The 57,671-nt window shown below is 41.0% G+C and carries 45 protein-coding genes and 1 riboswitch (2 of these 46 cut by a window edge); of the genes, 6 read left to right on the plus strand and 39 right to left on the minus strand.

The window, feature by feature from the left end:
- From clpX to nrdR, 7 genes are all read right to left on the minus strand, one after another.
- Window positions 1-463: the 5' end (the start) of an ATP-dependent Clp protease ATP-binding subunit ClpX gene (gene clpX / locus BLP50_RS04680; RefSeq protein ID WP_090151798.1), read on the minus strand. It extends 830 nt beyond the left edge of the window; only the first 463 of its 1,293 coding nucleotides appear in the window; the start codon lies at window positions 461-463; its stop codon lies beyond the left edge, outside the window.
- Window positions 464-511: 48 nt separating this feature from the next.
- Window positions 512-1,099 (minus strand): ATP-dependent Clp endopeptidase proteolytic subunit ClpP, encoded by a 588-nt coding sequence (gene clpP / locus BLP50_RS04685; protein ID WP_090151801.1) that lies wholly within the window; start codon window positions 1,097-1,099, stop codon window positions 512-514.
- A 339-nt stretch (window positions 1,100-1,438) separates the two neighbouring features.
- Entirely contained in the window at window positions 1,439-2,854 is a 1,416-nt protein-coding gene (gene tig, locus BLP50_RS04690; RefSeq protein ID WP_330386055.1) for a trigger factor, read from the minus strand.
- Between the two features lie 97 nt (window positions 2,855-2,951).
- Complete coding sequence (gene rpiB / locus BLP50_RS04695; RefSeq protein ID WP_090151804.1) at window positions 2,952-3,395, minus strand: ribose 5-phosphate isomerase B; 444 nt, start codon at window positions 3,393-3,395, stop codon at window positions 2,952-2,954.
- Between the two features lie 42 nt (window positions 3,396-3,437).
- Complete coding sequence (locus BLP50_RS04700; RefSeq protein ID WP_090152263.1) at window positions 3,438-3,977, minus strand: YqeG family HAD IIIA-type phosphatase; 540 nt, start codon at window positions 3,975-3,977, stop codon at window positions 3,438-3,440.
- 63 nt (window positions 3,978-4,040) lie between these two features.
- Window positions 4,041-4,472 (minus strand): hypothetical protein, encoded by a 432-nt coding sequence (locus BLP50_RS04705; protein ID WP_176753684.1) that lies wholly within the window; start codon window positions 4,470-4,472, stop codon window positions 4,041-4,043.
- A 67-nt stretch (window positions 4,473-4,539) separates the two neighbouring features.
- Complete coding sequence (gene nrdR, locus BLP50_RS04710; protein ID WP_090151810.1) at window positions 4,540-4,992, minus strand: transcriptional regulator NrdR; 453 nt, start codon at window positions 4,990-4,992, stop codon at window positions 4,540-4,542.
- A gap of 302 nt (window positions 4,993-5,294) precedes the next feature.
- On the opposite strand from nrdR, the gene BLP50_RS04715 reads away from it, so the two are divergent.
- Entirely contained in the window at window positions 5,295-6,281 is a 987-nt protein-coding gene (locus BLP50_RS04715; RefSeq protein ID WP_090151814.1) for a hypothetical protein, read from the plus strand.
- 98 nt (window positions 6,282-6,379) lie between these two features.
- On the opposite strand, the gene nifJ is transcribed toward BLP50_RS04715, so the two are convergent.
- Window positions 6,380-9,913, minus strand: a complete 3,534-nt coding sequence (nifJ, locus tag BLP50_RS04720) for a pyruvate:ferredoxin (flavodoxin) oxidoreductase (RefSeq protein ID WP_090151817.1) — start codon at window positions 9,911-9,913, stop codon at window positions 6,380-6,382.
- 416 nt (window positions 9,914-10,329) lie between these two features.
- On the opposite strand from nifJ, the gene guaB reads away from it, so the two are divergent.
- Window positions 10,330-11,787 carry an IMP dehydrogenase gene (guaB, locus tag BLP50_RS04725; RefSeq protein WP_090151820.1) on the plus strand — a complete coding sequence of 486 codons (1,458 nt, stop codon included), beginning with the start codon at window positions 10,330-10,332 and terminating at the stop codon, window positions 11,785-11,787.
- A gap of 207 nt (window positions 11,788-11,994) precedes the next feature.
- Here guaB and BLP50_RS04730 read toward each other — a convergent pair whose 3' ends face one another.
- From BLP50_RS04730 to hypB, 4 genes are all read right to left on the minus strand, one after another.
- Entirely contained in the window at window positions 11,995-13,797 is a 1,803-nt protein-coding gene (locus BLP50_RS04730) for a methyl-accepting chemotaxis protein (RefSeq protein ID WP_176753685.1), read from the minus strand.
- Between the two features lie 146 nt (window positions 13,798-13,943).
- Window positions 13,944-14,933, minus strand: coding sequence for an alpha/beta hydrolase (locus BLP50_RS04735; RefSeq protein ID WP_090151826.1), 990 nt, complete (start codon window positions 14,931-14,933; stop codon window positions 13,944-13,946).
- A 98-nt stretch (window positions 14,934-15,031) separates the two neighbouring features.
- The gene (locus tag BLP50_RS04740; protein ID WP_176753686.1) at window positions 15,032-17,818 is read right to left on the minus strand and encodes an FAD-dependent oxidoreductase; all 2,787 of its coding nucleotides are present in this window, start codon (window positions 17,816-17,818) and stop codon (window positions 15,032-15,034) included.
- Between the two features lie 61 nt (window positions 17,819-17,879).
- Window positions 17,880-18,548 (minus strand): hydrogenase nickel incorporation protein HypB, encoded by a 669-nt coding sequence (gene hypB / locus BLP50_RS04745; RefSeq protein ID WP_090151828.1) that lies wholly within the window; start codon window positions 18,546-18,548, stop codon window positions 17,880-17,882.
- 558 nt (window positions 18,549-19,106) lie between these two features.
- Between hypB and BLP50_RS04750 the strand changes: the two genes are divergently transcribed.
- Window positions 19,107-19,685, plus strand: coding sequence for a transglutaminase domain-containing protein (locus BLP50_RS04750; protein ID WP_176753688.1), 579 nt, complete (start codon window positions 19,107-19,109; stop codon window positions 19,683-19,685).
- A gap of 138 nt (window positions 19,686-19,823) precedes the next feature.
- Here BLP50_RS04750 and BLP50_RS04755 read toward each other — a convergent pair whose 3' ends face one another.
- From BLP50_RS04755 to BLP50_RS04810, 12 genes are all read right to left on the minus strand, one after another.
- The gene (locus tag BLP50_RS04755) at window positions 19,824-20,405 is read right to left on the minus strand and encodes a sortase (RefSeq protein WP_090151834.1); all 582 of its coding nucleotides are present in this window, start codon (window positions 20,403-20,405) and stop codon (window positions 19,824-19,826) included.
- Window positions 20,405-25,261 (minus strand): SpaA isopeptide-forming pilin-related protein, encoded by a 4,857-nt coding sequence (locus BLP50_RS04760; RefSeq protein ID WP_090151837.1) that lies wholly within the window; start codon window positions 25,259-25,261, stop codon window positions 20,405-20,407. The genes BLP50_RS04755 and BLP50_RS04760 overlap by 1 nt, the downstream gene beginning before the upstream one ends.
- Before the next feature lie 107 nt (window positions 25,262-25,368).
- Window positions 25,369-26,676 (minus strand): phosphomethylpyrimidine synthase ThiC, encoded by a 1,308-nt coding sequence (thiC, locus tag BLP50_RS04765; RefSeq protein ID WP_090151840.1) that lies wholly within the window; start codon window positions 26,674-26,676, stop codon window positions 25,369-25,371.
- Window positions 26,677-26,691: 15 nt separating this feature from the next.
- Complete coding sequence (thiH, locus tag BLP50_RS04770; protein ID WP_090151843.1) at window positions 26,692-27,942, minus strand: 2-iminoacetate synthase ThiH; 1,251 nt, start codon at window positions 27,940-27,942, stop codon at window positions 26,692-26,694.
- Between the two features lie 9 nt (window positions 27,943-27,951).
- Window positions 27,952-28,719: a thiazole synthase gene (locus BLP50_RS04775; protein ID WP_090151846.1), complete on the minus strand. Its 768-nt coding sequence runs from the start codon at window positions 28,717-28,719 to the stop codon at window positions 27,952-27,954.
- 47 nt (window positions 28,720-28,766) lie between these two features.
- Complete coding sequence (gene thiF / locus BLP50_RS04780) at window positions 28,767-29,402, minus strand: thiamine biosynthesis protein ThiF (protein WP_090151848.1); 636 nt, start codon at window positions 29,400-29,402, stop codon at window positions 28,767-28,769.
- On the minus strand, window positions 29,402-29,596 hold the full coding sequence (gene thiS, locus BLP50_RS04785) for a sulfur carrier protein ThiS (RefSeq protein ID WP_090151851.1): 195 nt from the start codon (window positions 29,594-29,596) through the stop codon (window positions 29,402-29,404). Before thiS ends, thiF begins: the two co-directional genes overlap by 1 nt.
- Window positions 29,556-30,395, minus strand: a complete 840-nt coding sequence (gene thiD / locus BLP50_RS04790; protein WP_090151854.1) for a bifunctional hydroxymethylpyrimidine kinase/phosphomethylpyrimidine kinase — start codon at window positions 30,393-30,395, stop codon at window positions 29,556-29,558. The genes thiS and thiD overlap by 41 nt, the downstream gene beginning before the upstream one ends.
- Before the next feature lie 12 nt (window positions 30,396-30,407).
- Complete coding sequence (gene thiE, locus BLP50_RS04795) at window positions 30,408-31,040, minus strand: thiamine phosphate synthase (protein WP_090151857.1); 633 nt, start codon at window positions 31,038-31,040, stop codon at window positions 30,408-30,410.
- A 114-nt stretch (window positions 31,041-31,154) separates the two neighbouring features.
- A riboswitch (TPP riboswitch) is annotated at window positions 31,155-31,259 on the minus strand.
- Window positions 31,260-31,277: 18 nt separating this feature from the next.
- Window positions 31,278-32,534: a serine hydroxymethyltransferase gene (glyA, locus tag BLP50_RS04800; RefSeq protein ID WP_090151860.1), complete on the minus strand. Its 1,257-nt coding sequence runs from the start codon at window positions 32,532-32,534 to the stop codon at window positions 31,278-31,280.
- Window positions 32,535-32,601: 67 nt separating this feature from the next.
- On the minus strand, window positions 32,602-35,238 hold the full coding sequence (locus tag BLP50_RS04805) for a sensor domain-containing phosphodiesterase (RefSeq protein ID WP_090151863.1): 2,637 nt from the start codon (window positions 35,236-35,238) through the stop codon (window positions 32,602-32,604).
- On the minus strand, window positions 35,217-36,281 hold the full coding sequence (locus BLP50_RS04810; protein ID WP_090151866.1) for a branched-chain amino acid aminotransferase: 1,065 nt from the start codon (window positions 36,279-36,281) through the stop codon (window positions 35,217-35,219). The genes BLP50_RS04805 and BLP50_RS04810 overlap by 22 nt, the downstream gene beginning before the upstream one ends.
- A 221-nt stretch (window positions 36,282-36,502) precedes the next feature.
- Between BLP50_RS04810 and BLP50_RS04815 the strand changes: the two genes are divergently transcribed.
- Window positions 36,503-38,410, plus strand: coding sequence for an EAL domain-containing protein (locus tag BLP50_RS04815; RefSeq protein WP_090151870.1), 1,908 nt, complete (start codon window positions 36,503-36,505; stop codon window positions 38,408-38,410).
- Window positions 38,411-38,425: 15 nt separating this feature from the next.
- Window positions 38,426-38,950, plus strand: coding sequence for a flavin reductase (locus tag BLP50_RS04820; protein ID WP_090151873.1), 525 nt, complete (start codon window positions 38,426-38,428; stop codon window positions 38,948-38,950).
- A 98-nt stretch (window positions 38,951-39,048) separates the two neighbouring features.
- On the opposite strand, the gene BLP50_RS04825 is transcribed toward BLP50_RS04820, so the two are convergent.
- The 5 genes from BLP50_RS04825 to BLP50_RS04845 all read right to left on the minus strand — a co-directional run bounded on the left by BLP50_RS04825 (window position 39,049) and on the right by BLP50_RS04845 (window position 46,658).
- Entirely contained in the window at window positions 39,049-40,734 is a 1,686-nt protein-coding gene (locus BLP50_RS04825) for a methyl-accepting chemotaxis protein (protein WP_176753690.1), read from the minus strand.
- A gap of 172 nt (window positions 40,735-40,906) precedes the next feature.
- Window positions 40,907-42,166, minus strand: coding sequence for a histidine--tRNA ligase (gene hisS, locus BLP50_RS04830; protein WP_090151878.1), 1,260 nt, complete (start codon window positions 42,164-42,166; stop codon window positions 40,907-40,909).
- A complete protein-coding gene (gene hemZ / locus BLP50_RS04835) occupies window positions 42,157-43,596 on the minus strand; it encodes a coproporphyrinogen dehydrogenase HemZ (RefSeq protein WP_090152268.1) in 1,440 nt (479 codons plus the stop codon). Before hemZ ends, hisS begins: the two co-directional genes overlap by 10 nt.
- 133 nt (window positions 43,597-43,729) lie before the next feature.
- On the minus strand, window positions 43,730-44,353 hold the full coding sequence (locus BLP50_RS04840; protein ID WP_090151880.1) for an MBL fold metallo-hydrolase: 624 nt from the start codon (window positions 44,351-44,353) through the stop codon (window positions 43,730-43,732).
- Between the two features lies 1 nt (window position 44,354).
- The gene (locus tag BLP50_RS04845; protein WP_090151883.1) at window positions 44,355-46,658 is read right to left on the minus strand and encodes a RelA/SpoT family protein; all 2,304 of its coding nucleotides are present in this window, start codon (window positions 46,656-46,658) and stop codon (window positions 44,355-44,357) included.
- A 210-nt stretch (window positions 46,659-46,868) separates the two neighbouring features.
- Here BLP50_RS04845 and BLP50_RS04850 point away from each other — a divergent pair, with 210 nt between their 5' ends.
- A complete protein-coding gene (locus BLP50_RS04850; protein WP_090151886.1) occupies window positions 46,869-48,509 on the plus strand; it encodes an ABC-F family ATP-binding cassette domain-containing protein in 1,641 nt (546 codons plus the stop codon).
- Window positions 48,510-48,608: 99 nt separating this feature from the next.
- Here the strand turns inward: BLP50_RS04850 and BLP50_RS04855 are convergent, their stop codons facing one another.
- From BLP50_RS04855 to BLP50_RS04900, 10 genes are all read right to left on the minus strand, one after another.
- Window positions 48,609-49,538 carry a hypothetical protein gene (locus BLP50_RS04855; protein ID WP_090151889.1) on the minus strand — a complete coding sequence of 310 codons (930 nt, stop codon included), beginning with the start codon at window positions 49,536-49,538 and terminating at the stop codon, window positions 48,609-48,611.
- A 169-nt stretch (window positions 49,539-49,707) separates the two neighbouring features.
- The gene (locus BLP50_RS04860; RefSeq protein ID WP_090151893.1) at window positions 49,708-51,363 is read right to left on the minus strand and encodes a GH25 family lysozyme; all 1,656 of its coding nucleotides are present in this window, start codon (window positions 51,361-51,363) and stop codon (window positions 49,708-49,710) included.
- 41 nt (window positions 51,364-51,404) lie between these two features.
- Complete coding sequence (locus tag BLP50_RS04865; RefSeq protein WP_090151896.1) at window positions 51,405-51,605, minus strand: DUF6472 family protein; 201 nt, start codon at window positions 51,603-51,605, stop codon at window positions 51,405-51,407.
- Window positions 51,584-51,769, minus strand: coding sequence for a hypothetical protein (locus BLP50_RS04870; RefSeq protein WP_090151898.1), 186 nt, complete (start codon window positions 51,767-51,769; stop codon window positions 51,584-51,586). Before BLP50_RS04870 ends, BLP50_RS04865 begins: the two co-directional genes overlap by 22 nt.
- Before the next feature lie 16 nt (window positions 51,770-51,785).
- Entirely contained in the window at window positions 51,786-52,259 is a 474-nt protein-coding gene (locus BLP50_RS04875) for a COG2426 family protein (RefSeq protein WP_090151901.1), read from the minus strand.
- A 38-nt stretch (window positions 52,260-52,297) separates the two neighbouring features.
- Complete coding sequence (gene hisC / locus BLP50_RS04880) at window positions 52,298-53,353, minus strand: histidinol-phosphate transaminase (RefSeq protein ID WP_090151904.1); 1,056 nt, start codon at window positions 53,351-53,353, stop codon at window positions 52,298-52,300.
- Between the two features lie 45 nt (window positions 53,354-53,398).
- On the minus strand, window positions 53,399-55,105 hold the full coding sequence (locus BLP50_RS04885) for a L,D-transpeptidase family protein (RefSeq protein ID WP_176753691.1): 1,707 nt from the start codon (window positions 55,103-55,105) through the stop codon (window positions 53,399-53,401).
- A 130-nt stretch (window positions 55,106-55,235) separates the two neighbouring features.
- On the minus strand, window positions 55,236-56,105 hold the full coding sequence (gene hslO, locus BLP50_RS04890; protein ID WP_090151911.1) for an Hsp33 family molecular chaperone HslO: 870 nt from the start codon (window positions 56,103-56,105) through the stop codon (window positions 55,236-55,238).
- Window positions 56,106-56,153: 48 nt separating this feature from the next.
- Entirely contained in the window at window positions 56,154-56,897 is a 744-nt protein-coding gene (locus BLP50_RS04895) for a class I SAM-dependent DNA methyltransferase (RefSeq protein ID WP_090151914.1), read from the minus strand.
- A 2-nt stretch (window positions 56,898-56,899) separates the two neighbouring features.
- Window positions 56,900-57,671, minus strand: the 3' portion of a protein-coding gene (locus BLP50_RS04900) for a DUF6709 family protein (RefSeq protein ID WP_090151917.1). The gene runs 272 nt beyond the window's last position; only the last 772 of its 1,044 coding nucleotides appear in the window; its start codon lies beyond the right edge, outside the window — the gene reads right to left on this strand; it ends in the stop codon at window positions 56,900-56,902.

Genomic DNA, 57,671 nt, shown 5'->3' on the forward strand with positions numbered 1-57,671 from the left:
CGTAACCTGCCTCAGTAAGAGTGGTAGCATCAGCAATAGCAAATGGAACTCCAAGAACTCTTGCCAATGTCTGAGCCAAAAGTGTCTTACCAGAACCAGTAGGTCCAAGCATAAGCACATTACTCTTTTGAAGCTCTACATCGATGTCATCAGGATTAGCCATGATACGCTTGTAGTGATTGTACACAGCAACAGAGAGGACCTTCTTAGCCTCATCCTGACCAATAACATACTGGTCAAGGAACTTCTTCATGTCCTCTGGCTTCTGAAGATTAATCTCGATAGAATCTCCCTCAGTTGCTGGAGCAAAATCCTCGAGCTCTTCAACAATTATCTCCTGACAAATCTCAACGCACTCGTCACAGATAAAAGCACCATTTGGTCCTGCTATAAGCTTACGAACCTGATTTTGTGTTTTGCCGCAGAAAGAGCAGCGAACTCTGTCATCGTTTCTTGCCATAATAACCTCATTTAATAATCAAAACATAAACCACTATTATATATATCGGCTTTATTTTGCTTTCTTTGTAATAATTTCATCAATAAGACCATAATCAAGGGCTTCCTTAGCATCAAGCCAGTGATCACGCTCTGTGTCAAGGCACACCTGCTCGTATGGCTTACCTGTGTTCTCAGCTAACATACGGTTGAGCTTTTCTCTAGTCTTAAGAATATTCTTAGCTGCGATTTCGATTTCAGTAGCCTGACCCTTAGCTCCACCAAGTGGCTGGTGAATCATAATCTCTGAGTTAGGAAGAGCAAATCGCTTGCCCTTCTGTCCACCTGCAAGTAAGAAAGCTCCCATAGAAGCTGCCATACCAATACAGATAGTAGAAACATCACACTTGATATACTGCATTGTATCGTAGATAGCCATACCAGCTGTAACACTACCGCCTGGGCTATTGATGTAGAGGTGGATATCCTTGCTAGGATCCTCTGACTCAAGGAAAAGTAACTGAGCAACTGTAAGTGAAGCAGTAACCTCGTTAACCTCCTCACCTAAGAACACGATACGATCTTTTAATAATCGTGAATAAATATCATAAGAACGCTCCCCACGAGAATTCTGTTCAATGACATAAGGAATTGTTGCCATTTTAGTCCTCCTAATGATTAATAGATTTAGTCAATACTCTTCAGCACTCATTAGCAGGAACAATAGGTTAATTATTCCGCCAAAAAACCAAGCTGCTAAACAAGTATTATATATACACTAAGCCCGAGCATACGCTCAGGCCAGTGATTTAATTTCATTTTTAATTATATCTATTTTAGTAATCCGTGTCTCGATTTTTACAAATTTTTAATACTTTTTGGTTTTATTGCAGCCAATGAAAGCTGCAATAAAATCTGGCTTCGCCAGACTACTTTCTTGTATTTCATACAAGAAAGCATCCTATTACGGAATCAAATAAGCTTTATGCTTATTTAATTCCTACTCAGCGTCAGCAGCCTTCTTTGTTGTCTTCTTAGTAGTAGTCTTCTTAGCTGTTGTCTTCTTAGCTGGCTTCTTCTCTTCTGCTGCAGACTCCTCAGCATCAGCCTTCTTAGTAGTAGTCTTCTTCTTAGCAGCTTCCTTAACATTGTCCATGATGAGCTCAATTGCCTTCTCGATAGCAATATCCTTCTTCATTGACTCCTTCTCGCTGTCGCCAACAAGAGTCTTAAGCTGATCAAGCTCCATACCGTACTGCTTAGACATATCCTCAAGCTTAGCATCAACGTCAGCATCAGATGCCTCGATCTTCTCAGCCTTAGCAATTGCCTCAAGTACAAGTGATGACTGTGTACGTGCAAGTGCATCTGGACGAACCTGCTCACGGAATGAATCCATTGTCATACCTGTGAACTGCATGTACTGCTGGATTGAAAGACCCTGCTGAGCCATGTTGTTAGCGAAATCGTTAATCATGTTCTCAACCTGGTAGTCAAGCATAGCATCTGGAATCTCCATCTCAGAATCCTCAACGATCTTAGCGATAGCCTCGTCCTCCTGAGCACGACGTCCCTCTGCCTTTTTATTGTTCTCAAGACGCTCCTTAACAGATGCCTTGTACTCCTCAACTGTCTCAAACTCTGTTGTGTCTGCTACATACTCATCATCAAGCTTAGGGATGTCCTTACCCTTAACCTCGTGGATGTGGCACTTAAATACTGCTGGCTTACCTGCAAGATCCTCTGCCTGATATGTCTCAGGGAAAGTAACCTCAACCTCAACATCCTCGCCAGCCTTGTGGCCGATGAGCTGATCCTCGAAACCAGGAATGAATGAACCAGAGCCAAGCTCAAGGTCATAGTTCTCACCCTTACCGCCGTCGAATGCTACACCATCGATGAAGCCCTCGAAATCGATAACTGCTGTATCGCCCTTAGCAGCCTTGCCTGTCTTAGTAACTGTACGAGCTGCTCTCTCAAGCTCAGCCTTGATTGTATTGTTAACTTCTGTAGCTGTAACCTTAGAATCGATCTTTGTAACAGAAACGCCCTTGTACTTGCCAAGCTTAACTTCTGGCTTAAGAGCAACTGTAGCTGTATAAACGAAGTCCTTACCCTTCTCAAGCTGTGTGATGTCGATCTGTGGCTGTGAAACGATATCAAGCTTAGACTCATCATATGCCTGTGGGTATGTCTCCTGCATAATAATATTAGCAGCGTCCTCGTAGAAAATCTCAGCACCATACATCTTCTCTACCATGTTCTGAGGAACTTTGCCCTTTCTAAAGCCTGGAACAGAGATGCTGTTCTTCTGCTTGTTATATGCCTTTGTAATAGCCTTGTCGAGCTCAGCTGCATCAACTGTAACTGTGATCTTTGCCATATTCTTTTCAAGATTTTCTACCTGTACGTTCATTTATTACAATTCCTCCTCTATAATATATATCAGGTATGCCTATACTAGGCTAATTTTTTACGTGAATCCTCACATAGACCAAAAAATTATATCAGAACTATTCTTCATTTTCAATAGCAGATATCATATCAATTCTCACCTGATGTCTACCACCTTCAAACTCTGTATCAAGGAAAGACTTCACAATATCCTTTGCAAGCTCACTTCCTACTATACGAGCTCCAAAAGCAATCATGTTTGCATTGTTGTGAGCACGAATAAGTCTTGCTGTAGCTGTATCAGAGCAAACTCCACAGCGGATTCCCTTTACCTTGTTAGCTGCAAGTGAAATACCTACACCTGTTCCACAAATAAGCACGCCCAAATCTGCAGAACCTGCTGCCACCATTCTCGCAGCCTTTGCACCATACTCTGGATAATTGCAGCTGTCATGTGAATCTGTTCCTATATTAATAACCTCATGTCCAAGGCTCTCAATATACTCCTTAATCTCAAACTTAAGATCTGTTGCTGCATGGTCATTTGCAATTACAATTTTCATAATAAGATTCTCCTTTCGATTCCTCCCTGATGCATTTCTACATTATTTAAGAGGAACTTTATTTATGTTCTTTCCATATAATTTGTAAATTCTGTAGCCAAGTAAAATGAAAGCCTCAAGGAATCTCTTGAAGATAATCTGGATTTCTTCCTTCCATTTAAGTACTGGCTTAACCATGACTGAACGAATACCTGCACGATTGGCGCCCCACACGTCTGTGAGAATCTGGTCGCCTACAAAAATAGTGTTAGTCACGTCAGTGCCCATCTGCTCCATGGCTCTCTTGTAGCCAGATGCTGATGGCTTGTTTGCTTTATATATGTAGGTACAGTACTCAACAGCCTCCTTAAAGGTCTTAACTCTAGGCTCCTTATTGTTGGATAACAAAAGGGCCTGAAAGCCTAAATCGTGTAATTCCTTAAAAAGAGCCTTAGCTCTGTCGTCTGCTGGAGCGTTGTGTGGAACAAGCGTATTATCCACATCAAAAATAACTCCTCTGTAACCCTGGTCATAAAGCTTTTTAAAATCAATTGAATAGGTACTATCTACATAGTCTCTTGGATATAAATTTCTCTTACTCATAGGCTCGATTTTAACACAATAAAAGAAGCACATCAATTGATGTGCCTCTAAAAACGCATATTGTTATAATTTGAAATCCTCAACAACCGGCTTAACCTGCTGATCCTGAGGTGTCTTGTTCTGTACGAAGTACTGATAACGATGGATAAGTGAATCCTTCTGCATAGAAGATACTGCCTTTTCCACGTCAAGTGACTTAATATCACTATCAGCACCCTTTAAATCAAAGGACTCGCCTGGCTTGTACTGGCTGGCAAAATCATAAGCGCCAAATGTCTGTGCCTCTCTAGAAGCTGCAATCTCCTCATCGCTAATGCCACTAGTAGAATCCTCTACTGGAGTCTCTTCTACTGGCTCATCAACAGGTGCCATTCCAAGCTCTTGTCGTATTCTTATTGAATTGTAATCATAGAACCCTAAAGATGGGCGAATACCTGAAATATTCATTAAATATAACTCTCCATATTTGCTACCTGCACTTATTATATCGTCCAAATAGTCAAATATTTAACCCCCATAAAACCTGTAACTACTTGTAAAAACTCTCCTAGCCCCCAAACAGCTATTTATCTAAGACTCTCTTGAGCTCATCCATAAAGGTATTAACGTCCTTAAATTCGCGATAAACAGAAGCAAATCTAACATAGGCAACCGGATCAACATTCTCAAGATGCTCCATTACTATCTCACCGATTTTAGTGCTAGGAATCTCCTTCTCTTCTAATGAGAAAATCTCTGTCTCGATCTCGTCAACTACCTTTGAAATCTGGGCAGCAGCAACCGGTCTCTTTCGACATGCGATTAGAACACCCTTCTCGATTTTAGTCCTGTCGTATGGCTCTCTATTGTTATCCTTTTTAATGACGATAAGCGGAATAGTCTCAACCTTTTCATAGGTAGTGAAACGCTTGCCGCACTCTGGGCAAGAACGACGACGTCTAATGCTTGTGTTGTCATCTGCAGGTCTTGAATCAATTACGCTAGTATCTTGGCTACCACAAAATGGACATTTCATTCAAAAAATCCTCCCAAAGCAATATTTCCTTACACTATATCTAGTAGTATTTTATCATTTTGACAACAAGTGTGCAACACCCCAAAACCGCAATAATATTGTATCTTTCAGCAACTTTCTTTATACTATAAATCAGCATATTTAGTAAGGAGGGGAAAATGTCACCAAGTCATCACTCATCGAGTAGTCATAGCTCACATTCTAGTAGCCACTCGCACCACAGTTCATCTAGATCACATAGCAGCTCTTCTAGAAGCAGAAGTCATCACAGTTCTAGTTCTCACTCTAGTTCCTTTTTAGGAATGGGAAGTATATTTTCAAGGAATACTACACCAGTTTACAGAAATAGAACTAATCAACCTAAAAATTATTCTGGAGTCACTCCTAAAATTTATCGTTGCAAGTACCATGACTATGTTCATTACAATGAACCATGGACAGACGAATCAACAGGTGTGGAATATAAAGCGGGTTACTATGATGAAGACGGAAATTTTTATGAAGATGTTGTCTTTTCTAAACAGGGCGTAGTATCAGATTCTACTACTGCCGTATGTAAATGTGACTATTGCGGTATGGAGGATTCTCGCCCTTGGCCAGACCGTGAAAAGCCATGTATTCATTGCGGTGGAACAATGCATCTTGTATCCCAAATAGATGCTTTGGTAGATGATGAGAATGATTCATCAGACAGCTATTCATATGATGATTCTTACTCAAGAGAAAAATCTTCAGCTCACTCAGCCATATATCTTTTAATTGTAGGAATGCTGTTTTTCTCACTTTTTTCTGGCATCATTGATACTTATCATGAAAACCAGCGTGAGACCTATTACAGTCCATCAAGTTTCCAGTCGAACTCCTTTGATTCCAAAGATTATAGTGATAATTATTCTGACAGCTATTCAAACAGCTATAATATCCCTACCTTAGGTGACTACATGTTCCTAAGGGAATACGGCAAGGGTTTTATACTAACAGATGAAGCCGATTACAAAGATAATTACGAAAATGGTGGATACAAACACTTATCTCTTGATTCTGATGGAAACTACTACGATGCCAACACCGATATGTATGTATGGTTGAATCAAGATATCGACCCTCCACAGTTTCAGTATTGGTTAGAAGGTTTATCTTCTGAATATGGCGATTATGGCTGGATGGAATATGATTCAATTGAAGAATGTTGGTACATAGAAACCAGCAACGAAAACTGGGAAAAATTGGATGATGCCACTTATGAAAAGTTCCAAGACAGATTGTGGCACATCGAATATGAATTTTAATATAAGAAGTTATATGCTTTGATAATTAGTTTTATGAAGCAAGTATAAAAAATCCTCCGTGCAATGCACGGAGGATTTTGTTTGTAGTTAATTAAATCTTATGAATAAAGGTCAACTAACTTCTTAAGGTGTGCGTAACGCTCCTCAGCTGCCTTCTGGTTCTCAGCGAAGAGTCTCTCAGCACGCTCTGGGAATGCCTTTGTAAGACGAGAGTAACGTGTCTCGTTTGCAAGGAAGTCCTGATACTTGCTGTAGTCACCTTCCTTAGAAGTAAGAGTAAATGGATTCTTACCTTCCTTCTTAAGGTCTGGGTTGAATGAGAAGAGGTTCCAGTAACCTGCTGTAACAGCTGCCTTCATCTCATCCTGGCAGTGGTTCATACCACCCTTTACACCGTGGAGCTCACATGGAGCGTATCCGATGATAAGTGAAGGTCCGTTGTAAGCCTCAGCCTCAGCGAGAACCTTAACTGCCTGTGCCATGTTAGCACCAAGTGCGATCTGAGCAACGTATACATAACCGTATGACATTGCGATCTCAGAAAGTGACTTCTTAGAAACTTCCTTACCTGATGCAGCGAACTGGCAAACCTCACCGATGTTAGAAGCCTTAGAAGCCTGTCCACCAGTGTTAGAGTACATCTCTGTATCGAATACCATTACGTTGACATTCTCGCCTGATGCAAGTACATGATCAAGACCGCCGAATCCGATATCGTATGCCCAACCGTCACCACCGAAGATCCATACAGACTTCTTAGCGAGGTAATCCTTGAGTTCAAGAGCTGCCTTAGCATCTGCTGAGCCGTCCTTCTCAAGTGCTGCGATAAGAGCATCAGCTGCTGGGCCGTTCTCTCTTGTAGAATTAACTGTCTCCTCGAACTTAGCGAATGCAGCCTTAAGATCTGCTGAACCAGCCTCTGCTGCCTTCTTAGCTGAAGCGATAGCGTGGTCACGTAAGTACTTCTGTCCTACTTCCATACCCATACCATGCTGAGCGTTGTCCTCGAAGAGTGAGTTACACCATGCTGGACCCTTCTTAGAATCCTTGTTAACTGTAAATGGTGATGTAGCTGCAGGACCACCCCAAATTGAAGAACATCCTGTAGCATTTGAAATATACATATGCTCACCAAAGAGCTGTGTAATAAGTCTTGCATATGAAGTCTCAGCACAACCTGCACATGATCCTGAGAACTCAAGGAGTGGCTGATTGAACTGTGAGCCCTTAACTGTAAGGTCAGAACCTGCTGCTTCCTTACGTCCAACATTAGCTACTAAGTAGTTGAATACTGGCTGCTCGTCTGCTTCTTCTGCCTGTGGAACCATTGTGATAGCACCAACTGGACAAACTGTTGTACACTCGCCGCATCCCATACAATCAAGTGGAGATACTGACATTGTGTACTTGTACTCAGAAGCCTTTGGCTTTGTATCAGCAAGCTTGATGTTTGCTGGAGCTGCCTTAACCTCGTCCTCAGAAAGCATGAATGGACGGATTGTAGCATGTGAACATACAAATGCACACTGGTTACACTGGATACACTTTGTCTCATCCCATGTAGGAACTGTTACAGCTGTACCACGCTTCTCGTATGCAGCTGCACCAAGCTCGAACTGTCCGTTAGGGTTCTCAACGAATGCTGAAACTGGAAGTGAATCACCATCCATCTTAGAGATAGGCTCAAGGAGATTCTTAACCATCTTAACCAACTCTGGACGACCCTCAAGTGCTGGCTTAGCAGGATCTGCTGCTGGGTTCTTCCATGAATCTGGAACATTTACCTTATGTACAGCATCTACACCAGCGTCGATAGCGTTGTAGTTCATCTGAACAACATCGTCACCCTTCTTGCCGTATGACTTCTTAGCTGCCTGTTTCATGTAATCTACAGCCTGATCGATAGGCATTACATCAGCGAGCTTGAAGAATGCTGACTGAAGAATTGTATTTGTACGCTTACCCATACCAATCTCGATAGCCTTATCGATAGCATTGATTGTGTAAAGCTGGATATTGTTATCAGCGATGTATTTCTTTGCCTCAGCGTTAAGGTGCTGCTCAAGCTCCTCATCTGACCACTGGCAGTTAATCATGAATACTCCGCCTGGCTTAACGTCCTGTACCATCTTCATACCCTGTGTAACGTATGCTGGGTTGTGGCAAGCAACGAAGTCAGCCTGATTGATATAGTAAGGAGACTTGATTGGGTTGTCACCGAATCTCAAGTGAGAAATTGTAACACCACCAGTCTTCTTAGAGTCATACTGGAAGTATGCCTGGATGTACTTGTCTGTATGGTCACCGATGATCTTTGTAGAGTTCTTGTTAGCACCTACAGTACCATCACCACCAAGACCCCAGAACTTGCACTCCTTAGTACCAGGAGCTGATGTAATAGGAGCTGGCTTAACCTCTGGAAGTGAAAGGTTAGTAACATCATCTACAATACCGATTGTAAATCTGCGCTTTGGCTCAGACTTCTCAAGTTCCTTATATACAGCAAATACTGATGAAGGAGGAGTATCCTTAGAACCAAGACCATATCTACCACCGCAGATTGTGATGTCATTAAGACCTGCTTCACGAAGTGTTGTAGCAACATCAAGGTAAAGAGGATCTGCGAGAGCACCTGGCTCCTTTGTACGATCGAGGATAGCAATCTTCTTTGCTGTCTTTGGAAGTGCAGCAAGGAATGCCTCTGATGACCAAGGTCTGTAAAGACGAACCTTAAGTACACCAACCTTCTCGCCGTGTGCGTTGAGGTAATCAATAACCTCTTCTGCTACGTCGTTGATAGAACCCATAGCTACGATGATTCTATCTGCATCAGCAGCACCATAGTAATTGAAAAGCTTGTAATCTGTACCGAGCTTTGCATTTACCTTGTCCATGTACTTCTGAACAACTGCTGGGAAATTGTCGTAAGCTGTATTGCAAGCTTCTCTATGCTGGAAGAAAACGTCTCCGTTTTCGTGTGAACCACGCATTGTTGGGTGCTCTGGATTAAGAGCCTTAGCTCTGAACTCAGCGATAGCATCCATGTTAACCATCTCTTTGAGATCTGCATAATCCCACTTTTCAATTTTCTGAATCTCGTGTGATGTACGGAATCCGTCAAAGAAATTAAGTACAGGTACCTTACCCTCGATAGCTGCAAGATGAGCTACTGGAGAAAGATCCATTACTTCCTGTGGATTTGTCTCAGCCATCATTGCGAAACCTGTCTGACGACAAGCATATACATCGGAATGATCACCGAAGATGTTAAGTGACTGTGTAGCAACTGTACGAGCTGATACATCGAATACACAAGGGAGCTGCTCTGCAGCAATCTTGTACATATTAGGGATCATAAGAAGAAGACCCTGTGAAGCTGTAAATGTAGTAGTAAGTGCACCTGCACCAAGTGAACCATGAACGGCACCTGCTGCACCTGCTTCAGACTCCATCTCTACTACCTTTACCTGATTTCCGAAAATATTCTCAAGGCCTGCTGCTGACCACTGGTCAACAAAATCGGCCATTGGGCTGGATGGTGTAATAGGATAAATAGCAGCAACATCAGTAAACGCATAAGCGACATGTGCTGCAGCCTGGTTACCATCCATAGACTGTTTTGCTCTTGGCATTTCTAAATTCCTCCTTCAATTATATAAGCATTTATAGTATCACGAGTGAGTCAATAATTAACCGGAACCCCACCCCATAATGCCGTAATTTTATGATAGGACTATTGAGAAAATAAATCAATAAAGGAAAGCTGCAATTCTGTTCATTTTGAAGTACAAAAATGTTAAATATTTTTGTTTTGTTGTATATAATTGCTAAAATTTTAACAATCTACTTCTTCCACCTCTGTCAGATGTAGCCATTTTTTATTTTAGAGACGGACAAATGTCTTTCTATTATGCACATGTCAAAAAAATCCAAAATAACACATAAAAAATCAGCATATTTGTTGGCAAACTTTCATTGACACAGACTACTTTGTTAAATATAATTTTAAAAAATTTACAGTCTTGCATACAGAAAGAGAGGAAAATTTATGGCATCGATTATTGGTGATGGCATTACTTTCGACGACGTCTTACTGGTTCCACAGTATTCGGAAGTAACTCCAAATCTTATTGATCTTCACACAAACTTAACTAGAAAAATCAGACTTAACATTCCTATGATGAGTGCCGCTATGGATACTGTTACAGAATCCCGCATGGCAATCGCCATGGCACGCCAGGGTGGTATCGGTATTATCCACAAGAACATGTCAATTGAAGCTCAGGCTGAAGAAGTTGACAAAGTAAAGCGTTCTGAGAACGGCGTTATCACTGACCCATTCTCTCTCGGTCCAGACAACACACTTGCTGAGGCAGACGAACTCATGGGCAAGTTCAGAATCTCTGGTGTACCTATTACTAAAGAAGACGGCACACTCATTGGTATCATCACTAATCGTGACCTTAAATTCGAAACAGATTTCACTAAGAAAATCAGCGAGTCTATGACTTCTGAGGGTCTTATCACTGCAAAGGAAGGCATCTCACTTGATGAGGCTAAGGCAATCCTTGCTAAGTCTCGTAAGGAAAAGCTTCCTATCGTAGACGATGAGTTCAAGCTCAAGGGACTTATCACAATCAAAGATATTGAAAAACAGATTAAATATCCTAACGCTGCTAAGGATGACCAGGGCAGACTTCTCTGCGGAGCTGGTGTTGGTATCACAGGCAACATGATGGAGCGTGTAGCTGCACTTGTAGAGGCTCAGGTAGACGTTATCGTTATGGATTCAGCTCACGGTCACTCTAAGAACATCATCGAAGCAGTTAAGAAAGTTAAGACAGCTTACCCAGATCTTCAGGTAATCGCTGGTAACATCGCTACAGGCGAGGCTACAAAGGCTCTTATCGAGGCTGGTGCAGATGCTGTCAAGGTCGGTATCGGACCTGGTTCTATCTGTACAACACGTGTTGTTGCAGGTATCGGTGTTCCTCAGATTTCAGCAATCATGGATTGCTATGCTGTAGCAAAAGAATACAATGTACCAATCATCGCCGACGGTGGTATCAAGTACTCAGGCGATATGACAAAGGCCCTTGCTGCTGGTGGTTCAGTATGTATGATGGGTTCAATGTTTGCAGGATGCGACGAGGCTCCTGGTTCATTCGAGCTCTTCCAGGGTCGTAAATACAAGGTATACCGTGGTATGGGTTCACTTGCAGCTATGGAGAATGGTTCTAAGGACCGTTACTTCCAGGAAGGTGCTAAGAAGCTTGTTCCAGAAGGTGTTGAAGGACGTGTTGCTTACAAGGGTTCTCTTGAGGACGTTATCTTCCAGCTCATCGGTGGTATCCGTTCAGGTATGGGTTACTGTGGTTGCCCTACTATCCCAGAGCTTCAGGAGCGCGGCAAGTTCGTGAAGATTTCCGCTGCTTCCCTCAAGGAGTCACATCCACATGACATCCACATCACCAAAGAAGCACCTAACTATTCTGTAGACGGTTAATAGATAAACCACAAAGCCCCTAGTTACGCTCTCAAGCCTAAGATATTGTTACGCTTGACTACATGTCAAGCTACACAACACTTAGAGCTTGATAGCTACTAGGGGCTATTTTTTATCCAGTCTACAGAATAGAACGGTGCGCCACACAAAAGAAAAAGCCAAGCTGTTGATTTCACTCAGCAGCTTGGCCATTTATTTATTTTGTAATTATTCTTCTATCTCTTCTTCTACTTCTGCCACTTCTTCTGCATCTTCTGCTGTGCTAGAGAATCGTGACACTTCATCCTGAAGTCTCTGAGAGATTTCACGGTTGCTCTCTGAGTCATCATGGATTGTTGTGATAGACTCAAGGATTCCTGTTGTGCTTTCTGTAGCATCAGAAACACCCTGTGTACAGTCATTGATAACTCTAGAGATATGGTCAATCTCTGATGTCATCTCGCTGATTGTAGAATTAAGAACTACTGTATTGTCATTTACACTATCAAGTACTGCATTGATATCCTCAGCATCCTGATAGTACTGCTTAGCAACACCTTCGAAATCATCATAATCTGAAAGTACTGTCTCACTTACGTATGTAAGCATCTCGTTAGAGTTATCAGCAAGTGCTTCAACGGCTGAAATAACCTGATTACTGATTTCCTGAATCGAATTAGCTGTCTCCTTACTATGCTCAGCAAGCTGTCTGATTTCATCAGCAACTACTGCGAATCCCTTACCTGCCTCACCTGCACGAGCTGCCTCGATTGAAGCATTAAGTGCAAGAAGATTTGTCTGTGCTGCGATAGAAAGGATATCCTCTGTAAGAGTCTGAATCTGCTCAACATTCTTACTTTCTGCAATTGAGTTCTCAAGTGTATCTTTGATAGATGAAACCATCTCATTTGTAGAGGCTTTCATCTTCTCTGTCTTCTCACGGATAACAGTAGCATGTTCCTTGATATCAGCCACTCTGTTAGTTCCCTCTGAAACCTGATTTGAAACCTGTCCTACTGCATCATTTACATCTCCTGCCTCCTCATTAAGAGAAAGAAGTGTGTTGTTTGCAGTCTCCATGCTAGCTGTAAGCTCTTCCATAACTGCAGATACGTTACTTACATCATCCTTTGATGAATTAACGATACCAACAGTATTTTCTACTGAGCTATAAATATTTCCAGATTCACTCTTAATAGTAAAAATGATTTTTTCCAATGTCTCCAAGAAGTTGTTGATACCACTTACTAAGACACCAACCTCGTCCTTAGATTTATTTTTTAACCTATGAGCCAAGTTTGCATTTCCAGCATTCATCTCACTAATCATCTTATCAAGTTCCTTAGCAGAGCTTACAAGAGGATTAACTGATTTAATAACAATAATTATTGTTGATATTGATGCAATTACTAGTAATATCACACCTATTGCAATGGATTTTTGAACTTCCTTCTCAGCCTTTGCAAGTTTTTCATCGTTCAGTTTCACCAATTGCTCTAATCGTTCTTTCATGAGACCAACATTTTCTTCATAAACTGTTACCATCTCATGAGAGCCTGCAAAGTATCTAGTACTTGCACCAGCAAAATCATTATTATAATACAGCTTCTCTATTTCCTTGTATTCTGAAACAAAACCTAAAGCCGCTTCACTCATTACCTTATATTCTTCAGTAAACTCTTTATCGTTAATGGTATCCACATGAGTTTTCAAATCTGCAATAGCTTCCTCAACTGCGCCGTACTCATCTGCTCCAAGACCAATAATTTGATCTCTAACTTCAGTATTATCCCAATTGCCTCCATACATATAATTCATAGTCTGAAGAACAAAGAAACGCTTAACTAAGTTTTGCACATTAGTATTGGCGTTACCAAAGTCCTGCTCAACCATCAAATATGTATCTGACATAGTATTGGCAGATTTAACTGCTGTTCTAAAGTTAACGGCAATTATTGATACACCTATAATCATCACCAAATCCAGAATTAAAATACATATCAATATCTTTGTCTTCATACTTTTTCTCATGTTAATCGCTCCTTTTTTGCAGCCCACAAAAAATCCTCGCAGGGAAATTACTAAAGTAATTTTACCACGCGAGGAATTCATAGTTATGAGCAAACTATTAATTTTTTATGAAAATTCTGTAGATTAATACTCAGATTTAAGATTTACTATCCCCAGTATTCTACAGCTCGCTCAAGCCATCCTTGAGCCTTAGTACGCTTTCCAAGACCTATACCGTGAGGTACACCGAAATATTTCTCATATTTATGTTCTACGCCAGCTCTTGTAAGTGCCTCGTCAAATACATCTGCGTGTCTGCTGGCTGGAACCAAAACATCCCAGCTACCTGAAAACATAAATGTCTTTGGATAATCAGCCTCGATATATTTTTGTACATCAAGCATCTGTCTACCCTTTTTTATATGTCTAAGACCAAACATGTGGTAACTACCACGATTAGAAAGCCATACTCCCAAAAGTCCAATCCAAATATTCCAATATGGATGACTAAGCCAGTCATTAACGCAAGTCCATGGATAGCCAAGGACTAAAATGCCTGGACGTGGAACCTGGTAATCCAAGTATCCAAACTTGTGGCTAGAAAAAATACCAGCCACATTTCCACCAGCTGAAAAGCCTATTAATCCATAATCATCCATAACTACGTCGAATTTATCTGTATTGTCCTGAATAAATCTAAGAGCGATGCCAAGGTCCTCCATTGGTCCAAATGGAGCGCAATCTCTGCCTGCTCTATATTCAAGAACAAATGCATTTATTCCCATTTTATTAAGCTCAGCTGCCACAGGATAGCCCTCATGACGAGTGCAAACTCTAGCGTATCCTCCACCAGGAAGAACTATAACAAATCGCTTGTCTCTAGGATTGTCCGCTGGAAAATATACCATACGCACATCTCTTTTATGCTTCTCCTTAGCCATCTCCTCCATAGAGTAAACAGGCATCTGCACAAAACGGCCTGCCTTGCGAAGCTGGCGCATTCTTTCCTTGCCACCCTTAACATCAGAGCCCACGTGTGCGCACCAATACATTCTGGCTATAGAATATACAGTGAACATAAAAGTCAGAATCAAGTAAACTAATAAAATTGTCCTAAGGGCCTGGGCAAATCCCTCCGCAAATAGATAAAAATGCATATACTGCCTCCAGAATAATTAATGCCTGCCAGATAGCTATCCAGCAGGCATTATTGTACCACATTATCGCAATAAGATGCAGTATTTATATCTCGTTTTTATTTCTTATGTTTGAAAGCAACCTTAACGCGCTGCTTAAAGCCATAAGGAAGAACGTATTTAAGCTTGTCCTCAGATGGAGTCATCTTAGAGCACTCTGGATGCTCACGGTAAAGCTTGATAGCGTCGAATTCGCACTTGGTTGTACATACACCACAACCGATACACTTATTCTCATCAACTACTGAAGCACCGCACTTTAGACATCTAGCAGTCTCTACCTTGATCTGCTCCTCTGTAAACTCTACTGTCTTATCTCTGAATGAAAGTTCTCCATCAACTGTAGTCTTTGACACACCAGGAATCTGACGTGGGCTGTGATCATAATCGTCAATGTGAAGATCATCCTTATCAAGCTCGATGAAGTCACGACGGTTACGTCCAATTGTAAGTGAGCTGTTTGGCTGAACAAATCTGTGAATAGAAATAGCACCCTCACGACCTGCTGCAATTGCATCAATTGCAAACTTAGGACCTGTGTACATATCACCACCTACAAAGATATCTGGCTCATCAGTCTGGTATGTAAGAGCATCTGCCTTAGGGCCTCTGTCGATAACAACCTTTGAACCCTTAAAGAGATCTCCGTATACGCTGCGCTGTCCCACTGAGAAAATAACATGCTTACACTCAACAGTGATTGTGTCATTCTCGTCATACTCAGGAGCGAATCGTCCTGTCTCATCCTTGACACGAGTACACTTTTTAAGAACGATACCCTTAACGGCACCTGCCTCGTCTACAAGAACTTCCTTTGGACCCCAACCGCAGTTAAGTTCAACGCCCTCTGCCTCTACGATTTCGATTTCCTCTGGTGATGCTGGCATAATGTCTCTTGTCTCAAGACAGAACATAGAAACCTTTTCGTTGCCAACACGTCTAGCTGAACGGGCAACGTCGATAGCAACATTACCACCACCGATAACAACAAGGTCACCCTTGATATCATAAGCCTCGTTCTCAGAAACCTCATGAAGGAAATCAACAGCTGTAGCTGTACCGATAGCATCATCTCCAGGAACTCCTGGCTTGTTACCACCCTGGCAACCGATTGCTACGTAGAATGCCTTGTAGCCCTGTGAACGTAACTCATCAAGTGAAATATCCTTGCCTACTTCTACGCCACACTTAATATCTACGCCAAGCTCCTTGATAATATCGATTTCAGCATCGATAACATTGTTCTCAAGTACGAATGATGGAATACCATATCTAAGCATACCACCTGGATACTTGCTCTTTTCAAAGATTGTTGGCTTGTAGCCCTTCAGTGCTAAGTAATATGCGCAAGAAAGACCTGCAGGACCTGCACCAATAATAGCAACCTTTTCTGTAAACTCACCCTTCTGAGAAGGAACAATTTTCTTTGGAATATATCTTGTCTCAGCCTTGAGATCCATCTCTGCAAGGAATCTCTTAACCTCGTCAATTGCAATAGCCTCATCTACTGTACCACGAGTACATGCTGCCTCGCATCGTCTGTTACAAACGCGTCCGCAAATAGCTGGAAGTGGATTATCCTGCTTAATAAGAGCAAGAGCCTCTTTGTAACGACCCTGCGCTGCCATGCGAAGATATCCCTGAATAGCAATATGTGCAGGACATGCTGTCTTACATGGAGCTGTACCTGTGTCATAGCAGTTGATTCTGTTAGTGTCACGATAATCATCATTCCACTCATCAGTAGACCATTTCTTCTCTGTAGGAAGTACCTGCTTAGGATATGTAACTTCGCTTCCGTCAGCCTTGCAAAGCTTCTGTCCAAGCTTAACAGCACCTGCAGGACAATTCTCAACACACTTACCACAAGCAACACAATCCTCAGCTGTAACATGTGCCACATAAGCAGAACGTGACATGTTTGGAGTATTGAAAAGCTGTGATGTACGAAGTGCGTAACATACATTTACATTACAGTTACAGATAGCAAAAATCTTGTTCTCGCCATCGATGTTAGTAATCTGGTGAACAAAACCGTTGTCCTCTGCCTGCTTGAAGATAGCAAGAGCCTCTTCCTTAGTGATGTACTCACCGCCCTTATTGGTCTCAACAACATAGTCAGCCATATCACCAACAGCGATACACCATCCCTCAGGGTCATCTGCACAACCCTCGTTGTATGTCTTTCTAGAAAGACGACATGAACAAGGTGATTTTGCATACTTGCCCTCGTACTTGTCCAGCCAGTAAGAAATCTTCTCAAGTCCGATTGCTTCCTGCTCCATAGAAATAGCTTCCTCAACAGGAATAACATGCATACCAATACCAGCACCTCCTGGTGGTACCATGTGTGTAAGTCCCTCAAGTGGAAGACGACTCATTCTCTCGAAGAAACGTCCCATCTCAGGGTGCTCCTTTAAGAAGTCCTGATTCATGTTTGAGAACTCTGCTGAGCCTGGTACAAACATAGGAAGTACCCACTGCTTCTCATGAGCCTCGTTCTCATAGTTCCACTCTAAAAGACCTGTGTAGCTAGCCTGCTCTAATCTCTCATTAAGAGTCTTCTCATCAAGACCTGTAATAGCAAGAAGTTGCGAAAATGTCTTTGGCTTTCTGATGCCTCCCATAGAAAGGGCAAGCTCTGCAATCTCCTTTGTAGGTGCAAGATTAGCAACAGCCCAGTACTCAGGATCATACTTGGTAACTTTCTGCAATCCAAGCTTAATCTTAGCTCTGTCTGTAATCACCTTACCAAGCTTAAGAATCTCAGGACGAAGGTCCTCGTCCTTTAGGTCATTCACCCAATCAGGATAAAAATCTCCTAATCTGTCTGGTCCAATTCCCATACTAGTTATTTCCTCCTTTTACCGCTCATTAATTATGTACTTATACTCCACTCAAAAAGACTTAACTGCGATAGTCGGCTACCTGGCCCCTCAACCATTGAATCCATTCGTCAAATCCTTCGCCAGTCTTGGCAGAGATAAATATTACCTTTGCCTTTGGATTTAGTTCGTGGATTCGCTCGACCACTCTGTCTTTTGAGAAATCTGTAAACACCTCTAGGGTGTCACATTTGTTGACAAGTATCACATCACACACCGAAAACATCAGTGGATACTTATATGGCTTGTCGTCTCCCTCTGGAACAGAGAGAATCATAACATTTGCAGTTGAACCGGTATCAAACTCTGCAGGACAAACCAAATTGCCAACATTTTCCAGGAAAACAAGGTCCAAATCACTAGTGCCAAGCTCATGTAATCCCTGACGGGTCATGTCTGCATCTAGGTGGCACATGCCTCCTGTATGTATCTGAATTGCACGGGCTCCAGCCTCTGTGACAGTAGCCGCGTCCACATCAGAATCAATATCCGCCTCCATTACACCTATTTTCATCTCGTCCTTAAGACCATTAATAGTACGGCATAATGTGGTAGTCTTTCCTGAGCCAGGTGAAGACATCAGATTAATGAGAAATGTGTTGTCTTCTTTTATCTCCTGTCTAAGTCGCTCAGCGTCAGCATCATTATCTTCAAAGATGCTTTGTTTAACTTCTATTATTTTGTAGTCCAACGTAAGCCCTCCAAAATCATTTATGAATTGTGGCTTAATACACATGTTAGTAAACTCTAACTTGCCACATTAGTTTCCTTCGCAAATATAATATACTCTAAATGATAAAAAATTGTCAAATATTCGCCCACCCTGAGGCAGTATAAAATCTAATACAAAGCATCTTTATGCCACAGGTGTGTATTTTCTCTGTGAAATGTTTGTGAAAAAATATTTTTTTCACATTTATTATTCATCTATTCCTTATAATCTATTACACGATAAGTTCTCATCGCAAATTAGGGGAGGCGAAGAGGCATGGAAAATAATAAATCAATACGGGTTTTAATCAAGAAAACCACTGCATTCGCTCTGTGTTTTGCACTATCACTGTCGCTATCAAATGTAATGATAGCACACGCAAGTGAAAAATCTATTAACCCAAGCTCTGTTTATAAAAATTTATTATCAGAGCCTGAAAGGAACGTCTACAACCAGGTCTATAATGCCTTAATCAGCTATGACGAATCTCTTTTTAGCATGATAGATCCTCTATCTGAAAAAGATTTGGAGGACACTATGAATGCGCTTTTCAACGATCACCCAGAAATATTCTGGGCTAATACCTCATACAAATACGCTGTAGATGCAAAGGGAATCGTCCATAAAATTAAATTAAGCTACGGCATCAATTCTTCAGACCTTGCTGCTGCAAAAGGTAACTTTGATAGAATCATCTCTGACCTTGTAGCTGGCGCCAGCCAATATTCCAATGATTTAGATAAGGAACGATACATTTTCGATGCCATCTGCTCTATGAACACCTACAACGTGTCAAACTCATTGAATCAAAGTGCATACTCTGCACTTGCCACAGGCTCTTCAGTATGCGCCGGATACGCCAGAGCATTTCAGATGGTATGCCTTCAGGCTGGCATACCTTGCTACTACATTACTGGCACCTCAAAGGGTGAAAATCACGCCTGGAATATCGTCCAAATAAATGGAGCCTACTACAATGTAGACCTTACCTGGGATGACTGCATCGCAGAAGCCACAGGATTTTCATCTTACCACTATTTCAACAAAAATGACCTAGAGTTCTCATTCGATCACTCTAGGTCTCCGCTCTCGTCACAGCTGATGAGCTGCGTATAAAATTTCGCACTAAAAAAGTTCGTTACGCTCTCAAGCCTTGGATATTGCTTCGCTCAACTAACATGTTTCGCTGCGCAACACCAAGAGCTTGATAGCTACGAACTTTTTTTATGTAAACTTTACACCGTAACGAATTTCTCACTTCACCCTCTCAGCGATTATTACCAGCCTGTGGCTAGCCACATAAATTGGGGTGCATGTATAAAGTGTAAGTTGTTCACTTTCGCTTGGGTCAAGAACTGATAGGTCATCAGGCTCTACTGTTTTTATTTCTGTGACAGCATAGGTATAGGTATGAGTCGGCGTATCAACGTAAATCAAGTCATTAATCTGGACCTCGTCCAATCTGTTGAAAAACTTTCCGAAGGTATAGTTCCTATGGCCTGCAATTACACAGTTACCCTTTTGTCCTGGAACCACAGTGGACATATCGTGTCCCAGAGAATCAGACAAGATACTCTTTTCAAGACCCTGACGTACTGGGTTTTCAGATTCAATTGATGGAATGCGCAAAATGCAAAGCATTTCTCCCTCTGCTGGAACCTCAATATCCTCCTCTGAAAATCCCTCACCACTAGCTATATACTCTTTGAATTCTTTAATTGTTTTTTCCTTTGAAAAATATTGTCTTACATTTAGTCCAATGGAGCTAAGCAAAACGCCTAGCCCCACTGCAATCATAATAAGACCAATTAATTTCTTAATAAATCTCTTATTCATTATTTAACTCTTTTTTCTTTGCCACAGACAAGTAATATACCAACAGCAATAAGCCCTATCGCTGCAAGATAACCTACTAATGTACCAATGAATCCACCTGTCTTAGCAAGTCTATTTCCTACTCTTGGAGCGTTATCAAGTGCCACTATATTGTTCTCTTTTATAACAAGTCCATCATCTGTAACCTCAGGGCCTGCTGCACCGCTATAAGCGCTTCCAGAGCCGTTTGTAGAGCCTCCACTGCTACTGCTGCTTCCGCCGCCTGATGAACCAGAGCCACCGCTATTTCCACCTGAATTGCTTCCAGAATCAGAAGGCTCAGTGCTAGGTCCACCATTTTCAGGGTCAGTGTTTTCATTTTCATCAGTAGGTTCTTCAACCTTAGGAGGTTCAGGTGTAAGCTTAGGCTCAAGCTTCTTTGCCAGCTCCTCCATTGAAGATTCCGTAAATACGGTAGAATCAAGTGACTTAACCTTAAGGCTATCTGCTATATCACCCTCTGAATCCTTAGTTCCAACCACTTTTACAGTAATTGGATCAACAGGGTCATATCCTTCTACCTCTCCATCGGATTTCAAAAGATATTCATCCTGATAATTAATGTCGTAAACTGCCTCGCCAGTCTCCTCGTCGTAGCTAACTGGCTCAACCTCAACTAATTTACCCTCTATTGGATCAAATCTGTAAAGAGTAAACTTCATAGCCTTGAATAAATCAGGGCTCATTCCAAACATGTCTGGTGAAATGCTAAATGTAGTAGTCTCATCTGGATTGTAGTCATCCACCATTGTAAGCTTGGCATCTTCAGCATCAACAAAGTCGCCCTCATCCTCATCATAAACCTGAAGAGCATACTCATCGGTGACTCTAAATCTGATGCTCTCTGCCACCTCAAATCCTGCTGGAGCAGAAATCTCATAGAGATAATATTCTCCAATCGGAAGGGCAAATTCCTTAGCTGATCCATCAGAAACCCAGCTCTTAATGTAATCATCTTTTGCCGCATCTACAGTATCATGCTGGCTGATTATAAGAGTCGCACCTTCAAGCTCATTACCCTGACCTGCCGATACCTTGCTCACATCAAATGAGCATGTATCAAGAGCTGCATCTGTCATCACAATAGAATCAACTGCTGCCCATGTATTGTCAGGATTTCTCTTGTATAACACATTATCTACAACCTTAAATACAATATTGTCAGCTGTATTATATCCGAATGGAGTATCCTTTTCTGTCAATGTGTATTCAACATCGTAGCTTGCATCAAAACTGTGATTGCTATCATCACTCTTCCAGCTATCTACCTTTTTGGTGCTGCCATCACTCATCTTTCTGGAAATCTCAAGATTTCCTCCATCAAGCATGTCTCCATCCTGATTAACAAGTGAAACATCAACTGTCTTACTCTTCTTTTTATCTTCGAATGTAAGATTTACTGCATTCTCAGCTCCACCCTTTGCTGCAGTGGTAAATGTCTTAACCTCTGTAGAAATCTCATATCCTTCTGGAGCCTCGATTTCCTCAATAGTATAGGTGGTATTTGGCTTAAGCTTTCCAACACTTCTGGCTACGCCGTTTGCCTTTGTGACTATTTTTGCCACCAGATTGTCATCTAAATCCTTTACCGCAAATGTGGCACCTGGTAATGCAACTGCTATATCTTCTGAATCTACCTTTGTAACAAGAAGATATGTAGGTTTTACAGTCCAACCGCCGCCGAAGCTGCTATATGATAGATTAGAAACTGAATTATTTGTTCCTGAGCCTGAGTAGCCTACAAGCTGTACCTTGTTGCTGTAGTCTCCCCCTGATTTAATCTCAGTAGGAACAGCCACATAGGAAAGAACGTAAATATTTCTGTTGTCCTCTTCCTTTGGAAGGATAACCTCTAAGATAGTGCTATCCCCATCTGCTGACATCTCTACAGAATAGCCTGTCTCCTCTTCTCCAGTAGATGTAATCTCACCGGTACTTGGATCAATCTGTCCAAGATAAAGCTTAACCGATGTAGCATCAAGCTCAAGGCTAGTTCCAAGTGTATCCTTTACAATGAGGCTAGATGGAAGCGGCTGCTTATTTCCATTAAATGTAACTGTGTATGTAACTGCCTTTGAAGCAGTGTCAACTGCAGCTGATTTATCAATCACTGAGTTCTTCCAAGTATTTTTCTTGGTAACTACTACACCACCTGGATTGTCCTTGGTAGAAAGTGTAGCAGTGTTTGAAACAGAAACATTGCCACCATTTACAGCAGTGAAAAAGTCTCCATCATCAACCTTTGCCGTAAATATAATAGCCTCGATTGCATTATCACTTCCCACATCAGTTATGTCTTCCAAATCGACAGTCAGTACTCCGTCTAAGTAACTGTAATGTGGCTTAGATGATGTGTCAGTAGTAAGTGTAGTAGAATGAGCGCTGCTTGTGCCATATCCATGAACCAATGTCACATCACTGCTTAGGGACATTCCAAGTGAGCCAATATCATCTGTAACCACTACATCTGACATAGCCATCTTATTTCTATCTACAGTAAGAGTGTATGTAATCTCATGGGTCTCATAGTTGTAATCACTAGAAACCTTTTCAAACACTGTACTCTTATACTCACAGCTTGCATCATCCTTTATGTCCTGCTGCTGGTCTGAATCAAGCTCAACCTCGTTATAGTATGTCTTTTTCTCATTTCCTGCCCATATACTAGCCTGAGTCTCATCTAACTCAGTAACTACTGTAAATGTAGCCTGAGCCTGCTTAAGGCTATCGCCAAAATTAATCTCAATCTCCTTGCCATTTACAGTGTATTTATCCTGTAAATCAAGAGTAGATTTAGTACCATCTTTTGCCGTAATATCAGCATTGCTTATAGAGACAAACTTCTGTCCATCCTTTATATACTCTGTAACAAAAGAATTGGTAAGCCCCTGATAGTTTTTGTTAACTACAACCTTCCATGTAATCTGGTGAGTAGCAGGATTAAATGAAGTACAGCTCTTTTCAATGGCTGCCTTAGCTGTTACACCTTCACCCTTAACAGGTGTCTTATCTAGTGTAGGTCCTACAAGCCACTCCCAATCACCCACACCTGTCCTGTCATACTGATACTCTAAGAATGCATGGTTAGATGGCATCTTAGTGTGATTAGTACGAAGGAATGTGGTGTAGTCCTCTATCTGTGTCTTGTATTTGATTGTATATTTACGATCGCCAGAAATTGCATAGTCATCTGCAGATTTTCCAAATCGTACATACCATGAATATGCTTTCTTGCCCTTTTCAGATGTACCTGCATTCTTTTCCACCTTATATTCAGTTGATGGCAAAACCTCTCCTGTAACAGCATCTATTACCTGTACAGAATCTGGAACAAGTCCCATTGTAGTGGTGTCATCTGTCTCAATTACATCATAGACAGTCAGATACTTCATACCGTAGCCATTGGTGTTTACATTGATAGTCCAATCGGCTACACCCTCATCATCCAGCTTGCCACCTTCTTTTGTAAGCCAAGATGATAATCCGTCTTTGCTGACTGAATTGTCTACCTTTACCTCACCAAGAGGCTTACCAGATGGGTTGCCTGCATCAAATATTTTTACATCATTAGATGCATTTACACTAATTGAACTTTTATTTTGAGTAGAGCCTGCTGCAAGGAAATCCACATGAGTCTTGTAAGTAATAGTGGTAACACCACCAGCAGAATTATCTGTAAAATTATACTTAAGTGTTCTGCTTGCATCGTCATACTCTGGTGTGGCATCTACTCCCCCTACCTTGAAGCTGCCTGCCTTATATGACTGTCCCTTACCAAAAGTATCAACAAGCTGATATCCACTCTCATAAGTGACTGGATTGTCAGCATTAGTTACCTTAACTGTCCATGTTATATCATCATTCTCATCCAAAGTACCAGCCGTCTTTTCGATAGTCGGTTCCTTAGGCTGATTCTCTGCAATAGCGATTTTAACTGTCTGGCCTGATGTACCTGGAATCTCAAATGAGAAATCCTGAAGATTATCTACCTTGTCGCCGTCCAAACCAAAGCTGAGCCTGATAAATACACCGCCAATGTCCTCAGGGTCTTTTCCCTCGTAGTCTACCTTTAACTTGATAGTTCCGTCATCACCTGCTGTTGCGGTACCGAAATTCTTTCCATCTACAACAACCGGAATGGAACCAATTTTAGACAAATCAAAATACTCACTTTTGATTGATGGAAGTGAGTAGGTATTACCATTAACAATAAATGGCTGTCCCTCAACATAGTCTTCCTCTGCATAATTAATATAAAGAGGATCCTTTAATTGATATTCAAGGGTAAATGTTGAATTCTTAGATACCTCAATATCTCCGGAAATATCCTTTCCATCAATAGTGAATTTCGCACTTTTGATAAGTGCATTCTCGTCTGACTCATCAGCTGGCGCAGCTGTAGCCATAAGGCTAGTGCCAAGCATAGTCGATAAAGCCAAATCCGAATCTAGTAAATAATTATCCAAGTTGTCTAATACCAAATAATTATTTAACTCAATATTTTGTAAATCCTCTTGCCCTGAATTTGACAGACCATCCACCGCAGGATCAGTCTGTACATTTGGTTCTGCTGGCTGAACCACATCAGGATTTTGTGGATCCGTTGGATTCTCTGAATCAGCTGGATTGCCTCCATTTTCCTCTGTAGGTTCAACTACAGGTGGCTCTCCACCCTCCGCTGGTTCTGCTGAATTATCAGGAACTACTTCCTGTGTTACAGCAGGGTCTGGATCATCTGCAAGAGACACAAAATTAGGAGCGAGTGTAAAAAATAACACAAACGCCCCCATAACTCCCGCCAACAACTTCTTTTTCATGTCATCATCCTTCCTTATACTAGTACCCTAGAAGTTTTCTCCCCCGTTGGCGTAACTTCCGCCTCATACTTAAAACATAGCAGATTAATAAACAATAGTAAATATTTTTAACCTAAAATATCAATATATTCGCCAGCTAGCGCCTTATTCATACTTCTCACTGCGCAGAATTTGCCACACATTGAGCATGTGTCGTCAAACTCAGGAGCTCTATCCTCTCTAATTGCCTTTGCTGTCTCAGGGTCAATAGCGCAATCCCACTGCTTATCCCAGTCGAAACACTGTCTGGCATCTGCCATGGCATTGTCCTGATCAAGGGCATGTGGTATATGCTTTGCAATATCTGCAGCATGAGCAGCTATTTTGGATGCAATGATACCCTGCTTTACATCATCTACATTAGGAAGAGCAAGGTGCTCTGCTGGTGTTACATAGCATAGAAATGCTGCACCGTTTTGTGCTGCAATAGCACCACCGATTGCAGATGTAATGTGGTCATAGCCTGGTGCAATATCAGTAACAAGAGGTCCAAGTACATAAAATGGTGCTCCCATACAAATCTTCTGCTGAATCTTCATATTGGCTGCAATCTCATCCATAGGCATATGGCCTGGGCCCTCTACCATTACCTGTACATCCTTTTCCCATGCTCTCTTTGTAAGCTCACCAAGTCTCACAAGCTCCTCAATTTGGCACACATCGCTGGCATCTGCAAGACAGCCTGGACGACACGCATCACCGAGAGAAATGGTAACATCATATTCTCTACAGATATCAAGAATCTCATCATAGTACTCGTAGAATGGATTCTCCTCTCCTGTCATGCTCATCCATGCAAACACAAGTGAGCCACCACGAGATACAATATTCATCTTTCTTTTGTGTTTCTTAATCTGGTCGATTGTCTTTCTTGTAATTCCACAGTGGAGTGTTACAAAGTCAACTCCATCCTCAGCGTGAAGTCTTACCACATCAATAAAATCCTTGGCAGTAAGTGTAGCCAAATCTCTCTGATAGTGGATTACGCTGTCATAGATAGGAACTGTTCCAAGCATAGCTGGGCACTCTGCCACAAGTTTTTGTCTAAATGGCTGAGTATTGCCGTGGCTAGACAAATCCATAATAGCCTCTGCTCCCATATTTACAGCTGCCATTACCTTTTCCATTTCAATATTGTAATCCTTGCAATCTCTAGATACGCCCAGGTTTACATTAATTTTGGTGCGAAGCATGCTTCCCACACCCTCAGGGTTAATACACTTGTGATTCTTGTTGGCTGGAATCGCCACCTGTCCCTTAGCAACAAGGTCTCTAATCTCCTCTGGTGTGCGGTACTCCTTAAGGGCTACCTGCTTCATCTCTGGTGTGATAATGCCTTTTCTAGCAGCATCCATCTGTGTTGTATATTCTCTCATAATAAAAATTCTCCTTTATACATATAAATAATCGTTAAAAACCGGCTGTAATCCTTCATTTGACATATCTATATACATAGTGCCAAGGCTTCTGCCATCTGAGATTTCAAACTGTTCATCTCCTGTATCGCTTTCCTGCTCGCCACTATATTTTTCCTCATGGTCTCCAATTCCTGTAGAGACACCTGCTGAGATTTTGGTAGCAGCAATTTTTGCTATACCATTTCTAAACTCTGCTGTCTCTCTAGATGAAACTGTAATTCCGCAGAATGGTAGGAAAATGCGGTAGGCACATAGCACCTGACAAAGCTGTCGCTCACCCACATCAAGAGGATTGATTGTCTCGTTATTAATGATTGGGCGAAGTCTTGGGCATGACAGAGACATTTCCGCATGTGGATATTTTCTCTGCAAATAGTACACGTGAAGGGCAGATGCTAGTGCATCCTTTCTAAAATCAGAAAGTCCAAGCAGTGCTGAAAAGCCAACACCTCTCATACCTCCCATAAGAGCGCGCTCCTGAGAATCAAATCTATATGGCCACACTCTCTTATTGCCCATGAGATGTAGCTTCTCGTATTTGTCAGTGTCATAGGTCTCCTGGAAGACAGTCACATAATCCACTCCACATTCATGAAGGTATTTGTAATCCTCCACATTTACAGGGTAGATTTCGATGCCTACCATCTTGAAATATTTTCTAGCTATCTTGCAGGCTTCCCCAATGTATTTCACATCAGATTTTGCAGGGCTCTCTCCTGTTAAAATCAGGATTTCCTCCATGCCGCTTTCAGCTATTACCTTCATCTCATGCTCAATCTGCTCAGTATCAAGTCGCAGTCTTTTAATTTTGTTGTAGCAGTTAAAGCCGCAGTATACACAATAGTTTTCACAGTAATTAGCTATATAAAGTGGTGTAAAAAGATATACCGTATTTCCGAAGTGCTTTCCTGTCTCCTTCTGAGCACGCTCAGCCATCTGCTCAAGAAATGGCTCTGCTGCAGGAGAAAGTAGGGCCTTAAAATCCTCTATAGTACATCTCTCGCTAGTAAGAGCTCGTCTTACATCCTTTGCTGTATATTTGCTATAGTCATAGCTTTGAATCTGGGCCATTACCTTCGAGCATACGTCAGACTCAATCACATCCATCCCTGGCAAATATTTCATATGGTCTATACGACTGCTAGGGTCATTTTCCAGCTGATGTTTTCTCTTAAGTGCAGTCTCAGAAAGTAAATCTGAATCTACTAAAAAATTGTTTTCCATGACAGCCTCCTAATGTAAAAATCCTGTAAGTGGATCTGAGGCCTGTGCTCCTCTTGTTAACACACGTCCAAGACCTGCTAGATATGCTTTTCTTCCTGCCTCAATAGCTTGCTTAAATGCTGATGCCATCATTGTTAAATCTCCTGCTGTAGCAAGGGCTGTATTGGCCATAATTGCAGCCGCACCCATTTCCATGGCCTCACAGGCCTGTGATGGCTTGCCGATTCCAGCATCAACAATAATAGGAAGGTCGATTTCATCGATGAGAATCTGGATAAATTCCTTTGTTGCAAGTCCCTTGTTAGAGCCTATTGGTGAGGCAAGTGGCATGATTGTGGCTGCACCCACATTCTGCAGTTCTCTTGCCACATTCAAGTCTGGATACATATATGGCATAACCACAAAGCCCTCTTTTGCAAGAATCTCTGTAGCCTTTATTGTCTCGTAATTATCTGGAAGAAGGTATTTAGAATCCTTCATAATCTCAATCTTTACAAAATCACCACATCCAAGCTCTCTTGCAAGGCGGGCAATTCTAACAGCCTCCTTAGCATCTCTAGCTCCGCTAGTATTAGGAAGCAATGTGACATTCTTTGGAATGTAATCTAAAATATTTTCTTCTTCCTTTGTATTAGTACGTCTTACTGCAAGTGTAATAATCTCAGCTCCTGCATCCTTTATAGCAGCCTCAATAAGCTTCATTGAGTACTTTCCTGAGCCGAGAATAAATCTTGAATCAAATTCTTTACCGCCAATTACCAGTTTGTCCTGTTCCATTTTTTGTCCTTTCCCTTTTACAATCAATTACTATAAAATCCAACTAGTTATGGATTCTTTTCTCCTATTAAAAGCCTTATAATCATGTGAGCCTCATGGCCTGCACAGGCCATAACTCGAGATGATACAAGTCCTATTCCATCACTTACATCACTGACTCCATCTCCAGAAATATAAAAATGTGATGTGAGCTTTTTGGTGATAATGTCGTTGGCACTTTTAAATCCAGCCATACCTGAGGCAGATACCAAATATTTATCCTTAAAATTCGTAAATACGATATCTGCTAACATTGATTTACACTCTGGACTGTCAAATGCCTCACAGACTATGTCTGCATCCTTTATCAAATCAAGGCTATTACTCTCATCCATTTTCACCCTATGAGTCTGTACTGTAATATATGGATTAATCTCAAGAAGATTTTCTCTGAGGGCCTCTGTCTTTGCCATGCCTACCTGAGATATCTTGTACTGTTGCCTATGGAGATTAGTCACATCTACAAGGTCAAAATCTATAAGTATCAGCCGCCCAATTCCTACTCTAGCTAGACAGATAGCTACATTGGATCCAAGTCCTCCAAGGCCGCAAATAGCCACAGTAGCCTCATCAAATTTCCGCTGATTATCTGCGCCATGGCGCTCTACTAAGGCTTGATAAAACTCATCCTTACTGACCATCATCAGCCTCCTCCCACAAAGCTAACTACCTCCACTACGTCCCCATCATTTAAAATTGTCTCCTCATAGAATTTCTTTGAAACAATCTCTTCGTTGATTTCCACAGCAATAGTTCTAAAATCATATTTCATCTCAGTCAAAACCGAAGCTAGATTCTTACCTGCCGCTGCATAATCTTTCCCGTTTATTGCTACCATCTGCATCCCCCTTTTCTCTAATTAATCCCACCATGTGATTTAGTGGTCCACTGCCCTTTCCTAAATCAAGACCGTAGGAAATTGTTGATGTTATATATTCCTTGGCATTTTTCACTGATTCTTTTAAATCAAATCCAAGAGCCAAATTGCTTGCTATGGCTGATGACAAAGTACATCCAGTACCATGGGTATTTGGATTGTCAATTTTAGTTGTCTCATACCAGCTGACCTGCCCCTTGTCAAAAAGCACGTCGCAGGCATCCTCAAAGGAATGCCCTCCCTTTATTAGCACACTGCAGCCGTATTCTTTTGATAAGGCCTTAGCAGCTTCTTCCATCTGATTTTTGTTTGCGATAGTCTTTCCAAGAAGTGCCTCTGCCTCCGGAATATTTGGAGTAATCACTGTGCTAATTGGAAATAATAAATTTGCCATAACAGAGGCTGTAGAATCCTTCATAAGTTTGCTACCTGATGTAGCTACCATAACTGGGTCCACTACCAGATTTCTCACCTTGTATTCCCTAAGCTTTTTAGCTACAACCTCCACCTGGGCACTAGATGGAAGCATGCCGATTTTCACAGCATCCGCAGGAATATCAGATAAACATGCATCAATTTGCTGCTCCAGAAATTCTGGTGTGGATTCCTGTATAGCAGTTACCCCAGTTGTATTTTGTGCTGTAAGTGCTGTAATAGCAGTCATTCCAAAAACACCGTGGACCGTCATAGTCTTAAGGTCCGCCTGAATACCAGCTCCACCACTGCTGTCGCTGCCAGCGATTGATAGTACCGCCTTCATTTCATCCCCTCCTTATTTGTTCAGCTCCAAAAAGCTTTTCTTTAGCTCCTCTGCCGCCTTCTTTGGCGAGTCAGCCTTCATAATTGCAGACACTGCACACACTCCGTCTATATCAATCCCCTTTAATACATGAAGATTTGTAGGATTCAATCCACCTATGGCATTTACCTTAATAGGTACTGCCTTGCAAATATCAGCAAGAGTGTCTGTTGAAGTGAGCACTGTTTTTACCTTTGTAGTTGTAGGATAGATTGCTCCTACACCTAAATAATCAGCTCCATCCTCATATGCTGCTACCGCCACTGGAACTTTTTTCGCTGTTGCCCCAAGTATCTTATTTGGACCAATTATTTTTCTAGCAAGGGCCACCGGCATATCCTCTGCCCCTACGTGGACACCCTCAGCATCTGCTGCAAGCATTACGTCCACACGGTCATCTATAATAAGTGGCACATTGTACTTTTTCGAAATCTCATGTACCGCCTGAGCCAGTTCAATGTACTCTCTTGTAGTGCGATTTTTCTCTCGCAATTGCATGAGAGTAACACCACCTTTTAGTGCCTCCTCTACCCTAAATAAAAATTCATCCTTTTCATAATTACTGCTGTCAGTAATGAAATAAAGAGTACTGTCAAAATCCATCATTATCCTCCTTTTACATCAGGATGCCTGTACTAACCATAATCGTTACAACAAAAAAGGAGCACCCAAATTGGATGCTCCATAGTTATCATTTCGTATTTACGAATCACATATTCCGACATGAAAAATCGGCATCCCTACGTTGGCATTATCCAAATCAGGTTCTCGGTCGAAGGTCACACCTTCCTCTCAGCCTGTATACAAGCTCCCGTAAATATTTAATTAACAAACAAATATATTCTAGCAGAATCCCTCAGCACCTGGTAGTGGATATTTGTCTGTAAGAGTCTTAATAATTGCTCTAGCCTTCTCAACTCCTGCTTCCTGCTCCTTGATAACGATTGAGATTGCCTCTGCAACCTGATCGAAATCAGCTTCCTTGAGGCCACGAGTTGTAGCAGCTGGTGTACCAAGACGGATACCAGATGTAACAAATGGTGACTTAGGATCGTTAGGAATTGTATTTTTATTAGCTGTGATATGAGCATCATCAAGAAGCTTCTCAACGACCTTGCCTGTAAGCTCAAATGGAGTCAAGTCAATAAGCATAAGGTGATTGTCTGTACCACCAGATACGATCTTGATTCCTCTGTCCTGAAGGCCCTTGCAAAGTGCCTGAGCATTCTTAACAATCTGCTGTCCGTATTCCTTGAATGAAGGATCAAGAGCCTCCTTGAAGCAGATAGCCTTGCCAGCTATAACATGCATAAGAGGACCACCCTGAATACCAGGGAAAACAGCCTTGTTAAAGTTGTATTTCTCATTAGCCTCTGCTGTTGCCATAATCATACCACCACGTGGACCACGAAGTGTCTTGTGAGTAGTTGTAGTAACAATATCAGCATAAGGAACTGGGCTCTCATGTACACCTGCAGCAACAAGTCCTGCAATATGTGCCATATCAACAAAAAGCACTGCATCAACCTTATCACAGATTTCTCTAAAGCGCTTGAAGTCAATCTTGCGGCAGTATGCTGAAGCACCAGCAATAATCATCTTTGGCTTGCACTCTAAAGCAATACGCTCTACCTCATCATAGTCAATAAATCCATCGTCATTTACTCCATAAGGAACGATGTTGAAGTATACTCCAGAGAAGTTAGCTGGTGAACCATGAGTAAGGTGTCCGCCGTGATCAAGGTTCATTCCCATAACTGTGTCGCCTGGCTTAAGTACTGCAAACTGTACTGCCATGTTAGCCTGAGCTCCTGAGTGTGGCTGAACATTAACATACTCGCAACCGAAAAGCTCCTTAGCTCTTTCTCTTGCAAGCTCCTCTACTACGTCAACCTCCTGGCATCCGCCATAATAACGCTTTCCTGGATAACCCTCTGCATATTTGTTAGTAAGGACTGAGCCCATAGCAGACATAACCGCTGGTGATACCCAGTTCTCAGAAGCAATAAGCTCGATGTGCTGTGACTGTCTGTTAAACTCCTTAACAATAGCCTCTGCAACTTCTGCATCAGTGTTTTTGATGTCGTTTAATGTGTACATTACTTTCCCTTTCCTAATTTCTTTCCATTATTAGTATCTATGACAAAACCTGTAAACAGGGTTTGACCTATAAGTATTTCTTTTCAAAATCCTCTTTTGTAAGTGGCTTATCAAAGAAAAATCCCTGAGCAAGATTGACTGAGAATTTACCAATCATATCAACCTGCTTATCAAACTCAACTCCCTCTACGCATACATCTACATCAAGAGAATCTGCCAATTCAGAAATTGTCTTAACGAATACTTCTGAAAAATGGTCAGAATTCATATCGGAAACAAATGCTCTGTCTATTTTAATTGTGTCCAGTGGCATGGTCCTGATGTAATTAAGTGATGAATAACCAGTACCAAAATCATCAAGTGCAACTCTGCATCCCTTGGCTCTGATTGCATCTAAAAGCTTAATCATCCTCTCCATGTCATTAATGGCAAGTGACTCTGTAACCTCAAGTGTAAGATTCTGTGGGTCAATAGCTGTCTGCTTAAGTACCATATCAAGCTTATCAAGGAAATCTGACTGAGTAAGCTGTACTACGGATAGATTAACATTGACCTTGTATTCTGGATGACCAAAGTCATTCCAGTGCTTGCAGCTCTTGGCAGCCTCTAAAAGTACGTGCTGACCAATTGAATTGATCAACTTAAGCTGCTCCGCCTGAGAGATAAACTGATCTGGAAGAACCAGTCCGTACTCTGGAGAATTCCATCTCACTAGAGCCTCAGCTCCGCAACATGTAGGAATTCCATTAACAAATTCCATAATAGGCTGATAGTAAACCTCAAATTCCTTGCAGTCATCCTCAACAGCCTTGCGCATAGCCTGCTCCATCTTAACCTTTTCAGCTACAACTGCATCTGAATTAGCATCATAGAACTCAAATCTGTTCTTACCCTTATTCTTGGCACCGTGAAGTGCAATATTAAGTCGAGTAAGAATAGCTGAGGAATCAGTCACATCCGATGGGCCCTTAACACAACCCATGCTGACTGTACAGTAATATTCCTGACCATTTAAAATCCATGGATTAGCGAAGAGATTCATAATTCTCTTGATAACCATATCAAGATTGTCAATATTAGCATGGTCTACAATTACTGCGAACTCGTCGCCACCAACTCGGTAGCATTTATTTTTAATGTAGGAAATGTCATTGATGCTGTGAGCAATATACTCAAGCAAATCATCTCCCACCTGATAGCCAAGTCCCTCATTGACACTAGCGAAATCATCTAGGTCAAGCATAAGAACTGCAAATTCCTTGCCAAGCTTTGTAGCCACATGGAACTCCATGGCAATATCCTTTTCACATGCCTGACGATTGTAAAGGCCTGTGAGGATATCTTCCTGTGCCTGCTTTTCCACCTTTTTCTGATAGATACGAAGGTCGGTGGTGTCATAGAATGTAAGAAGTCTAACCTGACGTCCATCTACCCACTCTATGCTAGCAATAGAAATATCAAACCACTTTCCTGAACCATTAGCTGAATAACCATTAATCTCAGAAAGTGTATAGCGCTTATCAAAGATAATCTCCTCGATAGCAAGTCTATCAACTTCGTTGCTGAACATCCTTATGAATGTATCATTATTGTATAAGAATTCTCTGGTAGCCAAATCGGCTACAACTACACCATAACCTGCATTCTGGAGAATAGCCTCCAAAGCAGAATATGAACTAGCCAAAGAATTGGTAGTTATCTTTTTAACTAAAACTGTACCGATGATTCTCTTGGTGTCATTGGCGAAGCGCAAATCCTCAACGCTCCACTTGCGCTCCTGTCCCCTAGAAATAAAGCAAAGGTACATCTCTGCAGAATCATTAACATTGATAGGCAAGAAAATCGCTGCCTTGATTCCATATTTAATAAAGAAAACTTCAAAAAGCTCTGGTAATACTGCATCAGATGAAATGGTGTATGGCTTGCCATTCATAAATGGCAGGCTAAGAATTGGAACCTTTTGGAAAATAGGCTGCAAAGGCTCTGCCCCATCTGCACACCATTCGCAAATCATGTCTGCATTAATACCATCTGAATTAATCTGTAAAATAGCTGTGTTGGTGCAGTTAACATAGTGGCCAGCCTCAACAAGAATGTCTGATGCCACTTCAAAGAAAGAATTGTCTGATTCCATAAGCCTTAAGATATCAGTCATAATTTCATTTTTCTTAAGGCGAGACTCTATCTCTGTCTCTGCTTGCCTCTCATCGGAAAGCTTCACCTGCAGAGCGTGATTCTTGATCTTCTCTGCGAAATAATGCTTAGTAAGAGTCTCAATCAAAGCAATGGATTTATCAAAATCCTCTGTTGTGGTAGTCCTCATCTCAGAAGGAAGTATCTCTGTATCAGGAAGTCTGTCTCTTGCAATACCAAAGCATAACCAGACGCCCTGGCACTTGCCCTCTAGTCCTCTGATAGCAACTCCTCTGTATAATAAATAATCCTCTGTGCCGTAACGCTCCACAACATTTTCTACGTTACCATCCACAAAGGAATCTAGTATCTCCCTGCGCAACTCGCTAGAGAAATTACGGTCAACAAATTCCTCCTCTGGCTTAGTGCCAGAGAAGGAAGTGATTTGGCCTTGAGTTTTACCAACGCACATCACATAAATGTCATTGGCCTTGCAAAATGAGTCCTGCAAAGACTGCATAGCCTCATTATTGATTTCTAATTCTAAGTCTACTCTATAACCCTCGTCCATCCATACTTATCCTCGAGTCTTCCCCACTGGATACCTGTAAGAGTATCGTAAAGCTTCTGGGTAAGCTCGCCAGTTTTACCTCCATTTATTACAACAACATCATCCTTAAAACGGAGTTCACCGACTGGAGAGATAACTGCTGCTGTTCCTGTACCGAAGACCTCTTCAAGCTTGCCATCATGGCCTGCCTTCATAAGATCATCAATTGCAAGACGCTCCTCACGAACTGTATAGCCCCAATCACGGAGAAGGTGAATCATTGAGTCTCTTGTAACACCTGGAAGAACTGTACCTACTGTAGGTGCTGTCCAGATCTCACCGTCGATCTTGAACATGATGTTCATAGTACCAACTTCCTCAACGTACTTTCTCTCGTTACCATCAAGCCACAATACCTGTGAATAGCCAAGCTTCTCAGCCTTAACCTGACCTGCGATAGAACCTGCATAGTTACCACCACATTTAGTAAAGCCAGTACCACCTGCAACTGCTCGTACCAATTCATTTTCTACTAAAATCTTTACTGGGTCAAGTCCTGTTGCATAATATGCTCCAACTGGACAACAAAGTATCATAAACTTGTAAGATTTTGCCATATGAACGCCAAGAGCAGCCTCTGTTGCGAACATGAATGGTCTAATATAAAGTGATGTATCTTTCTCGGATGGCACCCATGCCTCCTCAGTCTTAACAAGAGCTGAAACTGCCTGTACAAAGTCCTCCACAGGGAAACCTGGCATGCAAAGTCTCTCGTTAGAATTAATCATTCTCTTTGCATTCATCTCTGGTCTGAAAAGCTGAATCTTTCCATCTTCTCTGCGGTATGCTTTGAGGCCCTCAAATGTCTCCTGGGCATAATGAAGGGTCATGCATGCTGGGTCCATTTCGATTGGTCCCTCTGGGACGATTCTGGCATCATGCCAACCAATCTCTCTATCCCAATCACAAACAAACATGTAATCAGTCATGTACTTTCCAAAACCAAGGTTCTTCCAATCTGGCTTTTCCTTTAATTTTTCGCGTTTTTCAAATCTGATTTCCATAGTAGCCTCCGAACATCTCATAAACATTTTGTTAATAATCTTTTTCATTATCCATCTTTTCAGCCCTCACGTCAACACTTTAGTGTGCTAAATTATTAACGAATGGAAACCGGATTTTTGTGTCCTCTTTGGTAATATTTTGTGAACTCTTTCTATTGAATATACTATAAAGATTTTTAAATGGTATAATTCAGATAACTACACGAAATGAAGGCGATATTATGAATATTTACACTCAATTATGCGGATTGGCCATAATGGCCACTATCCTCTTTTTTTATAGACGCCAGCCCACCATGGGCCTTAGTTCCGAGCGTCATTTCCGGACAACTATATATTCAATTTTAGGATGTGTCCTTTTAGATATTGCATCCTGCTATTTTATTGTACATTCAAATCGATTCAGCGATACATTGGTGTATTTAATATGTAAGCTCTATCTTCTATCATTACAGGTAGTTTCATTTAGCGTCCTCTTTTACACCACTGCTGATGTATTTGAATACTATGGAAGCAAGCACGAGAAAATGCTGGGCACTCTCTATCAGGTAGTGTGTGTAATTGGAATGATTATCACCATGTATCTTCCTATCCAAATCTACTACGACGGAGTCAAGCTCTATTCCTATGGCCCAGCTACCATCGCCACCTATATATTTGTATCTTTTTATATTTTTACAACTGGCATTTCCACAGTAGTACTAAGACATCATATCAAGCAAAAAAAGAGCAACATGCTTTTAATTTGGATGGCCATCTGGAGCGTTTCTGCTATTATCCAGTTTCTGGATCCAAAAGTTCTTATTGTAAGCTACGCCAGCTGTATAGGCGCACTTATAATGTATTTTGAGTTGGAGAATCCCCAGAGCTCTCTTTCTAGACGTACCGGACACTTTAGCTCAGCTGTTATTAGAGATTATTTTGATTACCTTTATCAATCCAGAAAAAGCTTTTCTGTTATGATGATTTCCTTTAGAACGGTGGCAGATTCAGCCAATGAAAACAAGTTGCTTCGCACCACTATTTCAAAGCTTTCAGAGTTTTTGTTTACAGTGGATACAGCAAAAATTTTCGATACTGCAGAGGGATACTTCGTATTAGTTTTTGAAAATATGGATTTTGTTGAGAGCACCAAATTTAGAATCAACACATATTTTCAATCTATACAGGACAACCCTGATGTCAGCAATGCCATCACACTTTTGAGTCCTTTTTATACCATTGTTCCAGACTCAAATATCTCAAGCAATGCTGATGAACTGATACTTCTTCTCACCGGCTTTATTCCAAACGATAGGAACAAGCTTACTGGAAACGAAGTCATTGTAAATGATGAAATCATGGCAACCGTAAGGCATAGCAAGGCTGTTGAAAAAATGGTTGTGGAAGCCATGGAAAATGATCGAATAGAGGTTCATTACCAACCTATTTTCGATATAGCCAAAAACAAATATACAACAGCAGAAGCATTGGTTCGTATCCGGCTAGGGGACGACTCCTTAATTTATCCTGACGAGTTCATTCCTATTGTGGAAGCATCAGGTAGAATCATTCCTCTTTCAGATACAATCTACAGAAAGGCTCTCTCATTTTTAAAATCCTATCACATAGATAGACTTGGCGTAGAACATGTAGAGCTTAACCTTTCAGTGAAACAGGGGGAAAATCCTCTTTTCGTCAACAGATTTTTAGAAATGCTTAAAGAATACAACATTTCAGCGGAATTCATTAATTTAGAAATAACAGAGACCAACTCCATCCACAGTCAGGAGAATCTCTTTGCAAATATGAAAAAGCTTGAGGAAGAAGGTTTATCATTTTCTCTTGATGATTTTGGCTCCGGCTCTTCTAATCTTAACTACATCATCGATATGCCAGTTGTCATTGTTAAGCTTGATAAACACCTAACCGACGAATATTTCATTAATCCAAAGGCAAAAGCCATTGTCAAAACAGTTATAGAAATGGCCCATTCAATGGGCATTAAAATCATAGCCGAAGGAATTGAGACTTCAGATTCCCTTGAAGAAATGAAAACACTTGGTGTTGATTACATCCAGGGATTCTATTTCTCAAGACCACTTCCTGAGCATGAATTTTTAAAATTCATTCAACAGCACAATCTATAGAAAAGGAGAGATTATATGCACACATTTCAACCTTATCCAATCGATATGCTAGAGTGGAACCCTATCAAGAAACTGGCCGAAGAAGGTATAGCTATTGTTGCAGAAGCAAACGGCAAAGTAAACGCAACCTCTTCTCACAATGGAGGGGTAGGTCACATATGGGGTAAAAATGTTGTCTACGCATTCTTGCGCAACACCCGCTACACCAAGCAACTTATAGATGACAGTGAATATTTCTCTGCCTGCTTCTTTGATATGTCCGAAAAAAACAACGTTCAGCTTATGAAAGTTTTAGACCAGCTTAGCGGTCGAAATGAAGACAAGCTAGCCCAGTGTAAGGTAGAAATTGAGCACGCCATGAACGCTCCATATATTGACGGCGCCAACTTCATCATCCTTTGCAGAAAGATTGCCGCTGTGCCAATGACGGAAAACACTATCGTTGATCCAAAGATTCTAGACGAGCAATATACTGAAAGGCACATGGATGATTTCCACACCATGTATATTGGAGAAATCCTTGATATCAGAGCAAGGTAAACATTTTATTAAGCTACAATAAAAGCGCCAGAGAAATTAATCTCTAGCGCTTTTATTTATACCCTTTGAACCTACTTCTTATTAGTTAAGCCCAGGCATTAGCCTTGTGCTAATAACTGCTCCTGATATTGGAAAAATGCCATCTCATTATCAAGTACCTTAGCGATTTCATTAAGTCCATTAGCCTTGTTAGAAAGCACATCCATCGTATCTGATAATTCTTGCATAGAAGCTCTTGTCTCCTCGGAGCTTGCAGCATTTTCCTGAGAAATAGATGAAAGATTTGTAATTGTATCAGAGATAACCTGACTTGCTTTTTCTGATTTATCTACATTCTCTACAATCTCTCTTGTTAATCTAATTGAATCATTGATATTTCCAATGAGTGCATCTACCTGCTCAATAGTCCTATGGATTGTAGAACGCTGGTTGCTAATTGTCTCCTGAACATTGCCAGCCTCTTCCATTGTCTTTGTGGAATCGGATGCCAGTCCCTTCATAGCCTCTTGAATATTTCCAGCAGCCTCTGCAGACTGGTCTGCAAGCTGTCTTATCTCATCTGCAACAACAGCAAATCCCTTGCCAGCCTCACCCGCTCTTGCCGCCTCAATGCTGGCATTTAATGAAAGCAGATTAGTCTGAGCTGCAATTGCATCAATTATTTTAACAGCTTCACTGATAGTAGTAACCGCTGAGTTAGTATTTCCAATCAGCTCAACTATACCATCAATAGCTGTAATACTTTCTCTTGTGGATGCCCTAAGCTCTGACAGCTTGTCCTGACTCGCCTTAGAATTTTCCTGCATAGAATCTGCAAGCCCCTGCATCTGCTTAGTATTGTCAGTAATAAGCTCTATAGCTGTATTAATATCATTTACACTCTCCACAGCAGACTGCAAAGACTCAGCCTGGCTTGAAGCTCCTGTTGCAACCTGTGCAACTGCAGTTGTTACATTGTCCGCTGTTTCACTGATACTTTGTACCGTTGTGTATAAGTACTCTGCAGAATTATCCACTTCATCTGAGGACACCCTTGCATTTCCGATTACGCTTCTTATTTTGCCCGCCATATCAGATAGGGCCGATGACATTTCTCCCAGTTCATCCTTACGGTTTTTAACCTTATCCGTTAGTTTGATAGCCAAATCTCCTGTAGCCATCTGGCGAACTGCCTTAACATTTTCATCTATGGCTTTAACTATCTGCATTACATATATCATCATCAAAATAGTAAATGCAATGATAATCCCTCCAGCCAAAGTAATCATCCATTTTATTCTATCATTTATATAATTTGAGATAAGAATCTTTGGCTGGCCTACAAAAGCCATACCATAAACCTCACCTGTATTTTCATCTATCAAAGGTTCATAGGCCACGTAGAATTTTTCACCATTAATAACTACATTAGACGCTGAATAACTCTGCTTATTCTTTAATACAGCCTCGATAACTGCGTATGAAGCCTTTGTTCCTACTACTCCATCAATACTAGAACGTTCTCTAGTATCTCCTACAAAATATGTATAATCATAACCTGTCTGACTATACATATTCTCTTCTAGTGTGCTAGTTTCTGATGCATCATCGTCTCTTGTGTACTGCAATACCATTGCATAAGATTTACAAGCTGCAGCCACACCTGTTTCAACCTCGTCCTCCATACCACGCCTTAGGTTAATAACACCAACAAGTGTTGCAGCAAAACCAACTAGTAATAATGCTAGTATAACCAAACCGATCAACATGACTTTAAGGGACATCGCTTTGCTTTTCTTTTCCATGAAAAACCCTCCGTTAATCATCTCCCTTCGATTGATCGAACAATATACCCCAACAAAGCTAGCGAGACCAACTGTCGTCATTATAAACTAAAATGTGGTCTATTCTGTGAATAAATAATGAAAAAGCAACTGCCCAATTCCTGACAGTTGCCTTATATTCATACATATATAATTATCTATTGAAGAACTCAACAAACTCTTCGTAACCTTCGTTTGTAAGCTGCTCCTTCTGGAACTTCTTGTTCTTGTTCATACGAACAACAAGAACTGTCTGTCCCTGCTCTCTTGCAGCCTTGGCCTGAGCCATAACCTCTGCAAGCTTCTCAGCTGGATAGCCCTTTTCTACAAGGTAAGCCACCTTTTTATTAGCACCTGGCACCTTAAACCCCTGCTCCATAAGAAGAAGGATAATACGCTCAAATCCGATTGAGAAACCACAAGCTGGAGTATTCTGACCTGTGAAATTGCCAATCATCTTGTCGTAGCGTCCGCCGCCACCGCAGCTTCCTCCAAACTCTGGAATAGCAATCTCAAAAATAGTACCTGTATAATAGCTCATACCACGTACAAGTGTAGGATCAAATACAAGCTCAAACTGTGCTTCCTTTGTAGCGTTAACTGCTGTAGCAATCTCACGCATCCAATCTGCAACCTCTGTATCAAGGAACTCACCAAGCTTATCAAAGAGAACTTCCATGCCTGCTGCCACATCCTTAACACCCTCAAGTGCTGCAAAGAGGCCTACGTACTTGTCGATAGACTCCTTAGAGTAGCCTGCCTCAAGAAGCTCTGCTGAAACTCCATCGAGACCGATTTTATCCATCTTATCAAGAGTAATGAAGATAGAATCATAATCCTCCTCAGAAAAGCCAGCGTAAGCTGCCATAGCCTTAAGAATACGGCGCTCATTTATACGAATCTCAAAGTTCTTGAAACCAATACGACCAAGAGTAGTTGTTGTAGCAAGAATAAGCTCAATCTCTGCCAAATTACTAGGCTCACCAAGAATATCAATATCGCACTGAGTAAACTGACGATAACGGCCACGCTGTGGTCTGTCAGCTCTCCATACGGAACCAATCTGAAGAGCCTTAAATGGAGATGTAAGCTCATTAGCATGGTTAGAATAGAATCTACAAAGTGGAACTGTAAGGTCATATCTCATACCAAAGTCAACAACCTGCTCCTCTGTAGTAGCCTCAGCAATGTTGAGCTTCTCGCCTCTCTTCATTACCTTGAAGATAAGCTTTTCATTCTCTCCACCCTGCTTGTTTGATAAATTGCCAATTGACTCCATAGCTGGTGTCTCAATTGGTGTAAATCCAAAAGAACGATATGTATCCTTAATTATAGAAGTTACGTAATCGCGAACCTCCATCTCATAAGGGAGAATATCCTTCATTCCGTTAACTGGTTTCTTGTTTAAAGCCATTTCAAATCCTCTCTAAGTCTTTCTCTTTTTCTTTCTATCATCTCATCAATTCTGTCCATATATAGCTGAACGTCCTTGACATTTTCACATCTTGTAACTGTCTTGCCATGGTCTGTAACAAACTTGCAGGCCGTGCCGCAACCAAGAGCCATTATAGTTTGTTTTTCTTCCATTATCAAGATATTATAAAGGCCTTCTTTTCCTTCCTTAGCATATCCGATATTTTCCAGATTGGCAGCCATGTTCTTTTGACGATATAGATAATATGGTTCCATATCCATCCGTCTAGCTGCCTCAAGACATATATCCATATGTTTTTGAGAGTTCTCTACAAGGTAATCCTCGTAGGCTTCCTTGTCGTAGTTGAGCCTAGCCGAATGCTTAAGCGCAAGGGAATGAACTGTCAGATTATCTGGACTAAGTTTCTCTACCTCAGACAATGTATACTGAACATCCTCAATAGTCTCACCAGGTAATCCTAAAATTAAATCCATATTTATATTTTCAAATCCAAGTTCCTTGGCCCAACCATAGACTCTATGAATGTCCTCCACCTTGTGGAATCGTCCTATTAAATCTAGAGTCTTTTGATTCATAGTCTGTGGGTTAATGGAAATTCTGGATACCGGGTGATTCTTCATCACCTGAAGCTTCTCATAGGTGATGGAATCAGGGCGTCCCGCCTCTATTGTATATTCTAGCAGAGACTTTGTATCGAAGTATTTATCTATTAGAGAAAGTAATCTCTCCAAATGCTCTGCATCCAGTGAAGTAGGTGTCCCGCCCCCAATGTAAATCGTGGTTAAACTTTTGTCCTTGCAAGCCTCAGCTGTAAATGCCATCTCTTTTTCCAGGGCATCAATATAATCATCAAGCTTTTTCATCCAAAGTCCTATTGGATAGGAAGTGAATGAACAGTAAAGACATGTGCTAGGGCAAAATGGAATTCCTATATATACAGAATATCCATTGTCATAATCAATCTTTGAAAGAAGCTCATGTTCCTTGTGGGAAACCTCAAGACTCAGATCAATCTTCTCCTGGGAGGTAAGATAAGTATCCTTCATGTATGAAGTAATCTCATCATCACTAGCCCCCTCCTCAATCATTCCAAGGGAGATTTTGGTAGGGCGAATTCCCGTAAGTGTTCCCCAAGGTAGAGTCTTGCCCGTGCGCTCACTAAGGCTCTTATATATAGCAAGCTTCAGGCGATTCTTGGTATCAGGTCGATTGGAATAATCTATCTCTACTTCTTTCCCATCGAGGGTGAGCACATGGTCTGCGTATTTAACATCCATAGTGAAGCTTACATCCTCATCAACAGGAGCCTCATCTGTGCCAATCCTCACATCCTCCTTAGGATAGAAGGCCTTAACCAGAGAATATATGTCATATTCAAAATTGTCTTCGTTTAACTTGATATAAATCATAATTAATTCCTTATTTAATTTCTTGCAAAAAATATAATCCGCAGCTACCAATTTTTTTGTGATACTCAAGCAAAGCTTTCTTGCCAAGCAGAGTATTACAAAAGCTCAATAGTGTAACGGATTATAGTATTTTCTACAGATATGGATTATATATTTTTTCATCTCCAATGGTAGTGGCGCTCTCATGACCTGGATAGCAGATTGTATCATCAGGTAGTACCATAAGCTTATTTTTTATACTATCAACAAGCTGGGCCATAGAACCGCCAGGGAAATCTGTACGTCCAACGGAGCCACAGAAAAGTGTATCTCCAGTAAATACAAGACCTGCATCAGCAAAATAGAAGCAGCATCCACCAGGTGTATGTCCTGGTGTAGCAAGGCACTTAAACTTAAGTCCTGCAAGCTCTACCTCCTGCTCATCCTTAAGATATACATCTACATGATAAGCCTTTGGCTTGAAAATCATATCTGCGGACAAATTCACTGAAGGATTCTCAAGAGTCTCTCGCTCTCCCTCGTATGCGTATACCTTGATACCATATTCTCCTGCAATCTCCTCTGCCGCTCCCACATGATCAAAATGACCATGGGTAAGAATGATAGCAACCGGTCTAGCACCAGATGCCTCAACAGCTTTTTTTATTCGCTCTGGGGAAGAGCCTGGATCTACAATAATTGATTCTCCTGTCGCATCATTGATTGCCAAATAACAATTCATTGCGCAAACAGGAAGAAGTACATGTGCAACTTTCATTTTATCCTCTAGTTCTCTCAACATCGATGATTGATTCAACCTGCTTAATCTTCTCTACAAGAGCTCTAAGCTGCTCCTTGCTGTGGGTACCAAACTTTATGGTGATAGTAGCCACACCCTGCTTGCTAGTCTTAGAGTGAATTGAATCTATATCGATTTCTCTCTCTGTAAATATACGGGTAATATCAACAAGAAGTCCTGTACGATTGTTACCGTAAATATTAATCTCTGTAAGGTAAACTCCGCCCTTTTGTCCATCATCTTCAGCATCCTGAGCCCACTCGGCCTCAATGAGACGCTCCTTTTCAAAATCAGGAAGATTAATCATATTAATACAATCGGTACGATGGATGGAAACACCACGTCCTCTTGTGACAAAGCCGACAATTTCATCACCTGGCACTGGATTACAGCACTTGGAGAAACGAACAGATACATCGTAAAGTCCGCTGACAGTAATGCCATTTTTAGACTTAGGACGAATCTTCTCTCCAGTTCCAGAATGCTCAGCAAGAACCTCTTCATCTGTAACCTTAACAGGATGATCCTTCTCCCATGCAGCATGCATTCGGTTAATAACATTACCTTCTTTGATGGCTCCCTGACCAATAGCTGCAAGTGTATCCTCCCAGCTATGGAATCCAAATTTATTCTTAATAAGCTCCTGATACTTTGGCTTATTAAGATCACCTAAATCAAAGCCCTTTTGCTTTGCTGAATTGATAAGAAGTTCCTTACCTTTTGCAATATTCTCGTCCTTGGATTGAGTTCTAAACCACTGGTTAATCTTATTCTTAGCCTGAGAAGACTTAACAATATTGAGCCAGTCACGGCTAGGTCCATTAGTATTCTGAGATGTGACAATCTCAATTCTGTCACCATTTTGAATCTCATAGTCTATTGGAACCAGCTTGCCATTGACCTTGGCACCAATCATCCTATTACCTACTGCCGAGTGAATAGCGTAGGCAAAATCGATAGGTGTAGAGCCGTTAGGCAAATTCTTAACATCTCCACTAGGAGTAAAACAGAATACTGTATCCGAGAATAAATTTAAATCTGATTTTAATAAAGATGAGAATTCCTTATTGTCGGAAATCTCCTGTTGCCACTCAAGAATCTCTCTAAGCCATGAAAGCTTCTCCTCTTCGCCTACAACTGATGAACCCTCACCGCTCTCCTTGTATTTCCAGTGAGCAGCGATACCGTATTCGCTAGTGCGGTGCATCTCGTATGTACGAATCTGAATCTCAAATGGAGCTCCATTAGGTCCGATGACTGTAGTATGCAAAGACTGATACATATTAGGCTTTGGCATAGCAATGTAGTCCTTAAAACGGCCTGGAATTGGAGTGTACATCTCATGTATAACACCAAGAGCTGCATAACAGTCCTTGATAGAGTCAACTATGATACGTACTGCAAATAAGTCATATATCTGATCGATGGTCTTGTTCTGATTCACCATCTTCTTATAGATACTAAAGAAATGCTTAGCTCGGCCATATACATCAGCCTGAATATCAGCTTCTTTGATGTGCTTAGCAACATCATCTACCAGTGAATTAATGTACTCAGTACGCTGATTTCTTCTAAGAGCTATCTTTTCAACAAGGTCATAATATGCCTCTGGCTCTAAATACTTAAGAGATAAGTCATCCAGCTCAATTTTTACCTTGCTGATACCAAGTCTCTGAGCCAAAGGAGCATATATCTCCATAGTCTCTCTGGCCTTTTCCTTTTGCTTCTCAGGCTTCATGTACTTGAGTGTACGCATGTTGTGAAGTCTATCTGCAAGCTTAATAAGGATAACTCTAATATCACGAGCCATGGCAAGAAACATCTTACGAAGATTCTCTGCCTGGATTTCTACCTTGTCAGCATCGTAGCTCAACTGGCCTAATTTGGTAACTCCATCTACAAGCTCTGCAACTTCCTCAGAAAACTCTTCAGCAATCTCCTCCTTGCTAAGGATTGTGTCCTCTACCACATCATGAAGGATACCAGCTACAATAGTCTCTTTATCAAGCTCCAAGTCAGCCAAAATAATAGCTACGCAAAGTGGATGTATAATATAAGGCTCACCGGACTTGCGCATCTGTCCCTCATGGGCCTTGGACGCAATCTGATAAGCCTTCTCAATCATAGAAATATCAGTATTTGGGTGGTACTTTTGCACACGCGCAATAAGCTCCTTGTAGAGCTCCTCAGGGTCTACAAAGTCAGCTGTTGCTATGACACCGCGATTTTCCACAGAAATCTTGCGTTCTAGTGTTTCTAATTCTGTCTTTGTCTTTTCTGCCACGGTATCACCACCTTCCCAAAAATTTTATTAAATATTATATAATTTAACATTGCAAAAAGCAACATTCACAATTCCCAAAAAGTTGCAATTTTCTAGACATTTTTGCATTTTTTTGGTATCATTACACAGGTTTTGATTTTATTAGTTGGACTTACTTTGGCATGCCTAGTTTTCCAACTTGTTTTTTTGTATAGAGAAAGGAAAGTAATAATGATTCAAGCAAATAATGTTACTCTTCGTTTTGGCAAAAAGGCCCTTTTCGAAGAAGTTAATATCAAATTTACTGAAGGTAACTGCTACGGTATCATCGGTGCTAACGGTGCTGGTAAGTCTACCTTCCTTAAGATTTTATCTGGCCAGTTGGAGCCTACAAGCGGCGAGATTACAATGAGCCCTGGAAACAGACTTTCATTCTTAGAGCAGGATCACTTCAAATATGATGAGTTCACAGCTCTTGATACTGTTATCATGGGTAACCAGCGTCTCTATGACATCATGAAGGAAAAGGACGCTATCTATATGAAGGAAGACTTCTCTGATGAGGATGGTATCCGCGCAGCTGAGCTTGAGACTGAGTTTGCAGAGATGGATGGTTGGAATGCAGAGTCTGATGCCGCTACACTTTTAAATGGTCTTGGTGTAGACACAGAGTTCCACTACACTCTCATGTCAGAGCTTCCTGGTGCCCTTAAGGTCAAGATTCTTCTTGCTCGTGCACTTTTTGGTTCACCTGATGTACTCCTTCTTGATGAGCCTACTAACCACCTTGATTTAGATGCTATCGGTTGGTTAGAGGAGTTCCTTATTAACTTTGAAAATACAGTTATTGTTGTATCCCATGACCGTTACTTCCTTAATAAGGTATGTACACATACAGCAGATATCGATTATGGCAAGATTCAGCTCTACGCTGGTAACTACGATTTCTGGTATCAGAGTTCACAGCTCATTATCCAGCAGCGTAAGGAAGCTAACAAGAAAAAGGAAGAGCAGATCAAGGAATTACAGGAATTCATCCAGCGATTCTCTGCTAACGCTTCTAAATCTAAGCAGGCTACATCTCGTAAGCGTGCACTTGAAAAGATTCAGCTTGATGACATCCGTCCTTCAAGCCGTAAGTATCCATATATCGACTTTAGACCAGCTCGTGAAATTGGTAACGAAGTTCTTTCAGTTGAAAATCTTACTAAGACTATCGACGGTGAGCTTATCTTAGATCACCTTTCATTCAATGTTGGTCGTGAAGACAAGATTGCTTTTGTTGGTTCTAACGAAAAGGCTAAGACAGTATTGTTCCAGATTCTCGCTGGCGAGATGGAGCCAGATGAGGGAAGCTACAAGTGGGGCGTTACAACAAGCCAGTCTTACTTCCCTAAGGACAATACAGAGATTTTCAGCACTGACCTTTTAATCGTAGATTGGCTTACACAGTTCTCTGAGATTAAGGATGCTACTTATGTACGTGGTTTCCTTGGACGTATGCTTTTCGCAGGTGATGACGGTGCTAAGAAGATGAAGGTATTATCCGGTGGTGAAAAGGTACGTGTTCTTCTTTCACGTATGATGATTGAGAATTCTAACGTACTTATGCTTGATGAGCCTACTGACCACCTTGATATGGAAAGTATCACAGCACTCAACACTGGTCTCCAGAAGTTTTCAGGTGTTATCCTCTTCTCTTCTCGTGACCACGAAATCGTACAGACAACAGCTAATCGTATCATAGAGATTCTTCCTAACGGACAGATGATTGATAAGATGACTACATACGACGAGTATCTTGAATCAGATGAGATGGCTCGTAAGCGTGCAGTCCTTGAGCTTTCTGACGACGAGCTTAATGATGACTAATGCGGGAAAGCGCACATTGAAAATTGCCTTCGGCAATGGGTGCGCTGTGGCAAACAAAAATGACTAGCAGAATCTGCTAGTCATTTTTATTTGCTCTTATTACTGTATTTGGTATGCATCATAAGCAACTTTTCTCTTCTTCAATGAGCTATAAACAGCAGGAATAGCTCCAAGGGCTGTAAATGCGTAAGACTCCATCAATGAGATAATAAAATCTGTCTTAACCTCACTATCTGCAAGGAATGTTCCAAATATACTAAGACCATCAAAGAAATCTATTCCCATTTCCCTAGAAAATACTATATTCCACTGCACAATCTCTGCTACAAAGACCATTGCAATCATTACAAGAGCACTAATGGCAACGCCCTTACCAGAAAGCTTTTTGCCAAGCTTCTCATAACCACAGATTGTTGTTACACCCATAACAACACCTGACAGTACAGCCACATATCCCAGCTGTGCAACAACTACAATGACAATAGCACCAATGATGCTACCTAATATAGCTCCTAAAATACCTCCTAAAACATTTTCCTCGGTATTTTCTTCATCAAACTGTGCATTTTTTATTGACTGATTAATCTGTGCATAACAATCCTCACAGAGGAAGCTAATCCCTCCGCTGATGTTATATATATTAATTCTATCAGATGGCTTGCCACAGTATTCACAGACGTCCTCATAACCATTAGCTCTGAAATACTCTGTAGTACCCTTTATAGCTGATATCATGTTTTCTATTACTTTATTTTTTGTAGCTCCTGCAATCCAGACGGCAATATTATTTCCCTGAACAGCAACTGTTCGCACTCCCTCGATAGCCTTCTTGGCCTCTTTTGTAAATTCCTTGTCAGGAAGACTTCCGTTTTTTCTAGCTGAAGCATACATGACATAGGCATTATCTTTCATACCTATTGTAAGATGATATCCATTGCTGACACCAACTAGTGTCTCTGTCTTCTCATCAATTGACAAGCCTGTAACTTCTGCTACTTCCTCGTAAATAACATTAAGCGTCTTGTTCATAACTATTATCCTTTCAAAACTTTCTGAAGATATGATAATAATTATTTAACTACTTGTCAATAGGTATTAGCTAAATACTTATAACTTTTTATAGTCCAACTCTCGCACCAATAAAAAAGCCATCTGGCAAGGATTACTCCAAGCCAGATGGCAATAGTTTTTAATTAAATTATTTTGCTTTTGTTGTAATAGTAGCCTGTGGTGCAGGAGCAGCTGCAACTACAAGACCAGTCTCATCTGTCTGATATAATGTAGCGCCAATCTGTACTACCTGATTAACAACCATCTTACCATCAGCTCCGAATAAGTACTGACCAGCACCAATCTGAACTGCCTGACCAATTACAAGCTTACCATCAGCGCCAGCGTAGTATACGCCGTCCTTTGTCTGGATAAATCCTGTAGCCATAGCACCGTCAGCTCCGAAGAAGTATGTAGCATCTCCTACTGCCTGGATACCTGTCTGCATCTTACCATCTGCGCCGAAGAAGTATGTAACACCGCCAACATTGACAGCGCCTACCTGCATCTGACCTGTCTCATTGAAGTAGTAAACTGAACCATCGATTGATGTAAGACCAGTCACTCTATGAGCATCAACTGCATCTAAGTAGTATGTACCTGTTGGGTCTGTCCACCATCCCTTGTACATCTTACCGTTGTCGTTAGGATTGAACATATATGTAGCACCCTGAACATCGATCCAACCTGTCTGAAGGAGACCCTGCTCATTGAAGAAGTACATATCCTTGCCAATTACAGAAAGACCTGTAAGCATGTGACCATCAGTTGTATCTAAGTAACGAGTGCCAACTGCTGGATCAGACCACCAACCTGTGAAGAGCTTACCATTTTCTGCTGGGTTAAAGAAGAATGTAAATCCATCAAGCTCTAACCAACCTGTCTGAAGCTGTGCAGCCTCATTGAAGTAATAAATACCATTATCAATTGTATTAAGACCTACTGCTGCGTTAGCTGTGCCTGGTGTAAAGTAATATGAACCAGTCTCATCAGCAAACCAACCTGTAGTTACGATACCTGTTGTAGGATCTGTGTGATACTTAACACCTGCAACATCTACCCAACCAAACTGTCTACGATAGTTGTTGAAGAAGTATACATTGCCAGCTCCCATATCAAGAAGACCTACTGCTGGGATAAATGCTGTATAATCCTTAGCTGCTGTATTCATATCTACACGACCAGCGATTCCTGGAACTGATCCGCTTGAAGAATACTGCCAAATAGCCCAACCTGGTGTGTCATTGTGATCTGCATACTGGGCAATCCACTTGTCATAAGCAAGACCTGATGTAAAGTGTGACTTGTAGAAGTTAGTGTATGTGTAAACGATTGGTGTGTAACCTGCCTGTGAAACAATGCTGCAGAATGTATTAGCAATAGCTGTACATGTACCAGCATCAAGTCCCTTTTGTACATTATCCTCAATATCAATAGCTACTGGGAAGTTGATATTGTATGGCTCAATCCACTGAAGAAGCAACTCTGCCTCTGCCGCTGCAGCCTCTGGAGTTGTAGCGTATGAATAAATATATACACCAGTACGAACACCAGCTGCCTGAGCACCCTGTACATTCGAAACAAAATATGGGTCCATTCCCTTATTTGTGCTTCCTGCCTTAATAAATGTAAAAGAAATACCAGAAGCAGCAACTGCTGACCAGTTAATAGCCCCCTGATATTTAGAAACATCGATACCTGCTGTAGCTGCCTTAGCAGTAACAGACACTGATAAAGTCATTGCAACCGCCATTGCAAATGACGCTATTCTCTTAAATAATTTTTTCATTTTAAAATTCTCCATTGTTACCTCCTATACAAACTTACTTCTATAATAACACATAACTACATCTGGTGTCTAACTACCTTATATTCGTCTCCATTAACAAAATATGGACACTCGCTATAATGGCCAGTAACTAGGCGGACATAGTCGTCTTCATCCATGTCCATCTCGCAGTAATACTGTTCATCCTCCTCGTCCCAGACGAAATTATTACAGTATTCACAAGCAGTCTGGCCCTTTACCTTACCACTAGTAGCCATCTTAAGACTCCTCCAATTAATGCGCCAGCAAGTACTGCACCAAGCATAATCAAATACTGATGATGTGCATGCTTCTTGCCCCACTCAGACTTAATAACTCCAATATAAATAAACAAACCTGAAAAAATAGCTGTAACATTAACAATAAATTCTACTACATTCATCTAAAATCCTCTTATATTATACAAACAAACCAGCTAAAAACATAAGAATCTTCATGCCAACGCCCATAATTACACCAGCAAGAACAACACCGCAGATTATAGCTCTAACACTTCTCTTAAAATCCATATCAAGAATTGATGCTGCAAGTGTACCTGTCCATGCGCCAGTACCAGGAACTGGAATGCCTACAAATAAAAATAATGCAAAATACAAACCTTTGCCTGTCTTTTCCTTTAATTTAACACCACCTTTGTGGCCTTTTTCCAAACAAAAAGTAAAGAACTTACCTATTCCTTTTTTATCCTTGCCCCACTCCAAAACCTTTCTTGCATAAAAGAAAATAATAGGAACAGGAATCATATTACCAATAATACAAATAATATAACTTGGTAATACATCAAGATGATGGTGAAGAGCATAAGGAACAGCAATTCTAAGCTCAATCAAAGGTACCATAGAAATCAAAAAAGCAATTAAATAATGAATCATAAATAAACTCCTTAATATAAAATCACAATAAAACTGTGCTATTTAACTATTTCACTTAATTCAGCGATAAATGTGCGCATCTCCTCATCTGTACCAATAGATATACGCAAATAATCCGCTATGCGCTCAGGCTTAGAGAAGTGGCGGACATAGATGCCCCTCTTCTTAAGCTCCTCAAAAATATGTATTGCATCCACTGATTCATGCTTAGCAAAAATAAAATTGCTCTTAGAATCAGGGAAAGAAAATCCAAGTTCACTAAGCTGATCCTTGGTCCACTCTCTTGTAGCAATAACGTCCTGAACTCTGGCCTTGAAATACTCATCATCCTCGATAGATGCAACACCAGCTGCAAGAGTGATGGTATCCATAGTGTATGAGTTAAATGAGAACTTGCAATCTGAAAGATACTTAATAAGTTCCTTTGAACCCACGGCATAACCGATACGGTTGCCTGCCATGGCACGTGACTTAGAGAATGTACGAACAACAAGTACATTGTCATATTTTCTAGTGAGCTCAATGCAAGACTGAGAGCCAAAATCAACATAAGCCTCATCAATTATAACTACACACTCAGGATGAGCCTTAATAATATCCTCGAAGAATGACACAGGCTCAGCTACGCCAGTTGGAGCATTTGGATTAGGAATCACAATACCTCCGCATGGGCCCTCATAGTCAGATGCTATGATTTTGAAATCATCATCAAGTGGCTTAACCACATATGGAATCCTAAACAACTCAGCCCAAACATCATAAAAAGAATATGTAATATCTGGGAATAAAACAGGCTCATTTGAATTAAAAAATGTGAGAAAGCCCATGGCTAACACATCATCAGAACCTACTCCAACAAATACGTTTTCCTTGTCAAATCCGTGATATTTTGCAATAGCAGATATCAAAATATCACAGGCTGGGTCTGGATACTTTCTAAGAGAATCCAAAGTAACACCGGAAATAGCATTACCCACCAAAGGACTTGGTGGGTATGGATTTTCATTGGTGTTAAGCTTAATTACTTTAGCTTTTGGCTGTTCTCCAGGTGTATAAGGTACTACTTTTCGAACATTGTCCTTCCAATTTTTCATTATTCTTCCTCATGTAATGCTAGTTAAAAGTGGTCAATATGTAATCTATTCTGCAGGAACAGGTGCTACTTCTGGAGCTACCTCTGGAGCAGGCTCCTGAGCTCCTGCATCCAATCCTGCCTGTTGCTTAAGTGCAATCAACTGAAGTTCTGCATTGACAAGATCCTGATAATTAGTAACCTCTGCCTTCTGCTCATCAGAAAGGGCATCGTACTGGATTCTTGCAGAAACAATCTGGGCCTCTGATTCAAGAGTAACTGCTTCAATTTCTGCAATAAGCTGCTGCACCTTGATCTGAGGGTTTACAATCAAGTAATTATCTTGCTCAGTATTACCTGTATAGAATACGATAACAGGCCATCCTGCCTCTACTGTTTCGAATATCTCCTTAGCCTTGTCCTTTGGTAAGTTGATACATCCATGGCTACCGCTAGTCTTGTAAATATTACCACCAAAGCTAGAGCGCCACTTAGCATCGTGAAGGCCCTCGCCCATATTAAATGGCATCCAATAATCAACAGGTGTAGCATAATTGTCGCCGCGAAGTGTGGCATCCTTTTCCTTGTAGGCAATAGGATATACGCCTGTGTGAGTGCCATTACCTGCAGAAATATTACCAGATACAAAATCTGAATCAATGACCATCTGGCCATCCTTATATACGTATGCATGCTGCTCAGAAAGATTAACCTCTACGTAAGAATTGCCATAGTCATGCTCTCCATGGCTGGTACCACGGTAAAGATATGTAAAGTCTCTAGTAACCTCCTGACCTGCTGTAAGATCAGCTATAATCTGATCAATCTCACCATCGTATGCAATCTTCCAACCAAATGAACCTGCTGGAACTGAAATCTCCTCTCCAGATGTGGTTGTAAATGGCTTAGCCTTGCCGTAGGTGTTGTATTTCTCACCCATGGAATCAACATACTCGCCTATTGCATCTCTATTAAATGTAACATTGAAATCATCATCCCATGTAAACCATGTAGCCTTTGTGGCTGCAGGGATTTCTTCTGTAATCCCCTCACCAAGGTCATAGTGGATAGCTGTATTCATATATCCGTTTAAAACATCAACTGCGGCATTGATATTATCATCCTCAGCAAGTACTGCTGGCTTGTGATAACATGTGCCATCAGAAATATTAATCTCTGTCCTGAGATTCTCAACAGCATCGATGATGGCTGCCTCTACGCCCTCTTCATCAATCCTGTCTCCATATACCTCTTCAACAACAACAAACTGGCTACCGTCAAAATCGATGTAGGCATCCTGAGACTCTGTAGTAGACTGCTGTCCGCTAAAATCAAGTGAAGAAGCAACTGATTTAACTTTTGTTGCATCATAAGAATTACCTGTGGCTGTGTAATACTCAGCTGGAACAAATAATCTACCAACCCAGTTAAAACCTGTCTGGCTATCAAGAAGAAGCTGAACCTGATCTACCTGATAGTTAACTCCTACACCCAACTCTGCAGAACTAACTTCATTAACTACATTGCCATCTCCATCTACAAATGTGATGTTGTAGTGGTCTGCGCTATTGATAATTTTGTCGTATGCGCCCTGAGCATCCTTAAAAGATGCTCCAACGCCATTAACTTTGCTTCGAATATAGAAATGGTCATTAAAATAAATACATCCAGCAAGATAAATAATAAGTAATGCTCCTACTATGATGCCGGCCTTAATCATAGCCGCCTTGCTAAAAGATTTTTTTTGACCCTTATCTTTTTTACTAGTGCTCATCATTTTACCTCTATAAAAGACATAATAACTCCGAGAATCAGTTTACACGAAAAAAATCCATAAAACCATATAAACTTTTCAAAAAAAGCCCGGTTTTATTCGACGCAATGGATAGTTTTCCATCGAAATTTTAGTTTTTTCTAAAACCTTTAAGTTCATCGATAGAAAATTCATAGGCTTCATTGCAGAACTGACACTTTACCTCAACTGGCTTTCCATCTGCAATTATCTCGTCCATATCCTCCTTGCCAAGGGATGCAAGACTCTTGATTACTCGCTCTCTTGAACAATCACACTTATAACAAACAGGGTATGTTTCCATAAATTCCACATCAAGTCCAGCTAATACTGTCTGAAGCATCTCCTCTGGAGTCTTGCCGGCAGAAAGCATGTCTGTAACAGATGGAAGTGTCTTGAGATTCTCCTCAATCTGAGCAATAACTTCCTCTGGAGTAAATGGCATAAGCTGAACAATAAATCCGCCTGCACAATTGACTGTATTGTCCTTGTTCATAAGAACACCTAAGCCAACTGTAGAAGGAATCTGCTCTGAAACAGCATAATAATATGTCAAATCCTCAGCTATCTCACCTGTCTGAAGCTCTACTGTACCTACGTATGGGTCCTTAAGTCCCATATCCTTGATAACACGCATAATACCAAGGTCGATTGCGCCGCCTACGTCAAGCTTGCCATTCTTTGGTGGCAAATCCACTACAGCCACGTTAGGAAAGCCCTTAACCTGACCCTTGCTATTGGCAGTAACTGTAATACCCTTCATTGGGCCGCTGCCCTGAATCTGAAGAGTTACAAGGTCATCCTCGCCCTTTAACATAACGCCCATCATAGAACCTGCTGAAAGCATTCTTCCAAGGGCTGCTGTAACTATAGGCGAAGTATTATGTCTACTTCTGGCCTCCTCTACCATATCCTTACTTGCAATGGCAAATGCTCTGATTGCATCATTTGCCGCTGTAGCTCTAACTATATAATCACTCATCTAAATGTACTCCTCTCTAGATACTTATAATCAAATTAGCTGTAAATATTATTTAGTAATTTCTCTTGCTACAAAATATAATCTATCACTATCAGAAGAAGCCTCTCCCATAGTGTTTACATCACATACCTCAAGCAATTCAAGACCGCTTGATTTTATGGCATCTATAATCTCTTCCTGAGTAAATGCATGCTGAAGATGTTCCTCTTCGTATCTGTCAAAGGTTCCATCTTCATTTTCCTCATAGATTGTCAAATAATAACTGTTATCGCCAGTTTCTGGGTCATATTCATTTTCCCAGATAAAGCTTCCTTCATCGCGATTTTCTGCTATAGTCTTGCACCCAAGCTCTCTATAATAGTGCTCAGTCTTAACATCAAAAATAAAAAGTCCCTTAGGGTCAAGATAATTGTTAACAAGCTTGCATACCTGCAAAAGCTCATCAGTGTCTCTCAAATAATTAATACTATCGCAAAGACTCACAACAGCACCAACAGTACCATAGAGCTCAAACTCACGCATGTCCTGACATAGATAAAGGATTCCATCGGAATCCTCTGAAGTCTGCGCCTCCATCAGCATGTCATAAGAAACATCTATTCCAATCATATCGTAACCCATAGCCTTAAGGCGTCTGGTCATCTGCCCAGTACCGCAGCCCAAATCACAAACGATTTCCATCGGCATATTATATTTTTCAAATAAAGTCTTAATATTTGTAGCCCATGTGTCATAAGGCACGTTATCCATGTACCTATCGTAGACAGTGGCAAAGCCTGTATAAGCTTCCATCTTTATACCCTCTTAGATAAAAAGCCAGAAATCTTTCTGATAAAATCAAAATCGTTCTGGATCTCCTCGACCTTGAGACGATTCTCCTCAGAGAATCCCACCAAAATATTGTGATTAGCCTCAGCAAGGTAATCCATAATACCATCGATATCACTCTTAATATTCTTAGGACACTTAATGTAATGACGCTTGCCCGCAGTAATATGTAAAGTGTATGTAATGGAAAAATGATGCCAAAGGAACTTGTGCATTGTAGAATACTTGTAAATCCAAATAATGGCATCAATAGGAACAATAGCCACACCATAGCTACTGGTCTCTATAAAATAATGCTCCGTAATAAACATATCCTCTGTTGCCAACTGTGGAAGTGTAGCAAGCTCTTCTTCTGCCTCAGCCAAAATCTCAGCAGGCTTTCCATAAGCTCTGGTCTTTTGAATTGGAAGAGAAAGAACCGGAAATGCTATATAAACCGAGAAAATAATTATACACGCTACACTGTAGATTGCAAAGAGTATATACAAAAACACAAACAGAGAAGACATAAGTCCTGTCGCATCTGGCTCTGAAATACTATAGGTGGAAACAGTAGATAAAATACCATCTTCATTCCAGTTCAAATCGTTAGCCAAGTTGCCAAGCAAAGTCCTGGTAGAATGAGAATCATAAATCACCTTTCCCTTAATGGTAATATTCTCGATAGTTGGTGAGCCCTGCTCACAAGTGTCTGGAGAAAGTAGCACTACCACACACTCCGAATTAATCATGGTGTAA

Origin of the sequence: Pseudobutyrivibrio sp. AR14 (assembly GCF_900101325.1) — a bacterium.
Taxonomy (GTDB): domain Bacteria; phylum Bacillota; class Clostridia; order Lachnospirales; family Lachnospiraceae; genus Pseudobutyrivibrio.

Coding starts and splice junctions, on each gene's coding strand:
- BLP50_RS04870 (WP_090151898.1), bottom strand. CDS start 51,769: ATGAATGTAGTAGAATTTATTGTTAATGTTACAGCTATTTTTTCAGGT.
- BLP50_RS04850 (WP_090151886.1), top strand. CDS start 46,869: ATGATTCAAGCAAATAATGTTACTCTTCGTTTTGGCAAAAAGGCCCTT.
- BLP50_RS04760 (WP_090151837.1), bottom strand. CDS start 25,261: ATGAAAAAGAAGTTGTTGGCGGGAGTTATGGGGGCGTTTGTGTTATTT.
- BLP50_RS04735 (WP_090151826.1), bottom strand. CDS start 14,933: ATGCATTTTTATCTATTTGCGGAGGGATTTGCCCAGGCCCTTAGGACA.
- thiF (WP_090151848.1), bottom strand. CDS start 29,402: ATGATGGTCAGTAAGGATGAGTTTTATCAAGCCTTAGTAGAGCGCCAT.
- nifJ (WP_090151817.1), bottom strand. CDS start 9,913: ATGCCAAGAGCAAAACAGTCTATGGATGGTAACCAGGCTGCAGCACAT.
- glyA (WP_090151860.1), bottom strand. CDS start 32,534: ATGTACACATTAAACGACATCAAAAACACTGATGCAGAAGTTGCAGAG.
- hemZ (WP_090152268.1), bottom strand. CDS start 43,596: ATGATTTATATCAAGTTAAACGAAGACAATTTTGAATATGACATATAT.
- clpP (WP_090151801.1), bottom strand. CDS start 1,099: ATGGCAACAATTCCTTATGTCATTGAACAGAATTCTCGTGGGGAGCGT.
- BLP50_RS04865 (WP_090151896.1), bottom strand. CDS start 51,605: ATGGCTACTAGTGGTAAGGTAAAGGGCCAGACTGCTTGTGAATACTGT.
- BLP50_RS04895 (WP_090151914.1), bottom strand. CDS start 56,897: ATGGAAGCTTATACAGGCTTTGCCACTGTCTACGATAGGTACATGGAT.
- rpiB (WP_090151804.1), bottom strand. CDS start 3,395: ATGAAAATTGTAATTGCAAATGACCATGCAGCAACAGATCTTAAGTTT.
- hisC (WP_090151904.1), bottom strand. CDS start 53,353: ATGAAAAATTGGAAGGACAATGTTCGAAAAGTAGTACCTTATACACCT.
- thiE (WP_090151857.1), bottom strand. CDS start 31,040: ATGATGGATTTTGACAGTACTCTTTATTTCATTACTGACAGCAGTAAT.
- BLP50_RS04750 (WP_176753688.1), top strand. CDS start 19,107: ATGAATGCGCTTTTCAACGATCACCCAGAAATATTCTGGGCTAATACC.
- BLP50_RS04815 (WP_090151870.1), top strand. CDS start 36,503: ATGAATATTTACACTCAATTATGCGGATTGGCCATAATGGCCACTATC.
- BLP50_RS04840 (WP_090151880.1), bottom strand. CDS start 44,353: ATGAAAGTTGCACATGTACTTCTTCCTGTTTGCGCAATGAATTGTTAT.
- BLP50_RS04740 (WP_176753686.1), bottom strand. CDS start 17,818: ATGGGAATTGGACCAGACAGATTAGGAGATTTTTATCCTGATTGGGTG.
- BLP50_RS04805 (WP_090151863.1), bottom strand. CDS start 35,238: ATGGACGAGGGTTATAGAGTAGACTTAGAATTAGAAATCAATAATGAG.
- thiS (WP_090151851.1), bottom strand. CDS start 29,596: ATGGTAGCAATAAACGGGAAAGATTATGCAGCGGCAGGTAAGAATCTA.
- thiD (WP_090151854.1), bottom strand. CDS start 30,395: ATGAAGGCGGTACTATCAATCGCTGGCAGCGACAGCAGTGGTGGAGCT.
- BLP50_RS04825 (WP_176753690.1), bottom strand. CDS start 40,734: ATGGAAAAGAAAAGCAAAGCGATGTCCCTTAAAGTCATGTTGATCGGT.
- BLP50_RS04855 (WP_090151889.1), bottom strand. CDS start 49,538: ATGAACAAGACGCTTAATGTTATTTACGAGGAAGTAGCAGAAGTTACA.
- BLP50_RS04860 (WP_090151893.1), bottom strand. CDS start 51,363: ATGGAGAATTTTAAAATGAAAAAATTATTTAAGAGAATAGCGTCATTT.
- BLP50_RS04820 (WP_090151873.1), top strand. CDS start 38,426: ATGCACACATTTCAACCTTATCCAATCGATATGCTAGAGTGGAACCCT.
- nrdR (WP_090151810.1), bottom strand. CDS start 4,992: ATGAAATGTCCATTTTGTGGTAGCCAAGATACTAGCGTAATTGATTCA.
- BLP50_RS04810 (WP_090151866.1), bottom strand. CDS start 36,281: ATGGAAATCAGATTTGAAAAACGCGAAAAATTAAAGGAAAAGCCAGAT.
- BLP50_RS04875 (WP_090151901.1), bottom strand. CDS start 52,259: ATGATTCATTATTTAATTGCTTTTTTGATTTCTATGGTACCTTTGATT.
- BLP50_RS04885 (WP_176753691.1), bottom strand. CDS start 55,105: ATGAGCACTAGTAAAAAAGATAAGGGTCAAAAAAAATCTTTTAGCAAG.
- BLP50_RS04755 (WP_090151834.1), bottom strand. CDS start 20,405: ATGAATAAGAGATTTATTAAGAAATTAATTGGTCTTATTATGATTGCA.
- hisS (WP_090151878.1), bottom strand. CDS start 42,166: ATGGCTTTAAACAAGAAACCAGTTAACGGAATGAAGGATATTCTCCCT.
- guaB (WP_090151820.1), top strand. CDS start 10,330: ATGGCATCGATTATTGGTGATGGCATTACTTTCGACGACGTCTTACTG.
- thiH (WP_090151843.1), bottom strand. CDS start 27,942: ATGGAAAACAATTTTTTAGTAGATTCAGATTTACTTTCTGAGACTGCA.
- hslO (WP_090151911.1), bottom strand. CDS start 56,105: ATGAGTGATTATATAGTTAGAGCTACAGCGGCAAATGATGCAATCAGA.
- BLP50_RS04775 (WP_090151846.1), bottom strand. CDS start 28,719: ATGGAACAGGACAAACTGGTAATTGGCGGTAAAGAATTTGATTCAAGA.
- thiC (WP_090151840.1), bottom strand. CDS start 26,676: ATGAGAGAATATACAACACAGATGGATGCTGCTAGAAAAGGCATTATC.
- BLP50_RS04715 (WP_090151814.1), top strand. CDS start 5,295: ATGGGAAGTATATTTTCAAGGAATACTACACCAGTTTACAGAAATAGA.
- BLP50_RS04730 (WP_176753685.1), bottom strand. CDS start 13,797: ATGAGAAAAAGTATGAAGACAAAGATATTGATATGTATTTTAATTCTG.
- BLP50_RS04700 (WP_090152263.1), bottom strand. CDS start 3,977: ATGAGTAAGAGAAATTTATATCCAAGAGACTATGTAGATAGTACCTAT.
- tig (WP_330386055.1), bottom strand. CDS start 2,854: ATGAACGTACAGGTAGAAAATCTTGAAAAGAATATGGCAAAGATCACA.